General features: G+C 68.4%; 56 protein-coding genes and 1 pseudogene (1 of these 57 running past the window's edge). 21 read left to right on the forward strand and 36 right to left on the reverse strand.

The window, feature by feature from the left end:
• Positions 1-586 precede the first annotated feature (586 nt).
• Both ASD25_RS13825 and ASD25_RS13830 read right to left on the reverse strand, forming a co-directional pair.
• Positions 587-1,015, reverse strand: a complete 429-nt coding sequence (locus ASD25_RS13825; RefSeq protein ID WP_056617714.1) for a CBS domain-containing protein — start codon at positions 1,013-1,015, stop codon at positions 587-589.
• Between the two features lie 47 nt (positions 1,016-1,062).
• Entirely contained in the window at positions 1,063-1,713 is a 651-nt protein-coding gene (locus ASD25_RS13830) for a rhomboid family intramembrane serine protease (protein WP_056617717.1), read from the reverse strand.
• Between the two features lie 174 nt (positions 1,714-1,887).
• Between ASD25_RS13830 and hfaA the strand changes: the two genes are divergently transcribed.
• From hfaA to ASD25_RS13850, 4 genes are all read left to right on the forward strand, one after another.
• On the forward strand, positions 1,888-2,316 hold the full coding sequence (gene hfaA / locus ASD25_RS13835; protein WP_056619127.1) for a holdfast anchoring protein HfaA: 429 nt from the start codon (positions 1,888-1,890) through the stop codon (positions 2,314-2,316).
• Positions 2,313-3,329: a holdfast anchoring protein HfaB gene (gene hfaB / locus ASD25_RS13840; protein WP_056617720.1), complete on the forward strand. Its 1,017-nt coding sequence runs from the start codon at positions 2,313-2,315 to the stop codon at positions 3,327-3,329. The genes hfaA and hfaB overlap by 4 nt, the downstream gene beginning before the upstream one ends.
• Complete coding sequence (gene hfaD, locus ASD25_RS13845) at positions 3,268-4,515, forward strand: holdfast anchor protein HfaD (RefSeq protein ID WP_162252080.1); 1,248 nt, start codon at positions 3,268-3,270, stop codon at positions 4,513-4,515. Before hfaB ends, hfaD begins: the two co-directional genes overlap by 62 nt.
• A gap of 140 nt (positions 4,516-4,655) precedes the next feature.
• Positions 4,656-7,541, forward strand: coding sequence for a pitrilysin family protein (locus tag ASD25_RS13850; protein WP_056617726.1), 2,886 nt, complete (start codon positions 4,656-4,658; stop codon positions 7,539-7,541).
• Positions 7,542-7,668: 127 nt separating this feature from the next.
• On the opposite strand, the gene ASD25_RS13855 is transcribed toward ASD25_RS13850, so the two are convergent.
• Positions 7,669-8,547, reverse strand: coding sequence for a hypothetical protein (locus ASD25_RS13855; RefSeq protein WP_200943633.1), 879 nt, complete (start codon positions 8,545-8,547; stop codon positions 7,669-7,671).
• Positions 8,548-8,689: 142 nt separating this feature from the next.
• Between ASD25_RS13855 and ASD25_RS13860 the strand changes: the two genes are divergently transcribed.
• Complete coding sequence (locus ASD25_RS13860; RefSeq protein WP_056617728.1) at positions 8,690-9,229, forward strand: PAS domain-containing protein; 540 nt, start codon at positions 8,690-8,692, stop codon at positions 9,227-9,229.
• On the opposite strand, the gene ASD25_RS13865 is transcribed toward ASD25_RS13860, so the two are convergent.
• Complete coding sequence (locus ASD25_RS13865) at positions 9,192-9,752, reverse strand: gamma carbonic anhydrase family protein (protein WP_056617730.1); 561 nt, start codon at positions 9,750-9,752, stop codon at positions 9,192-9,194. The two genes, ASD25_RS13860 and ASD25_RS13865, sit on opposite strands and share 38 nt — an antisense overlap.
• Positions 9,753-10,077: 325 nt before the next feature.
• Here ASD25_RS13865 and ASD25_RS13870 point away from each other — a divergent pair, with 325 nt between their 5' ends.
• Positions 10,078-10,785 carry a PhoH family protein gene (locus tag ASD25_RS13870; RefSeq protein ID WP_056617732.1) on the forward strand — a complete coding sequence of 236 codons (708 nt, stop codon included), beginning with the start codon at positions 10,078-10,080 and terminating at the stop codon, positions 10,783-10,785.
• A gap of 22 nt (positions 10,786-10,807) precedes the next feature.
• On the opposite strand, the gene ASD25_RS13875 is transcribed toward ASD25_RS13870, so the two are convergent.
• Positions 10,808-12,064 carry a cation:proton antiporter gene (locus tag ASD25_RS13875; RefSeq protein WP_056617734.1) on the reverse strand — a complete coding sequence of 419 codons (1,257 nt, stop codon included), beginning with the start codon at positions 12,062-12,064 and terminating at the stop codon, positions 10,808-10,810.
• A 174-nt stretch (positions 12,065-12,238) separates the two neighbouring features.
• On the opposite strand from ASD25_RS13875, the gene lspA reads away from it, so the two are divergent.
• Entirely contained in the window at positions 12,239-12,745 is a 507-nt protein-coding gene (lspA, locus tag ASD25_RS13880; protein ID WP_056617737.1) for a signal peptidase II, read from the forward strand.
• A 64-nt stretch (positions 12,746-12,809) separates the two neighbouring features.
• Positions 12,810-13,373, forward strand: coding sequence for a DUF3035 domain-containing protein (locus ASD25_RS13885; protein ID WP_056617740.1), 564 nt, complete (start codon positions 12,810-12,812; stop codon positions 13,371-13,373).
• A 58-nt stretch (positions 13,374-13,431) separates the two neighbouring features.
• Here the strand turns inward: ASD25_RS13885 and ASD25_RS13890 are convergent, their stop codons facing one another.
• The 16 genes from ASD25_RS13890 to ASD25_RS13960 all read right to left on the reverse strand — a co-directional run bounded on the left by ASD25_RS13890 (position 13,432) and on the right by ASD25_RS13960 (position 26,759).
• A complete protein-coding gene (locus ASD25_RS13890; RefSeq protein ID WP_056617743.1) occupies positions 13,432-14,337 on the reverse strand; it encodes a DMT family transporter in 906 nt (301 codons plus the stop codon).
• Between the two features lie 88 nt (positions 14,338-14,425).
• Complete coding sequence (gene ssb, locus ASD25_RS13895) at positions 14,426-14,905, reverse strand: single-stranded DNA-binding protein (protein ID WP_056617746.1); 480 nt, start codon at positions 14,903-14,905, stop codon at positions 14,426-14,428.
• 168 nt (positions 14,906-15,073) lie between these two features.
• The gene (locus ASD25_RS13900) at positions 15,074-15,520 is read right to left on the reverse strand and encodes a hypothetical protein (RefSeq protein WP_056617749.1); all 447 of its coding nucleotides are present in this window, start codon (positions 15,518-15,520) and stop codon (positions 15,074-15,076) included.
• Positions 15,520-16,188, reverse strand: coding sequence for a hypothetical protein (locus ASD25_RS13905; RefSeq protein ID WP_056617752.1), 669 nt, complete (start codon positions 16,186-16,188; stop codon positions 15,520-15,522). The genes ASD25_RS13900 and ASD25_RS13905 overlap by 1 nt, the downstream gene beginning before the upstream one ends.
• 75 nt (positions 16,189-16,263) lie before the next feature.
• Positions 16,264-19,023 (reverse strand): hypothetical protein, encoded by a 2,760-nt coding sequence (locus ASD25_RS13910; protein ID WP_056617757.1) that lies wholly within the window; start codon positions 19,021-19,023, stop codon positions 16,264-16,266.
• A gap of 265 nt (positions 19,024-19,288) precedes the next feature.
• The gene (locus tag ASD25_RS13915) at positions 19,289-20,125 is read right to left on the reverse strand and encodes a flagellin (protein ID WP_056617761.1); all 837 of its coding nucleotides are present in this window, start codon (positions 20,123-20,125) and stop codon (positions 19,289-19,291) included.
• Between the two features lie 132 nt (positions 20,126-20,257).
• Positions 20,258-20,548, reverse strand: a complete 291-nt coding sequence (locus tag ASD25_RS31265; protein WP_056617764.1) for a hypothetical protein — start codon at positions 20,546-20,548, stop codon at positions 20,258-20,260.
• Positions 20,549-20,642: 94 nt separating this feature from the next.
• Positions 20,643-21,503: a flagellin gene (locus ASD25_RS13925; RefSeq protein WP_056617766.1), complete on the reverse strand. Its 861-nt coding sequence runs from the start codon at positions 21,501-21,503 to the stop codon at positions 20,643-20,645.
• 282 nt (positions 21,504-21,785) lie between these two features.
• Complete coding sequence (locus tag ASD25_RS30465) at positions 21,786-22,079, reverse strand: hypothetical protein (protein ID WP_056617770.1); 294 nt, start codon at positions 22,077-22,079, stop codon at positions 21,786-21,788.
• A gap of 303 nt (positions 22,080-22,382) precedes the next feature.
• Positions 22,383-22,766 carry a M15 family metallopeptidase gene (locus ASD25_RS13935; protein WP_056617773.1) on the reverse strand — a complete coding sequence of 128 codons (384 nt, stop codon included), beginning with the start codon at positions 22,764-22,766 and terminating at the stop codon, positions 22,383-22,385.
• On the reverse strand, positions 22,763-23,029 hold the full coding sequence (locus ASD25_RS13940; protein WP_056617775.1) for a hypothetical protein: 267 nt from the start codon (positions 23,027-23,029) through the stop codon (positions 22,763-22,765). Before ASD25_RS13940 ends, ASD25_RS13935 begins: the two co-directional genes overlap by 4 nt.
• The gene (locus ASD25_RS30470; RefSeq protein WP_156389314.1) at positions 23,026-23,184 is read right to left on the reverse strand and encodes a hypothetical protein; all 159 of its coding nucleotides are present in this window, start codon (positions 23,182-23,184) and stop codon (positions 23,026-23,028) included. Before ASD25_RS30470 ends, ASD25_RS13940 begins: the two co-directional genes overlap by 4 nt.
• A complete protein-coding gene (locus ASD25_RS32950; RefSeq protein ID WP_056617779.1) occupies positions 23,181-24,653 on the reverse strand; it encodes a DUF2793 domain-containing protein in 1,473 nt (490 codons plus the stop codon). Before ASD25_RS32950 ends, ASD25_RS30470 begins: the two co-directional genes overlap by 4 nt.
• Positions 24,654-24,939: 286 nt before the next feature.
• The gene (locus ASD25_RS13950) at positions 24,940-25,671 is read right to left on the reverse strand and encodes an anti-sigma factor domain-containing protein (RefSeq protein WP_056617782.1); all 732 of its coding nucleotides are present in this window, start codon (positions 25,669-25,671) and stop codon (positions 24,940-24,942) included.
• On the reverse strand, positions 25,668-26,225 hold the full coding sequence (locus ASD25_RS13955; RefSeq protein ID WP_056617785.1) for a sigma-70 family RNA polymerase sigma factor: 558 nt from the start codon (positions 26,223-26,225) through the stop codon (positions 25,668-25,670). The genes ASD25_RS13950 and ASD25_RS13955 overlap by 4 nt, the downstream gene beginning before the upstream one ends.
• A 60-nt stretch (positions 26,226-26,285) precedes the next feature.
• On the reverse strand, positions 26,286-26,759 hold the full coding sequence (locus tag ASD25_RS13960; RefSeq protein WP_056617788.1) for a DUF4112 domain-containing protein: 474 nt from the start codon (positions 26,757-26,759) through the stop codon (positions 26,286-26,288).
• A 58-nt stretch (positions 26,760-26,817) separates the two neighbouring features.
• On the opposite strand from ASD25_RS13960, the gene ASD25_RS13965 reads away from it, so the two are divergent.
• The gene (locus tag ASD25_RS13965) at positions 26,818-27,705 is read left to right on the forward strand and encodes an endonuclease/exonuclease/phosphatase family protein (protein WP_235562730.1); all 888 of its coding nucleotides are present in this window, start codon (positions 26,818-26,820) and stop codon (positions 27,703-27,705) included.
• Here the strand turns inward: ASD25_RS13965 and ASD25_RS13970 are convergent.
• The 6 genes from ASD25_RS13970 to ASD25_RS13995 all read right to left on the reverse strand — a co-directional run bounded on the left by ASD25_RS13970 (position 27,686) and on the right by ASD25_RS13995 (position 32,691).
• A complete protein-coding gene (locus ASD25_RS13970) occupies positions 27,686-28,903 on the reverse strand; it encodes a CCA tRNA nucleotidyltransferase (protein ID WP_056617796.1) in 1,218 nt (405 codons plus the stop codon). The genes ASD25_RS13965 and ASD25_RS13970 overlap by 20 nt on opposite strands.
• On the reverse strand, positions 28,900-29,562 hold the full coding sequence (locus ASD25_RS13975) for a CoA pyrophosphatase (RefSeq protein WP_056617799.1): 663 nt from the start codon (positions 29,560-29,562) through the stop codon (positions 28,900-28,902). Before ASD25_RS13975 ends, ASD25_RS13970 begins: the two co-directional genes overlap by 4 nt.
• Positions 29,559-30,125 carry a DUF1285 domain-containing protein gene (locus tag ASD25_RS13980; RefSeq protein ID WP_056617802.1) on the reverse strand — a complete coding sequence of 189 codons (567 nt, stop codon included), beginning with the start codon at positions 30,123-30,125 and terminating at the stop codon, positions 29,559-29,561. The genes ASD25_RS13975 and ASD25_RS13980 overlap by 4 nt, the downstream gene beginning before the upstream one ends.
• Positions 30,126-30,309: 184 nt before the next feature.
• The gene (locus tag ASD25_RS13985) at positions 30,310-30,795 is read right to left on the reverse strand and encodes a GNAT family N-acetyltransferase (RefSeq protein WP_056619134.1); all 486 of its coding nucleotides are present in this window, start codon (positions 30,793-30,795) and stop codon (positions 30,310-30,312) included.
• A gap of 34 nt (positions 30,796-30,829) precedes the next feature.
• On the reverse strand, positions 30,830-31,603 hold the full coding sequence (locus tag ASD25_RS13990) for an enoyl-CoA hydratase (protein WP_056617805.1): 774 nt from the start codon (positions 31,601-31,603) through the stop codon (positions 30,830-30,832).
• Positions 31,600-32,691 (reverse strand): MBL fold metallo-hydrolase, encoded by a 1,092-nt coding sequence (locus tag ASD25_RS13995; RefSeq protein ID WP_056617807.1) that lies wholly within the window; start codon positions 32,689-32,691, stop codon positions 31,600-31,602. Before ASD25_RS13995 ends, ASD25_RS13990 begins: the two co-directional genes overlap by 4 nt.
• Positions 32,692-32,831: 140 nt before the next feature.
• On the opposite strand from ASD25_RS13995, the gene ASD25_RS14000 reads away from it, so the two are divergent.
• From ASD25_RS14000 to ASD25_RS14025, 6 genes are all read left to right on the forward strand, one after another.
• A complete protein-coding gene (locus ASD25_RS14000; RefSeq protein ID WP_200943634.1) occupies positions 32,832-33,800 on the forward strand; it encodes a hypothetical protein in 969 nt (322 codons plus the stop codon).
• A gap of 145 nt (positions 33,801-33,945) precedes the next feature.
• Positions 33,946-34,938: a hypothetical protein gene (locus tag ASD25_RS14005; RefSeq protein ID WP_056617812.1), complete on the forward strand. Its 993-nt coding sequence runs from the start codon at positions 33,946-33,948 to the stop codon at positions 34,936-34,938.
• Positions 34,939-35,042: 104 nt separating this feature from the next.
• Complete coding sequence (xth, locus tag ASD25_RS14010) at positions 35,043-35,840, forward strand: exodeoxyribonuclease III (protein ID WP_056617815.1); 798 nt, start codon at positions 35,043-35,045, stop codon at positions 35,838-35,840.
• A 3-nt stretch (positions 35,841-35,843) separates the two neighbouring features.
• Positions 35,844-36,359, forward strand: a complete 516-nt coding sequence (locus ASD25_RS14015) for a hypothetical protein (RefSeq protein WP_056617819.1) — start codon at positions 35,844-35,846, stop codon at positions 36,357-36,359.
• Positions 36,360-36,419: 60 nt separating this feature from the next.
• Positions 36,420-37,328, forward strand: a complete 909-nt coding sequence (locus ASD25_RS14020) for a hypothetical protein (protein WP_056617823.1) — start codon at positions 36,420-36,422, stop codon at positions 37,326-37,328.
• 3 nt (positions 37,329-37,331) lie between these two features.
• Positions 37,332-38,267, forward strand: coding sequence for a glycerophosphodiester phosphodiesterase family protein (locus tag ASD25_RS14025; RefSeq protein ID WP_056617825.1), 936 nt, complete (start codon positions 37,332-37,334; stop codon positions 38,265-38,267).
• 162 nt (positions 38,268-38,429) lie between these two features.
• On the opposite strand, the gene glyS is transcribed toward ASD25_RS14025, so the two are convergent.
• Together glyS and ASD25_RS14035 are read right to left on the reverse strand one after the other, a co-directional pair.
• Complete coding sequence (gene glyS, locus ASD25_RS14030) at positions 38,430-40,634, reverse strand: glycine--tRNA ligase subunit beta (RefSeq protein ID WP_056617828.1); 2,205 nt, start codon at positions 40,632-40,634, stop codon at positions 38,430-38,432.
• Positions 40,634-41,536 (reverse strand): glycine--tRNA ligase subunit alpha, encoded by a 903-nt coding sequence (locus ASD25_RS14035; RefSeq protein ID WP_056617831.1) that lies wholly within the window; start codon positions 41,534-41,536, stop codon positions 40,634-40,636. The genes glyS and ASD25_RS14035 overlap by 1 nt, the downstream gene beginning before the upstream one ends.
• Positions 41,537-41,652: 116 nt before the next feature.
• Between ASD25_RS14035 and ASD25_RS14040 the strand changes: the two genes are divergently transcribed.
• On the forward strand, positions 41,653-42,390 hold the full coding sequence (locus ASD25_RS14040) for a polysaccharide deacetylase family protein (protein ID WP_056617834.1): 738 nt from the start codon (positions 41,653-41,655) through the stop codon (positions 42,388-42,390).
• A 174-nt stretch (positions 42,391-42,564) separates the two neighbouring features.
• Here ASD25_RS14040 and ASD25_RS14045 read toward each other — a convergent pair whose 3' ends face one another.
• The 6 genes and pseudogenes from ASD25_RS14045 to ASD25_RS32015 form a co-directional block, all read right to left on the reverse strand.
• Complete coding sequence (locus tag ASD25_RS14045) at positions 42,565-43,488, reverse strand: hypothetical protein (protein ID WP_056617836.1); 924 nt, start codon at positions 43,486-43,488, stop codon at positions 42,565-42,567.
• A 105-nt stretch (positions 43,489-43,593) separates the two neighbouring features.
• Positions 43,594-44,622, reverse strand: a complete 1,029-nt coding sequence (locus ASD25_RS14050; RefSeq protein WP_056617838.1) for a fasciclin domain-containing protein — start codon at positions 44,620-44,622, stop codon at positions 43,594-43,596.
• A gap of 115 nt (positions 44,623-44,737) precedes the next feature.
• A complete protein-coding gene (locus ASD25_RS14055) occupies positions 44,738-45,604 on the reverse strand; it encodes a 4-(cytidine 5'-diphospho)-2-C-methyl-D-erythritol kinase (protein ID WP_056617843.1) in 867 nt (288 codons plus the stop codon).
• Positions 45,605-45,607: 3 nt separating this feature from the next.
• On the reverse strand, positions 45,608-47,488 hold the full coding sequence (locus ASD25_RS14060; RefSeq protein ID WP_056617846.1) for a tetratricopeptide repeat protein: 1,881 nt from the start codon (positions 47,486-47,488) through the stop codon (positions 45,608-45,610).
• Between the two features lie 55 nt (positions 47,489-47,543).
• On the reverse strand, positions 47,544-48,674 hold a 1,131-nt coding region (locus ASD25_RS32010), incomplete at its 5' end, for an electron transfer flavoprotein-ubiquinone oxidoreductase (RefSeq protein ID WP_235562731.1).
• A gap of 1 nt (position 48,675) precedes the next feature.
• A pseudogene (locus tag ASD25_RS32015) lies at positions 48,676-49,487 on the reverse strand (NAD(P)/FAD-dependent oxidoreductase); the annotation flags it as partial.
• Between the two features lie 95 nt (positions 49,488-49,582).
• Between ASD25_RS32015 and ASD25_RS14070 the strand changes: the two are divergent.
• Entirely contained in the window at positions 49,583-50,371 is a 789-nt protein-coding gene (locus ASD25_RS14070; RefSeq protein WP_056619137.1) for a uracil-DNA glycosylase family protein, read from the forward strand.
• Between the two features lie 219 nt (positions 50,372-50,590).
• Positions 50,591-52,201, forward strand: coding sequence for a lytic transglycosylase domain-containing protein (locus tag ASD25_RS14075; protein ID WP_235562732.1), 1,611 nt, complete (start codon positions 50,591-50,593; stop codon positions 52,199-52,201).
• Between the two features lie 183 nt (positions 52,202-52,384).
• Here ASD25_RS14075 and ASD25_RS14080 read toward each other — a convergent pair whose 3' ends face one another.
• Positions 52,385-53,035, reverse strand: a complete 651-nt coding sequence (locus ASD25_RS14080) for a glutathione S-transferase (protein ID WP_056617855.1) — start codon at positions 53,033-53,035, stop codon at positions 52,385-52,387.
• 136 nt (positions 53,036-53,171) lie between these two features.
• Here ASD25_RS14080 and purB point away from each other — a divergent pair, with 136 nt between their 5' ends.
• The 3 genes from purB to ASD25_RS14095 form a co-directional block, all read left to right on the forward strand.
• Positions 53,172-54,473 (forward strand): adenylosuccinate lyase, encoded by a 1,302-nt coding sequence (gene purB, locus ASD25_RS14085; RefSeq protein WP_056617858.1) that lies wholly within the window; start codon positions 53,172-53,174, stop codon positions 54,471-54,473.
• Positions 54,470-54,967 carry a DNA-deoxyinosine glycosylase gene (locus ASD25_RS14090; RefSeq protein ID WP_056617861.1) on the forward strand — a complete coding sequence of 166 codons (498 nt, stop codon included), beginning with the start codon at positions 54,470-54,472 and terminating at the stop codon, positions 54,965-54,967. The genes purB and ASD25_RS14090 overlap by 4 nt, the downstream gene beginning before the upstream one ends.
• A gap of 116 nt (positions 54,968-55,083) precedes the next feature.
• Positions 55,084-55,572, forward strand: the 5' portion of a protein-coding gene (locus tag ASD25_RS14095) for a fasciclin domain-containing protein (RefSeq protein WP_056617865.1). The gene runs 132 nt beyond the window's last position; the window shows 489 of its 621 coding nt (coding positions 1-489); the start codon lies at positions 55,084-55,086; the stop codon falls past the right edge of the window.

Raw genomic sequence — 55,572 nt, forward strand, 5'->3', positions numbered from 1 at the left:
GGGAACCGGAGAACCGGACCCACCGTTTAGCGCCCGGTTGCGGCGGAGGCGGCGATGTAGTCGCCTCGGTATTCCGTGTCAAGCGGTTATTCCGAAGAAGAACCCCTTTCCGTCCGCCCCGTCCGGAGACGAGGGAGGCGCTGTTTAGCGCCTCATTTTTCCGCGTCAAGTGGTTCTTTTTAAAGAAGAACCTCTGTCTGCGAACCGGCCCGGGAGCCGGTGGAGGCGGCCTTCTAAGGAAGGCCAATCTCCGTGTCAAAGGACTTCAGGCCGCAAAAAACCGTCTGGAAAGCCCGAGAGGCTTGCCTCTGTTTCGTTACCGACGATTCGATTGGAGCGCGGAACCTAACCGAAACACCTTAAGGAAGCAACCCGCATCTGCGACTTTCTTCCCGAGGACCGCTGGAGGCTTTCGTCTCCGTGGCCCCGGTGGCCGGCCCGTTTCCGAGCGAGGCGGCGATATACGCAGCGGCCCTTTTGTCCGCAAGCCGATTCCGACAGTTTTGCGAACTTTCTCGCCGACTCCCGGTCAACGGACCCGGGCCTTTTTGGGGCGGGCCGCTACAGAGCCCGCCCTGTGGGGGTTTCAGCCCGCCGCTATATAGGTACGCAGGGATTCCGCTTCCTGGGTCGCCTCGGCGATCTGGCATTTCACCACGTCGCCGATCGAGATGACGCCGGCCAGCCGGCCGTCGCGCAGCACCGGCAAATGCCGGATTCGGCGGTCTGTCATCCGTCCCATCAGAATCGCGACTGTCTCGGCCGGCGCCGCGAACACCACTTCGGAGGTCATGACGGCGGAAACCTGCTGATTCAGAGCCCCCTGCCCGTCGCGAGCGACAGCTCTCACCACGTCCCGCTCGGACAGCACGCCGACGACCTTGTCATTCTTGCAGACCATCAGGGCGCCGACCCGCAGCCGGTCCAGTTCTCCGCACGCCTCGCCGACCGTCAAATCCGGCGCGATGGCGTAGACGGCGTCGCCCTTGTTCTTGAGAATTTCGGCGACCAGCATCGCGGCTCCTCCCTCTCTATATAGAGCGCGGCCGCGGATGGACCGCATCAAGCCTCAGGGTCGCGCAGATCGGGCGGCGAATCAAATGCTTCCGGGCGCGCGCGGAACAGGGCCGCCCACGGGCCGATCAGCAGCGCTCCGGCGACGAATCCGAAGGCGTGCGCCTCCCAGGCGATGCGGGCCCCTTCCATTCCCGGGGCGAAGCCGAGGAGGCCGACGGCGACGTTCACCGCCATGATTGCAGCGGCCGGCGTCAGGAAACGCTTGTCGGTCAGTGATCTCAGCTTGCCGGACCGGCGGCCCAGCAGACGAAGGGCCGCGCCCATCAGGCCGAACACGGCGCCGGAGGCCCCGACCAGGGCGTCATAACTGGCGGGATGCGCCAATCCGTAGCCTGCCGTCGCCAGCAGTCCGCACACTATATAGAAGGCGAGAAATCCCGCCGCGCCCTTCGCCCCCGGCATCAGGCGCGCCACCGGGGTCCCGAACGCGAGTCCAAGGATCGCGTTCATGGCGACGTGCGGCCAGCCGCCGTGGACGAACATCGACGTCAGCACCCCGGGCCACCAGCCGCCGTCCCACAGCGACGACGGACGAAACGCCAGCGACAGGCCGCCGTCCGGCAGCCGGGTCTGCAGCCAATAGAGAATCGGCATCGACACGGCGACACCGACCGCCACCAGCGGCGCGTTGAACACACGTTCGGACGGTTGCGCGTTCAGGACGAATGCTCCGGGGATTCAGGAAGACAAACCAATCGGTTGTCGGATGCCACCATGGCAAGCGCTTCTTAATAACCATGACCCAGAGTGGGACGAAGGATCCTTACCGGTCCGTTGACCCTGTCTGCGTGAGAGGTGGCCGTCGTGACCATGCGCATCAAGCTACTGCCCGCGATTATCTTCGTCGCCGCCCTCGGCGCGCCCGCCGTCGCATCCGCCCAGTCGGCCGGGTCGTCGAGCATGGGAACCTATCAGGCCGGCTACGGCGCCTCGCGCTACACCACGGCCCGGCCACAGACGGGATCGACGCGGGACGCGAACGGCAACCGGCTGATCATCGACGGCCTCATCCAGGCCGGAGCCAGCACCTATTCCAGCGCCAGCGGCGGGGTCTCCTCCAGCTTCTCCGGCGCGGGCGCCGGCGGCGGGAGCGCCATCGGCGGCTCGACCGCGATCGGCAACAACCTGAATGTCGTCGTTCAGGGCAACCACAACACCGTCATCGTCAACTCCACCCAGGTCAACAACGGCGCGATCAACGCCGGAACCAGCCTGAACGCCCCCCCGAGGAATCCATGAGCGCAGGCTCCCTTTCCCGCCGACTTCGGGGCGCCGGCGCAGCCTGCGCGGCCGCGGCCCTGCTCAGCGGCTGTATCTCCGCCTCGGCCGGGCCGAACGGACAGTACGCCTCGCCGATCGGCGACGCTCCGGTGACGGCCAACCCGACCCCCTACTCCGCCGCACTCTATTGCATGGCCGACTACGCCCGCCGCTACAGCCTGCCCTCGCCGCGCATCGCGGTGGGCCGGATCAGCGACTACACCGGCACGGTCTCGGCTGACGGCGGCCGCCAGGTCACGGGCGGCGCCTCGCTGATGGCCAACACAGCGCTCGCCAAGGCCGGCGCCCATATCGTCGAACGCTATGACACCTCGGTGTCCGAGCTTGAGCTGCGCTACGCCAACAACCGCCTGATTGGCGATCAGGGCCCCGGCGGTCCCGGCGACACCCAGTACCGCCGCATCCTGGCCGGTCAGGTGCCCGGCTCCGACTTCTACATCGTCGGCGGCATTACCGAGGTGAACTACAATATCCGGTCCGGCGGCTTCGACATGGCCGCGGGCCAGGCCAGCAGCCAGACGCCCCTGTCGACGGCCTTTGCGGGCAAGGCCTATGTGATGAACATCGCCATCGACCTGCGTCTGGTCCAGACCACGACCATGGAGGTCGTCGACGTCGTCTCCTACCAGAAGCAAATCATCGGCCGCGAGATCTCGGCCGGGGTGTTCGACTTCCTGAACGGCAACGTCTTCGACATTTCGGCGGGCGAAGGCGGGCTGGAGCCCGTGCAGCTGGCCGTTCGCGCCCTGATCGAGCGGGCGACCGTCGAGTTCATGGCCAACCTCTATGGCGCACCCGGTCCCGAGATTTGCCTGAACGCCGGTCCCGATCCTCTGGGCGGCACCGTCGGCCCGACCGGCGGCTATTACGCCGCCTACCCCAACACGGACACAAACAATGGCGCTACACGTGCGGATCCGTCTCGCTGGCACGATGGCCGCGACGGTGCTGTGCGCGGCAACCGCTACTGAGGCCGCCGCCCAGACACCGCCACCCCAGGACGGCGCGATCGTTCTGAACGAACAGCTACAGCTGGGCGATGTCTTCGCCGGCCAGACGCTGAACGTGGTCGACGCCCAGGATCAGGTGACCGTGGAAACCTCGGCCCAGGGCAACTCAGCCTCGGGCGCGGTCGAGAACGGCGCCATCACGGTTCGGTCGAACCAGGACATGCGCGGCGACTCCGTGGCCCGCACCGACGTCATCCTGGGCGGCGACACCTATGGCGAGGTCAACGCAACCAGTCAGGCCGGGGGCAACTATCTGGCCGTCAGCGCCTACAACGCCGACCTGACCGTCGACGCCACCCAGTCCAACACCGGCGATCTGGTCAGCGCCACGACCGAACTCGGCGACAGCAACGCCCGTCTGCATGGCGGCGCGGCGGTCAACGCCTCGGCCATCTCCAACACGACCGCCCTCGTGGGTCAGGCTTCCTTCCTGCAGGGTGCCGTCGACCAGTCGTCCTCGGCCGTGGTCCGCTCGTTCGGCAGGATCCAGAGCCAGTACATTCCGTCTACGGCCAGCGTGACCAGCGAGGCCATCGTCAACGCCGTCGCGGTCAACAGCAACGCCACCTCGGGCCAGAACCTCTCGATCACCCAACGCTCGACCGGCGACTTCGTCGAGGCCGAGGCCAGCGCCAATGCCGGCAACGCCTGGGACCTCGCCGGCCGCGCTCGCGCCAGCGGCAACCAGGCCATTCTCTATAACGAGGGCGGATCGGTCGTGACCGAGTCGGATCAGGACAACAGCGCCTTTATTCGCGCCTCGGCCCTGACCACCGCCTATGACTATGGCCAGGCTGAAGCCCAGGCCCGCGGCGTGGCCAATGAGGTGTCGGTCGGCAACAACGACATCTTCGTCGAGATCGATAACACCCAGTTCAATTCGGGTGGCGTCGACGTCACGGCCACCTTCTCCGGCACCAATGGCTACGACGTCTATGTCGGGGCGGAAGCGGTCGGCAACAGCGTCACCGGCTACGCCTGTGCGGAATGCCAGGCCACGCTGGATGCGACCAACACCCAGACAAACAGCGGCAATGTCTCGGCGGTCGCCAACACCTCGGTCGCAGGATCGGGTCGCGCGGTCATCACCGGCGCGACCGCCGTGGGCAATTCGGCGAGCTTCTATGTCTCAAGGCCGGCACATTAAACTTCGGTAACTTGAGCGGTCCTGTTTGGTCGCCGAAAGGTTGCAAGGGGGCGGCGACAGCAAGAGTCGGCGGCCCTTGCCCAATCTCCGGCGCGGCCCCGATCCGGGCGCGTTCGCGCCCTTCGGAAAGAGACCGATTAATGCGTTCCCCCCGTCGTCTGCTGCTGCTTCTTGCGGCGTCCACCACTGTCCTGATCGCGGCGTCGCCGGCGCTGGCCCAGGCACAGGTCACGCCGTCGGACCCCTGGGCCCAGGCGACCAGCGACATTCCCGCTGATTCCAATGTCCGCTTCGGCGTCCTGCCCAATGGCATGCAGTATGCGGTGCTGCGCAACGCCACGCCCGCGGGCCAGGCCTCGCTGCGTCTGCGTATCGACGCCGGCTCGCTGATGGAAAACGAGGACCAGCTGGGCCTCGCCCACTTCATGGAGCACATGGCCTTCAACGGGACCACCAACATCCCCGAGAACGAGCTGCTGCATATCCTCGAGCGTCTGGGTCTGGCGTTCGGCGCCGACACCAACGCCTTCACCGGATTCGACCAGACCGCCTACCTGCTGGAGTTGCCCCGCACCAACGACGAGACGGTAGACGCCGCGCTGCGGATCATGCGCGAGCAGGTGTCCGAGGCGCTGATGGCCGCCGACGCGGTGGATGCCGAGCGCGGCGTGATCGAGGGCGAGGAGCGGATGCGAAACACGCCGCAATTGCGCGTCGCCAAGGCCCAGTTCGGCCTGCTCGCGTCGGGTCAGCGCCTCGCGAACCGCCTTCCCATCGGTGACCTGAACATTATCCGCACCGCGCCGCGCGACCGCTTCGTGGACTTCTACAACGCCTATTACCGGCCGAACCGCGCCACCTTCATCGCCGTCGGCGACTTCGATGTCGACGTGATGGAAGCCAAGATCCGGGCCGCGTTCGAAGGCTGGACTCCCAAGGCCGCGGACGGTCCTGATCCCGATCTCGGCCAGGTCGCCCAACGCGGCCCCGAGACCCGCATCCTCGTCGAACCGGGGGTCGAGTCCTCCGTCGACATCAACTGGATCCGCCCGCCGGACCTTGAGCCGGACACCGTGGCCGAACGCCGGGAAAACCTGATCCGCAATCTCGGGCTCGCCGTGCTGACCCGTCGTCTCGGAGAACTGGCGCGCGCGGACAATCCCCCGTTCATCAGCGCAAATGCGTCGAACGCGTCGGTCTACGACAGCCTGTCGGCCGGTTCGGTCAGCGCCAACTTCAACCCCGGAGGCCTGACGCGGGCCCTCCAGACCATCGAACAGGAGCAGCGTCGACTGATCCAGTTCGGGATCACCCAGGCCGAACTGCAACGCGAGATCACCGACACCCGCACCCGCCTGCAGAACGCCGTCACCGCCGCCGCTACCCGCTCGACCCCTGCGCTCGCCAACGGGTTGCTCAGCGCGGTCAACGACCGGAACGTCTTTGCATCGCCGGCGACCAGCCTCGAGCTCTTCAACGCCACGGTCGAAGGCCTGACGCCTGATCAGGTCACCGCAGCCGTCCGCCCGGTCTTCGAAGGTCAGGGCCCCGTCCTCATGGTCACCTCTCCCGTCGCGATCGAGGGTGGCGAAGCCGCCGTCACCGCAGCGCTTGAGGCGTCCCGGCAGGTCGCGGTCACGGCCCGCGCCGACGAGGCTGCGCTGGAGTGGCCCTATACGGACTTCGGCACGCCGGCCCGGCCGGGCGCCCGGACCGAGATAGCCGACCTTGGCGTCACCCGCGTGGACTTCCCCAACGGGGTCCGCCTGTTCGTCAAGCCGACCGACTTCCGGGACAACCAGATCCTCGTCAACGTCCGGACGGGCATTGGCGAACTGGGCCTGCCCACGGACCGCATCACCTCGATGACCTTTGCCAACTCGGTCATGGGGCCCGGCGGCACGTCGAAGCTGACCGTGGATCAGCTGACCCGCGTCCTGAGCGGCAAGACCTACAACGTTAGCGCAGGCATGGACACGGACGCCTACACGCTCAGTGGATCGACAAAGCCCGAGGATCTCCAGCTCCAGATGCAGGTCCTGACCGCCTATCTGGTGGATCCCGGTTTGCGCGCCGCGCCCTTCGAACGGGCCCGCAGCCAGTTCCCCGCCCAACTCGCCCAGCTGCGTGCAACGCCGGGCGGCGTTCTGGGTCGTGAACTCGGCGAACTGATCAGTTCGGGAGATCAGCGCGACGCCCTGCCGACCGAGGAACAGATCGCCGCCATGACGATCGAGGAGATCCGCGCCGGCGTCACCAACGGGCGCGCCCGCGGTCCGATCGACGTCGTCATGGTCGGCGATGTGACCGTGGACGACGCCATTGCCACCGTGGCGAACACCTTCGGCGCCCTGCCGGCGCGCGGGGCCCAGGCCGAGCCGCTGCCGGGCTCCGCTGTCCGTCGCTTCCCCGCGCCGACGGCCGAACCGATCCAGCTGAAGCACGAGGGTCCGGGTGAACAGGCCATCGGCGTCATCGGCTGGCCCACCGCCGACGCCATCGGCGACAAGCAGGAAGCCCGGCAACTGGCCATCCTCAGCGCCGTCATCCAGCTTCGTCTGAACGAGGAGGTCCGCGAGAAACTGGGCATCTCCTACGGTCCGGGATCCGCCGCCTCGTCATCGTCGGTCTTCCCCGACTACGGCTATATGTTGATGCTGGCCGAAACCCGCCCCGAAAGCCTGCCGGTCCTGTTCACGGCGTTCGACTCGATCGCAGCGAGCCTAAGGGACACGCCGATCAGCGATGACGAACTGCTCCGGGCCCGTGCCCCTGCGGTGGAATCGGTGCGACGCAGTCAAGCGGACAACGGCTACTGGGTAGGCCAGCTCGCCGAGGCCGGACGCAAGCCGGAAACCTTTGACGAGATCCGCTCGAACGTCTCGGATCTCGAGTCGGTGACGCCCGCCGACATCCAGCGTCTGGCGCGCCAGTACCTGACCCCGGACAAGGCATGGCGTTTGACCGTCACCTCCGACAACCCCGCCGCGCCGCCCGCCGCTGCGCCGGCCCCGGCCGCCCAGTAGACGAAAAATGGCCCCGTTCCTTTCGGATCGGGGCCAGTTTGCTTCTCAGGATGTCGACGGAGCCGACAATGACCGTTCTAGGCGTCCGCGGCTGACCCGCGGCTGAACGCCGGTGTTCATACTGGCGTCAGAAAACCCGGCCGCCGACGCCGCCATCCAGGGTGATCATCGCGCCCGACACAGCCATGCCGGCCTCCTCGATCACTTCCTCGCGGTATTCGGTGTAGGTTTCCTCGCGGACCCAGGTCACGATCTTCACGCCGGCGCCATAGCGACGCAGCAGGGACCGTTCGTTGCAGTCGCGTTCGTCGCGCTGGCGCTTGCACTCGATCTGGCCGCCGCGGCCGTGCCACAGGGCCTCGCCCTTGCGGCAGTTCATGGTCTCGCCGCTGCCGAAATCGGTGTTGCCCTGATACTCGGCCCAGGTGATCTGCAGCCAGGTGCCGGCGAGGCAGCGGTACAGCTCGCCTTCATAGCTGCCGTCGACCTCGCGGTCGGGGCGAACCTGCGACGCCGGGTGAGGCACATTGCGGTCGTCGACGCAGAAGGCGCGGATCACGACCCGCTTTTCCCAACGTCGGCGGGCTTCGTAAGGAACACGAATGGTCCGGCGCACGCGGCCGCCCTCGACGTTCAGGCCGTTGATGGTCGTGGGATAGGGCTGTTCGACCGTGACATAGGCCGAGCCGCCGCCGCTGACGAAGACGCTGCCGCCGGCGCGTGCGTTCAGGCCCGCCCGGGACGCCGCGCTTGCGCTTGAGCTGGCGTTCGCATTGGCGTTCACGTTCACATTGACGTTCAGGTTTCCACCACCGCCACAGCACGGCGGGGGCGGCGGCAGCTCGCAGCACGGGGGCGGCGGAGGCGGCGGAGGCGGGGGTTGGCAGCACGGCGGGGGCGGCGGCGGGCACACAGGGCCGCATTGGGCCATGGCCGGGTCGGCGACCGCCATCAGGACCGTGAAGCCCCCCAACGCCAGCAGCCAGTTCATGATCCGCACCCGCATGGGCCGACCTCCACGTGAAATCTTGCGCGAACCCTGCAAGGCGCGGGCCGCTCCAGCCTGCATCAGACGCCAGAAAGGCTTTCATTTCCGTTGCTTTTGGTCCGGCGCAGTCCTTGCGGCTGAAGCGGCAGAGGCCACGCCTATGTTTCATCCTGATACGCAGTTTCTGATCGACCACTGGACCGGCCTGTCGCGCCGCGCCGACGCACGCGCCGGGATTCCCGCGCGCGCCGCCATAGATCCCGCCGCGCTGGGCCTTCGCCTGCCCCGCGTGTTCATGGCCGGCCGCCCCGGCGACGACGCCGTGGTGCGGCTGGCCGGCGGCTGGATCGAGGATTTTCACGGCGAACATCTGAAGGATCAGCCGCTAATGGCGCTTTGGCGGCCGGGGTCGCGTCCGCTCGTCGCCGCCGCGCAGACCCAGGCTTTGCGCGAAGTCCGTCCCGTCGTCGTCATCGCGCTGGCGGGCCTCGCCGCGTCCCAGATCGAGATCACCCTGGTCCCGCTGCGCGGGCCTTCGGGAGAGCCGGACCTCATTCTCGGCCTGTATGCGCCCGCGGCCACCCTGACCCTCGCCTCGGACGAGTCGCGCCTGTTGACCGCCCGGGTCTCAGTCGGGGTAGGCGAACCTGCCCGCGCGCCGCTCAGCCTTGCGGCGGTGCACGGCCGGCGTCTGGCGTGACCTCGGCGAGGTCGCGGACGTACCGCTTCCAGTTCTGGACATAGTGCGCGGCCGAGGCCTTCAGCGCCTCGATCTGACCCGGCTCAAGCTGACGCACCACCTTGCCGGGCTGGCCCATGACCAGCGAGCCGTCCGGAATGACCTTGCCCTCGGTGATCAGGGTATTGGCGCCGATAAGGCAGTTCTTTCCGATGACCGCCCGACCCAGCACCACCGTCCCGATGCCGATCAGGGTGTTGTCGCCGATCTCGCAGCTGTGGAGCATGACCATATGGCCGACGGTCACCCCGTCGCCGATGGTGAGGGGCTCGCCCGGGTCGGAATGCAGCACGCTGCCGTCCTGGATATTGGTGTCGCGGCCAATGGTGATGGGGTCGTTGTCGCCCCGCACGACGGCGCCGAACCAGACGCTGGCGCCCGGCTTGAGAATCACGTCTCCTGTCAGGACAGCGTTCGGAGCTACCCAGTATTCGCCCTCTGGCGGAAGCTGTGGTTTCTTGTCAGCCAACGCATAAATCGTCATCAAAACATAACCTTATCTTGAGTGGTTTCTTGGCTTTAAGGCTTCGTAAACCACGCTAGCATCATGATGTTGATGCGATTCGAGGCCGCCATTTCGGCCCCGGATTGGAAGCCGGATCAAGCCCGGTCCGGTCAGACCTCGGGGGACGTGCGTGGTGCGTTCGGTTCGGCGGCTTGTGCCGCTGGGAGTTTCCCGGCCCATGAAAGGGCCCTCCTCCGATCCGGGCGGATGCGTCGCATCCTCTTCTCCCTTCCCTACCTTCGTTCGAGGCGATGCTTTTGCGGCATCGCCTTTTTTCATGCCCTGGAGGCGTCCATGACCAAGCGTGCAGCCATCAAACGCCAGACCCCGCCGTTTGCCGACCCACGCCGGCTGGTCGCCCTACCCGTCCAACGACGACCGGGACCAGGCCTATCTGAAGACGCTGAAGCCCAAGTCGGACGGTCAGGCCGAGCTGATGGCCGCGATCGACCATCACAACATGGTTCTGGCCCTCGGGCCGGCTGGCACCGGCAAGACCTACCTCGCCGTCGCCAAGGCGGTCGAGGCGCTGGAAGCCGGCAAGATCGGCCGCATCGTGCTGAGCCGCCCCGCCGTCGAGGCCGGAGAATCGATCGGCTTCCTGCCCGGCGACATGGAGGACAAGCTGGCCCCCTATCTGCGGCCCCTCTACGACGCGTTGTCCGACCGACTGAGCATGAAGCGGGTCAAGGCGCTGATGGCCGAAGGCCTGATCGAGATCGCGCCCATCGGCTACATGCGCGGCCGCACCCTGAACAACGCCTTCATCGTCGTCGACGAGGCCCAGAACTGCACCTATGTGCAGCTGAAGATGCTGCTGACGCGACTGGGCTGGCATTCGACCATGGTGGTCACGGGCGACCCCCAGCAGTCCGACCTGCTGCCGGGCATTTCAGGCCTGTCGGACATCGCCGAACGGCTTCTGCCCGTACCCAACATCGCCGTGGTGAAGCTGGCGGAGCAGGACATCGTCCGTCACCCGCTGGTCGCCAGCATGATCGGCGTGCTCTGACGCCAGTCTGACCGAATACCGATCAGGCCGTCGCGGGATTCACCGCGGCGGCCTTTTCCTTGGCCAGCGCAATGCCTTCGACGGATCCGCTGGCCGGCGGCTTGGGCCGGGCTCCCATACGGTCGATCAGGGCGAAGACGAACGGGTTCAGCGAGATCGACAGCAGGGCCGCCGCCAGGATCAGGTCGTGCGTCTCCTGCCGCATGCCGCCCAGTTGCACGCTGAGAGCGGCGAGGATGAAGGAGAACTCCCCGATCTGGGCCAGGGCCGCAGCCACCGTCAGGCTGGTGGCCTTGTCCAGCTTGAAGGCCGTTGTGATCGCCAGCGCCGCGATCGACTTGCCGACAATGACGATGGCCAGCACGCCGAGGACGGCCAACGGCTCGCGGACCACGATTGTCGGGTCGAACAGCATCCCGACCGAGACGAAGAACAGCACGGCGAAGGCGTCGCGCAACGGCAGCGAACGCTCCGCCGCATTATGACCCAGCGGCGAGCTGTTCAGCACCAGCCCGGCGAGGAAGGCGCCCAGCGCGAACGAATGGAACAGGGCGTAGGCGATCCAGGCGATGCCGAGGGCGATGGCCAGAACGCCGAGGGTGAACAGCTCACGGGACTTGGTATGGGCGATGCGGACCAGAACCCATGGGAGCAACCGGGAGCCGACGATCAGCATGACGCCTGTGAAGGCGGCGACCTTGAACAGGGTCCAGCCGATCGATTGCGCCAGCTCCGCCGGGTTCAGGGTCTGGCCCGGCTGGATGATCAGCAGCGGCAGGATCACCAGTGCGATGACGATCACCAGATCCTCGACGATCAGCCAGCCCATGGCGAGACGGCCGACCGGCCCCTTGACCTGTTTGCGTTCCTCAAGCGCCCTGAGCAGCACGACGGTCGAGGCCACGGACAGGGCGAACCCGGTCATGGTCGCCTCGAGGTGGCTCATCCCCATCAGCCGGCCGAGACCCCAGCCCAGTCCGGTCGCCGCGCCGATCTGAACCAGCGCCCCCGGGATGGCGATCTTGCGCACCTTCATCAGGTCAGCGAGCGAGAAATGCAGCCCGACGCCGAACATCAGCAGGATGACGCCGATCTCGGCCAGCTGCGGAGCCAGTTCCGTGTCAGCGACGAAACCGCCGGTGTGCGGGCCGACCAGTATCCCGGCGACCAGATAGCCGACCAGAGGCGACAGCTTCAGCCGGTTGGCCAACATGCCGAACACGAACGCCAGCACGAAGCCGCCGACAAGGGTGAGAATCAGGCTGTCGGCATGCGGCATCGGCGCTCCTGAGGTGCGGGCGGGTCTTTCCTCGAATTGGAAGCGCTACATTTGGGGTCTCGGAGCCCTCGAGGCAACCGCTAACGGCCCCGGCGCGACCCCGTGACACGATTGCCCCTTCGCGCTTTGGCCGCGGACTGCTAACCGGACGGCCTTCACATTTCAGCGGCCCGTATGAAAATCCCACGCCTCGCCGTCACGGCCTTCGTCTTCGCCCTTCTTGTCGTTGTCCTCGACCAGCTGACCAAGGCCTGGATTGTGTCAGGCCTTGATCTGCGCGAGATCGGGCGGGTCAACATCCTGCCGCCCATCCTGAACTTCACCTGGGTCGAGAACCGCGGCGTCAGCTTCGGCCTGTTCGGGGACGGCTCGGCCCGCTGGATGCTGAGCCTGTTCTCGATCATCGTTTCCGGCGTTCTGGCCTGGTGGGCGTTGCGCGCCGACCGGCGGCTGCTGATCACCGCCATCGGTCTGGTGATGGGCGGAGCGATCGGCAACGTGATCGACCGGATCCGCTTCGGCTTCGTCGTCGATTTCATCGATTTTTCGGGGACAGGGTTTTTCCCCTGGGTCTTCAACGTCGCCGACAGCGCCATCACCGTCGGCGTCATCCTGCTGATTCTGGACAGTCTGCTGTCCGAACGGGCGGCCAAGGTTGGCCTCGCCGCCGAAAAGTCGTAATCAGCCGCATCATCCAAGGCCTACGCGCGCGCCCGCTCCGGCGCTCCGCACCGAGATCAAATCAATGCGCCTTCGTACTGTCGCCGTCCTGACCCTCACCACCTCGATGCTCGCCCTCGGCGCCTGCTCGAGCGTTCGTCAGGGGATCGGCCTGACCAAGATCACGCCCGACGAGTTCCTGACGGTGTCGACCGCCCCGCTGACCGTGCCGCCGGAATACGGCCTGCGTCCGCCCGCGCCCGGTCAGCCGCGCCCGCAGGAGCTGGCTCCCGAGTCCGCCGCCCGCCAGATCCTGCTGGGTCAGCGTCAGGCCATCACCCGTTCGCCGGGCGAACAGCAGCTGGTCGCCCAGGCTGGCGGCGACCGCGCCGACCCCCTGGCCCGCTATGTCGTTGACGACGAGTTCGGCGACCTGGCGCACAAGGAAGAAGGCTGGGCCAACCGCCTGCTCTTCTGGCGCAACAATGACCCCGCCAGCCAGACCGCGACCACGACCCAGACCGCCGAAGGCGCGGTCACCGTGGACGCCGCCACCGAATATGCGCGCCTGCAGGAACTGACGGGCGGCCGCAGCGGCATCGTCATCGCGCAGCGCCGGGACTCGGGCTTCAAACTGCCGGGCCTGTAAGGCTCGCCATCAGATCTGAAAAAGGCCCGGATGCGAAAGCGTCCGGGCCTTTTGCTTGTCAGGCCTTGGCCGCCCCGGCCCTGAGCCCTCGCTCGGCCAAGGCCACGATGCCCACCCCGCCCATGGTCAGGGCCGCGCCGGTCAGGATCTGGGGCGTCAGAACATCGCCCATGAAGCCCCAGCCGATCAGGATCGATACGACGGGCGTGGCCAGCAGATAGGGCGTCACCCGTCCCGCCTCGCGCTTCTGCACCAGCCAGAACACCAGGGTCGTCGCGATCACCGAGGAAACCAGCCCCGCCCAGACGACACAGGCCCAGACCAGGGCGTCGGCCTGCTGAACCGCCTGCCACTGGCCCCGCTCGAACATGGCCGACGCAAAGGCGAGAGTCGGCAGGGCGACCAGCGCCAGCAACCCTTGCATCTTCAGCGGCGGGATCGAGGTGGTGCGTCGTGCGATCACCGTCGTACCCGCCCAGGCCGCGCTGCCGGCGATGACGACCAGAATCGCCTTCCAGTCCGCCACTGCATGCGCGTCCAGCGTCATCCAGGCCACGCCCAGGAAGGCCACGCCCATGCCGATAAGCGCAAATTTCGACAGTCGTTCGCCCAGCAGAAGGAAGGCGAACAGGGCCGTGAACGGCACCCACAGCTGGGCCGCGACGGACACGGGGCTGACGTCGTGCGCCAGCCAGAAGGCGAGATAGATCAGGCCATAGTGGATCGGGCCGCCCAGCACGACGATGATCGCGAGGCTCTTCCAGTTCGGGAACGGCGGCCGCACGAACGGGATCAGGCAGGCCGCCGCAATCGCGAACCTCAGCGCGCCGACCAGCATCGGCGGAAGCGTCAGAGTGGCCTGTTTCGCCGCGGCGTTGTTGACGCCCCAGATCACGACCACCGCGACGATGGCGAGAACCTCGATCAGGGAGAGCGGGCTGTGGGGCTTGTCCGGAGTGGTCACGCCCCGGCTATGGCACAGGTCGGCGCCGTCGGGGTCTCAAAGCGGGTAACGGAGCATTTCGCACGCCGTTACCCGCCGGGACGAAGTTCTAGAACGGGATGTCGTCGTTCAGGTCGTAGCTTTCCTTGGGTCCGCTCGGCTTGTTGGCGCCGCCGGTCGAGAAGCCCGAGGAATAGTCGTCGTCGCCGCCGCGCGAGGCGCCGCCGCCGGCGCCGCCTTCACGGCCGCCCAGCATGGTCAGTTCACCGCGGAATTTCTGCAGCACGATTTCGGTGGTGTATTTCTCAACGCCGGCCTGCTCGTATTTGCGGGTCTGGAGCGAGCCCTCGATGTAAACGGTCGAGCCCTTCTTCAGATAGTTTTCGGCCACCTTGACGATGTTCTCGTTGAAGATGACGACGCGGTGCCACTCGGTCTTTTCCTTGCGCTCGCCGGTGGCCTTGTCGCGCCACTGCTCGGAGGTGGCCAGCGACAGGTTTGCGACCCGCTCGCCCGAGTTCAGGGTGCGGATTTCCGGGTCCTTGCCCAGATTACCGACCAGAATGACCTTGTTGACGCTGCCCGCCATCGCCGAGCTCCTTCTTCTTCGTTCGGGCTCGCCGCGCTTCGCGCTGTTCGAGCCGGGATTATCTGTCAGGCCTGACTAGCGCGCTTCCGCAACCGGCAGGTCAGGTTTGTGGCCATCATCCACAGGCGCGTTTTGTTCCACGTTTGTTCCGCACCGTCCAGCGCTTCTTCAGGGCGCCGGCGCCGGAGTTGCGGGTTCGGGGTTTGCCGAGATAGAAACCGGCGTGCCGTCGATAGCGCGCTGGATGGCGCTGGGGATCGCCAGTCGCCCGTCGCCGGTCCGGGCCAGAAGGATGAAGCGAGAACCTTCCAGCGTCTGGCCAATCCACACGCCGGCGCGGTCGATGAAGATGAACTGGCCCTGGTAGGAGCCCATGATCTCGCGACGGTTTCCGCCCATGCGCAGGAAGCGCAGACGCATCTCCTCCAGCCGCGCCGCGCAGAACTCGATCTGCGGCTGGTCCTCCGCCAGCTTGTTGAACTGCGGCGGCTCGCCCTCGGCCTTCAGCTCGACGACGTAGCAGACGCCCTGATCGAAGGGGGCCTCGGTGGTCTTCTCGCAGGCCGCGAGGGCCAGCAGGCCCGCGCCCATGGCGGTGATCGTCAGACGTCTCATCAGCGCAGACCCGGGAACTGGCACGCCCGGTCCTGCTCGACCAGGGTGCGGAAGCGGTTGTTGTCAGGCGACTGTTCGACCCGGCGCGGCACGAGGCGCAGCGTCGTCTCGCCCCAGCGGCCGTACAGGGCCTCGCCCGGGCGGACGCAGGTGCCGGCGTACAACGCCTGGACGCAGGCGTTCAGACTCATATTCCCCGACAGCGAGCGCCAGTCTGACCCCGTGTGACGCAGGCAGGCGCTGCCCGAGGCGGCCTGGGCGGTGGGCTGGGGCTGGGTCGGTTCGTCAACGACAACAGGCGGCTCCGACTCGGTCAGTTCGACCGGCGGAAGGCTGGGCGGGGGCGCCAGCGAGGCGGTCGGCGCGGCGGCCAGGGCGCCGGTCTCGTCGATGCCCACATCGAGTGCGTCGGTGGCCAGACCGTTGCGGCGCGCGCAGTCCGACAGGGTGGCCATGCCGATGAACTGGCCGTTGACGAAGCAGCGCAGTTCACGGGTCGTGTTCAGCTCGGGCGCATCGGCCACATCGACCGTCAGACCGCCCTGCGCGGCCGGCGGCGGGCCGCTGTCCCCTCCCCGTCCGCTGCTGAAAACGAGCGCGAGCACGACGGCCGCGACGATCGCCAGACCGGCGCCGATCGCGATGAGTAGACGATTGTCCTGGGGCATGAAGGGCTCGCGCGGATGGAGCCTCCAATAACCCCGCCCCGGCCTAGCACGTCAACGGCCTTCGTCTGTGAAGGGTCAGCCGCCGAGGCGGGCGAGCGCGGCCTGATAGTTGGCCAGTTGCGAGGTCAGATAGGCCGGCACGGGGCCATTGGCGCCCTTCGCGGTCGTAGCGGGATCAAGGGCGCGATAGGCGTCGCGCACGGCCTTCATCGCCGCCTGAAGCTTCTCTCCGGCCGTCTTCACCGAGCCGGCGTCGGCGAGGTTCAGATTGGCGGGCAACGCCAGACCGAAGGTCTTGGTGATGTCGTCACCGGTCGTAGCGCCGATATAGCCGGGCGACAGACCCAGTCCCGCCAGGGCGTCACGGCCGGTCTCACCGGCCGTGATCACGCTGCCGACCTTGCCGTTACGAGCCATGATGGACAGGCGCTGGAAGCCCCCGGTGGTGGTCGTCGTCTCGCCGGTCTTGCCCGTCACGGAACCGCCCTCGGACGCGACCGTGACCTTCAGCTTGCCGGACGAGGCGATCTCGATCTTGCGAGCCAGGCTGGCCAGCGTGTCCCTCGCCTCGATCGTCACGGAAACAGCGCGGCCGCCGTCGGGCGGGCTGACGTAGAAGCGGTCGCCGACGCGAACCGAGGTTGCGTCGATCAGCCGTTTCGAGTCGCTCTGGTCGATCTCTCCCTTGGGCAGGCCCAACCGATCGAGCACGCTGGCGCCGTTGGATGCGACAGCGAGGGTCATGGGTTTGGCCTGATCGCCGTCGCCGGACCAGCTCCGCTCGTATTCGACCGCGCCGCTCAGCGGATCGATGCGGGCCAGATAGGCCTTGCTGGGGTCTGTCGCCTTGGCCGCGGGATCGCGATCCTCGATTCCGGTAATCCACACCTTGCCGCCGTGAACCTTGACGTCCGCAGCGGAGTCGTCGCCCGCGCCGCCGTACCAGGTCAGCCGGTCTCCGGCTCCTGCGGCGAGGTCGCTGGAAAGGGTGGCGATGAAGACGTCCTTGCCGCCCGAATGGGCGCTGGTCTCTGTTCCTGCCGCAAGGCCGCTGTTGCGGCTGGTCCCGGTCAGTATGACCTTGCCGCCCGAGACCGAAACGCCGGCGATGTCGCCGCTGATCGCGCCCAGATCCCGCGTGGACGCCAAGGTCGGTACGCCCGCGGCGTCGAGGGTGAACCGGCGGACCACGGCATGGCCGTTCTCGACTCCGGCGGTGTAGAGGTCGGACCCATCGATGGTCATGGCGTCGACGCTGTCGTCGCTTGTCGTCCCGAACTGGGCCGTGGCCGCGGTCTTCACCACTATGCCCGCCGTCGGATAGGGCTCGGCCGCCTTGAACGCCTGCACATAGCCGTCCCAGCCGCCGACGGCGGCCGCGCCAGTGATCGCCGATTTGGCCCGGCCAGCGATATAGACCGTGCCGTCGGCGCCGAAGCTGACGGAGGTGGCCTCATCCGCCGCGCGGGTCCCGCGCCGCTGGGTCCATTGCTCCTCGCCGTCCTTGTTGAAGACGGTTACGAAACTGTCGGCCACGCCGGCGACCTCTCCGGTCTTGCCGGCGTCGGTCGTCGACGTATTGAGCGCCCCGGTGACCGAGCCGGCCACCGCTACATTGCCGTCCGGATCGATGGCGATCGCGTAACCGCTGGCGGTCGAGGCCGCACCCAGCGTACGGGTTGCGACCAGACGGCCGGCTGTATCGAACCGCATCAGGGCGACGTCCTGCACACCCTTGATCGGCTGGGTATCGGGACCGGCCGTGACGTCGGCCACCATCCATAGGGAGCCGTCCGGCCCGACGGCGCTGGCGCGCACGTTCTGAACCCCTTCCGGCAAGGCGTTCTGCGAAAGCCGGCCATCGACCCATCGCGTTTCACCGATCCCGCCGCCCGTGGGAACGGGCGCCGCGCCGCCGTCGCTCCGGAACTTCAGCAACTGGTTGCCGCCGCCGGTCCCGGCTGCCTGGACGACATAGACGGCGTCAGAGGTTTCCGCGGCGCTGAAGCCGACCGTCTCCGTCGAATTCGCGCGAACCGCCAGCGCCCACTGGTCGGCGCCGGCCGGAAGGGTGACCGGTTTGCCGTTGACCTGGATTGTCTTGGGCTCGGCCTTGATCTGCTGCCGGCCTATGCGCGTGGCAAAGCCGGCGGTCTCGAGTTGATCGTTGACGAACTCCAGGACGTTATCCAGCGTCCTCGGCTTCGTTCCCATGGCGGCCAGATTGATCGGGATGGAGCTCGTGTTGTGGCCGGTCAGGCCCACGGGCACCTTGATCGTGATGTAGAACCGGACGTCGCCCTCGAAGGCAGGAACGGACGTATTGGTGGGCCCCTCGTGGATCGGACCGGTGACCGAGATTGCGCCATCGCGCGGAACAGCGCCGGTGGTCTTGCTGATGGACTTGGTCGTCCCCTGAACCATCCGGATATCTTCGAATTCCGCAGCGGACATCCACGATCCGACTTCGGCCAGACCCGCCGTGAAACGCCGGTTAAGCTGGGTCAGCTCCAGGTTGCTGATGCCCTTGGTGGCGGCGCGGTTCGTCAGGGCGTTCAGCGTGTCGAGGCCCTGATAGAGGGCGAACAATTTGCGGTAGTCGGCCGGCGCCGACTTCATGTCCAGTTGGGCGGCATCCTCGTTGATCAGCTTGCGGCCGCCGAGGGCGGCGCGCACCAGAACGTCCTGTTTCGGCGGCACGACAGACGAGGACCAGGGCGGCGTGGGCTGCTTCTTCGCGGCCTGCTGCAACGCCGTCGCGGTCGCCGTCGAGGTCGACGAAAAGCCGGCGCCGGAACCGCCATACAGACCCAGAAGATAGCTGTTGTTGATCACACGCGGCTCCCGGCCCCCACCCTAGGGCGGTGGGCGTAACGAGGGCTTAACGGGGCATGGCGCGGCGACGCCCCGCGCGACTCCGGGACCGACTCGGGGAACAATGATCGTCCGCGCCCGTTCTTCGCGCGCCGGATGAGGAGGACGCCGTCGTGAACGCCTTCGTCAATGCCTTGAAATCTTTGCTTTCCCTGTATGGCCTCGGGCCGCGGGCCGCCCTGCGCCGCAGGCCGGCCGCGATCGAGATCGGACACAGCCGCCCGGCTTAACCGCCGCGGAACAGCGACAGGATGATCTGCGGCGCCTGGTTGGCGATCGACAGGGACTGCGCGCCGAGCTGCTGCTGCACCTGCAGGGCCTGAAGCCGCGCGCTTTCCTTCGCGAGGTCGGCATCGACCAGATTGCCGATTCCGGACTCCAGCGTGTCCATCAGCTTGGTGACGAAGTTGTTGTGGGCCTCGATCTGCTTGGCCTGGGCGCCGATGGAGCCCAGCGCGCTGTTCAACTGGGTAATCGAGTTGTTCAGCCGGCTCAGGGTCTGAGCCGCGTCGCTCAGGTTCAACAGCCCGTCCGACATGGACAGTTCGATAACCGATCCGCTCAGCGACAGGTCGTGGGCGGTCAAGGTGACGAAGCCCGAGGCGTCGGCGTTGGCCAGGAAGGTGATGCCGACGCTCAACGAGCCATTCAGCAGATTGCCGCCGTCGAACGAGGCGTTGCTGACCTGCGAGGCCAGCGCCCGCAGCAGGGCCTTGAAGTCGTTGTCCAGAAGCTGGCGGGACTGGGTCTTCAGCGAGCTGTCCTGAGCCGCGACGACCTTTTCCTTCAGCTGGTTCAGCAGATCGGAGACCGATTCGCCGGCCGACAGGGCGACGTCAGCCAGCGAGGTAGCCCGATCCAGGCTTTGTTTGACCGCGTTCAGCGCCCCGACATCCGCCCGCTGTCCCTGTGCGATGGCCCAGATGGCGGCGTTGTCCTTGGCTCCCTGGACTTTCAGGCCCGTGGAGATCCGGCCCTGGACATCCCCCAGACGGTCATTGGTCCGCGTGAGGTTCTGCAGCGCGATGGCTGCGGAGTTGTTGGTGTGGACGCTATTCGTCATCCGACTCAGCCCTGTGAGGTTTCGCCCAAGGCTTAACGTCACAAGCGTGCACGCATGGTTAACGCGCGCTAACCATGACTTTTGCCGCGCGGATCGCTCCTGCGCGGCGGTCGGATCGATTTTGCGGCGCGGTCAGGCGGTGGTGTTGATGACCGAGCCGGAGCTGTAATCCCCGGTCTGCATCAGGTCGACGACCTGTTCGCGGGGCAGCTGTTTGACGACCTCGCCGGTGACCCGGTCCATCGTCTTGTAGATGAACGATCCTGACGGCCCTTCCTCGATCACCAGGCGATAGCGCGCTGCGCGCTCGGCGTCCTGGGACGCCCTGGAGTCATGGAAATCGCCGTCCGCGGATGAACCGGCGGCGGCGGCTGGCAGGATGGCGGACGCGTTTACTGGGGCGATCTTCGCATTGGTTTGCATGGCTCCGTCCGACGGCTGGGCCGCGGCTTCCTATTAAGGGACTGGAGATCGGTCGGGCGGGGTCCACGCGGAACCCCGCCCTTCCGGTCGATCCTTAGCGGAACAGTCCGAGCAGGATGGAGGTCGAGGAGTTGGCGATCGACAGCGCCTGCACACCCAGCTGTTGCTTGGTTTGCAGAGCCTGCAGTCGGGCGCTTTCCTTGGCCAGATCGGCGTCGACCAGGTTGCCCACGCCAGCGTCCAGGGTGTCCTGGAGCTTGCCGACGAAGGTCAGGTGGGTCTGGAACGACTTGGCGCCGGTGCCCAGGCGAGCCAGGGAGGCCGACACGTTTTCGATCGAGGCGTTGACCGCGGCGAGCGAGGCCGTGGCGTTCGACAGGGCCGAAACCCCGGCGGAGCCCGAGCCCGAGCCGATCAGGCCGGCGTCGGCCGCGATGGTGACAACCGAACCGCTCAGCGAGAAGTCTTCGCTGGCGACCGAGATGTTCGCACCGGTGGTGTTGGCCAGAGCCTTGAAGCCGGCGCTGCTCGAACCATCCAGCAGGTTCACGCCGTTGAACGAGGCGTTGTCGACCACGGTCGTGATTTGATCGCGGATCGACTTGAAGTCTTCGTTCAGGGCGGCGCGAGCCGAAGTGGTCAGGCTGGTGTCAGTGGCGGCGAGCGCCTTTTCCTTCATCTGGATCAGAAGGTCGGCGACCGATTCGCCGGCAGACAGAGCGACGTCCACGGCCGACTGGCCGCGGTTCAGGCTGTCTTTAACGGCGTTCAGGGCGCCGATTTCCGCGCGTTGGCCCTGGGCGATAGCCCAGATGGCGCCGTTGTCCTTGGCGGACGAGACGCTCTTGCCGGTGCTGATGCGGTTTTGAACCGTCGACAGTTCACTGTTCGTGGACTGAAGGTTCTGAAGGGCGATCATTGCGCCCGTGTTCGTGTTAACGCTGTTGAGCGCCATGACGATAGTCCTTGTTTCAAGGTGTCCGACGCCATTTTGGCTGCCGGGAGCATTTTGCTCGCAGCTATCGCAGCAAGGACGGGACCAGTCGCCAAACGAGCGTGCCAGCCCGCCGATCGTTGTTTTTGCTACGTTAGTTCTTGTTAAGCACCTTCGGCGCCCGGCAGGATGTGCCGGGCGCCCGGCAATTGCTGCCCACCCGGTCGGCAGCTTGTGCCGCAGGATGGCGCTGTTTGCGAAAACGGGGCGCCAACCGCGCCAAATCCTGCCAAAGCGCCCGCTTCATTGTCCCCGCCATCGGTCCTGCAGGGCCCGTTCGGCCTGGAGCGTCTCAACGGCGAGCGCTCTTGCGGCGTCGCAGAGCGCCAGTGCCGCGCCCCGCGCAGCGTAGGACGCCTCCAGATCGTGCTGCGTCGCCGTTTCAGGCAGCCGGTCCAGCAGACATGGCGTCACCGCCGCTTTGGGAAGGATCAGCCGGGGCGGCGGCGCAGACGGCGGGAGCGAGTTCGCACAGCCGGCGATCATGCTCGCGAATGCGAGCGGCGCGAGCGGGGTCCAGCGGAACAGAGGCGTCATGGGCGTTCCTTGCTTCGGTCTCGGCGCGGTGGGTCGCCACAGCGACAGAGACGGCCTGTTGATGATGACGATCGACGTGACGCGCCTGAACTGCGGCCCCCTCGACTTCGAGCCGGCGGGCGGCGGCGTCAGATTCGGCCGCCGCGGACCGGGCCTCAGCCGCGGCGAGCCGGCGCTCCCCCATGCCGAAGGGATCCCAGCGGAACCCGAGCCCGTGGCCCAGCGCAGCGGCGACCATCACGGCCAGAGCGACAGCCAGACCCCAGCCGAAAGGAGTGAGGGCGCGGAACACGTCAAGCGGCCTCACGGGAACACCCGCCGGTCCAGCTCGAAATGCGGCCCGTCGCGCAGACCGGGCCAGTCGCCGCCCCAGACGATGGCGGTGCCTTGCCGCGCGGCGGCCGCCTTGAAGGCTGCAGCGATGCGGGGATACAGCGGCCAGTCCCAGCGCACCTGCCCGTCAACCAGAGCGGCGACATCGACCGCGTGCCCGGTCAGATGCCGGGATTTGCGGGTGCGGCTGGCTCCGGCCCGAACAAGGGCGGCTTGCCGCTCGGGCGTGCGCAGCCCCTCGGTTACCATGAAGTCTACGGGGGTCAGGGCCGAGGCTTCCCGGACCAGGGCGACCAGCCGGGGATGCACCCCTTCCAGCCGTTTGAGCGAACGCTCGGACAGGCGGAAACTCATGGCTGCCGATCCCGCAGTATCGTCAGGCTGGCGATCAGCTGCTGGGCGGTCGGGGCGACCAGATACAGGACCATGGTCAACGCCAGCAGCGCCATCAGCCCCTGCGCCAGCCGCGGTGCAGCCTCGGCTGGCGTCGCCGCGATCAGCCGGTCCAGCAGCAACCAGGCCCCCGCACTGAAAGCAAACACATACAGTCTGCGCCACAGCCAGCGGCCTTCAGCCAGCGGCGACGGGGCCTCTTCGTCTTCGGTGGGGTCGGTCACAGGAAATCCTCCGGGTCGTTGAAATCGAAGCCGGCGCGACGCCAGCCGTCGTCGCCGTGGGCGAACAGGTCGTCATCGGTCAGCCTGCGCGGCGCATCCCACGCCTCCTCATCCAGCAGGCCGAGGTCGTGCGTGTTGTCATGGAGGCGGGTCATCCGAGCGCCACGATCCAGACCGTTCCGGCAGCGCCCGGCCCGCCGGCCCCGCCGGCGGCGACGCCGGCTCCTCCGCCGCCTCCGCCCGCACCGGCTCCGCCGCCTGCTCCACCGGCATGGCCCGCGCCCGAAGCCGCAGCCCCGCCGCCCCCGCCTCCACCGCCCGCCCAATGGAGAGCTGGCTGGGGAGAAGTCGCCCCCGCCGCGCCCGCGCCCGCTCCCCCCGCGCCGCCAGCCGCCTTGACCACAAGGATTGCGCCGTCGCCGCCGGCGCCGCCGGCCCGCACGACGCCCGGGCCATCCAGTCCGCCCCCGGCCCCGCCGCCGCCCGCTGCATCAGGCCGTTCGTGGCCGCCGCCGGACCCGCCGGACGCCGCCACGCCGGAGGAGCCGCCTGCGTTCGAGGCCGGCGCACCCGCGCCGCCGCCGCCGCCCGCACCACCCGCGCCGCCGCCCTGTCCGCCGGAGCCGCCCGCACCCGTCAGCACGGCCGCGCCGCCCAGTTCGATCACGCTGTCGCCCCCGGTGGCGCCCGCGCCGCCGCTTCCGCCCGAACCGCCCGCTCCGACGGTGACGGTTAGACCCGCGGCCAGCAGGTCTGCGGGCCATTCCGAGCGGCTGACGCCGCCGGCGCCCCCGCCCCCGCCGCCTGGACGCGCGCCCGAGGTCCCGAAGGCGCCGCTTCCGCCGCCGCCTCCACCGCCCACAGCCACCGCCTCGACGCTTCTGGCCCAGGCGGGCGGCGTCCAGGTTCCGGGCGCCGTGAAACGCGTCACCGATCGCCGCGCGGCGCCTTGGGCGAACACCGCCCGGCCCGTCGCCCGCTCAACCGCGAAATCATCCAGCCATTCGGATCCGTCCGCGCTGACCTTCAGCCGCAGGTCGTCGTCGCCGACCAGTCCCAGCTCGGCGCGGCCGCCGTATCCGCTCTGGAACACCAGCGACAGGACGTGGCCCGCCGTTTCCTTGTTCAGGGTCAGCCGCAGATCGCCAGTGCCGCCGTACGCGGCCTCCCGCGCCGTCCACAGCGCGTTGTTCAGCTTTGCGAGGAACGGGTTCCAGCTGTCTGCCGTGGCGCCGATCCCCAGCCGGCCCAGATCCTGGATCTCGCCCAGCCGTCGGCCCAGCGGGACCCAGCCGTCCCAGTGGCGAACCACCAGTTCCGCGGCGTCCACGACCAGAACCACTAACCCCTCCGGGGCCGGAACCGCGCTCCAGCCGCCCGCTTCGAACCGCACCAGCGTCCCCGCCGGCCGCGCACCCCAGTCGACGCCCGTCGCGCCTGTCGGCAGAATCCACAGGCCGCCGTCGGGCGGCGAGACCGGCTGGGCCGTCGCCGTGCGACTGACGACCGCCGTCTGAACCAGCGCGTCCAGCCGGGTCATGGCCTCGTTCAGGGTCACATGTTTCTGCATCTGGCCGGCCGCCAGATAAGGCAGCTCCAGCCGGGCGCTGTGGTCGTCGCTCATCACTCTCTCTCCGCACGGGATGTCGGAGATCAGTGTGGGGGCGGCGCTTCCTGCGGCTCGCCAATGACGCTGCCTGGACGAAAAACGTCAGGAGAGTCAGAGACCTGACCTTCACAACTCGTCTGTTTCGGAGCGGAAAGGTAGCGGGGAAGCCGTAGTGGAAGGGCTGGACGGCCTCCCCGCCTGACGGGGCCCGTTGGCTGTCAGGACCAGGCGGGAGCGCTCGCGCACGCCCGCAACGGACTCGTCAGAGCCAGCTACGGGCTATCGGCGCATGTGGACGCAGTCAGAGGCGCTGAAGCTCGCCGGACGCGACGACCGGACCGTCGGGCTTGTCCGCCGCCGGCGTGTGGCCCGGGGTCTCCATGGACACGGCGACGGCGCTCGCCTGCCCGGCCTTGCCGGAAAGCGCCCGGCCGAGATTGTGCCGGGAGGTCGCCGACCCGTCGATCGCGCCGACCAGCTGGACCCCGCCCTCGGGCATGACCAGCCACAGGTGCGGCACGCGGGTGTCCCCGGCCATCTCGGTCGTCGGAGCCAGATACAGTTCCCCGCTGGCCGGGTCATAGGCGATGGTCATGGCGGCGTGGCCGTTCTCCAGCGTCAGCGTCGCCACCCGCGTTACGGCCACGGGCGCCTCAGGCGCGGGTGCCGGCGGAACCGGCGACGGCTGGGCCAGCAGCACCACCACCGCGACGAGACTGGCAGCCAGCAGACCCGTCGAGCCCACGGCCCAGGTTCGCCAGAAGGCCAGCCGCCGGTTGTCGTTGGCGGCGACGGGCGGCAGCCCTGCCTCCACGCGCGGCCAGACGTACGGCGACGGTGCGACCGGCGGGATCTCGTCGGCAATTCCGGCCAGCCGCTCGTTCCAGGTCTCGACGTCGGCCGCGAACGCCGGGTCGGAGGCCTCACGTTCGCGCGCGGCGGCCTCCTCGGCCGGCGACAGCACGCGCAGGGCCAGTTCCCCGGCCAGGGCTTGGTCCTCGTCCATGCCTTCGATGTCGGTTGGATCGGTCATGATTCCAGACACGCTCTCAGCCGCATCAGGCCACGCCTGATCCAGCTCTTCATCGTTCCCAGCGGCACATTCTCACGCGAAGCCAGGGCGTCATAGGTCACCCCCTCGATAAAGGCGGTGCGGATGGCGCCGCCCGTACGGTCGTCCAGCTCGCCGAGACAGTCGTTCAGGCGGCGCACGTCGTCGCCTGTCTCCAGCGCCTGCGCCGGCGACGGGCCGTCGTCGGCCACGTCGAAGGCGTCGTCGATGGGCGTGGACCGGCGGGTCGCGGCGCCCGACCTCAACCGGTCGATCGCGCGGTTGCGGGCGATGGTCACCAGCCATGTGATCGGGCTCGCACGGGACGCATCGAAGCTCCCGGCCTTTCTCCACACGGTCAGATAGGTGTCCTGCAAAACGTCCTCGGCCAGCTGTCGGTCAGCCAAGATACGCAGGGTCACGCCCAATAGCTTCGCGGAGGTCGCATCATAGACGCGGCGGAAGGCGGCGCGGTCGCCCTCTCCCGCCCTGCCAAGGGCGAGGGCCAGTTCATCGCGGGTCAGGATGGAACTCATGCGGGCGTCCGACAAACCATTGTTGCGACCTGAGGACGCGCGTCCGACTTCGTCAAGTCGTCAGTCATGCAAATAAACGATGCGGCGCAGTTTCGGATTCCGCCGCATGTCCGCGACATGCCGTTCGTGTTCGCCGGAGGCGCGGGCCTCGCGCTCGCTCGCCTCGACCCAGTGGGTGGTCTCGATGTCCTTCTGCAGCGCCTTGGCCGCCATCAGGTGTCCGGGGAAGAAGAAGTCGACCACGTCGGGCGCGAACGGGATCACCTCGCCGACCGCCGTCGTGGCGCTGTCCAGGCCCAGATAGCCGACCATGCGCATCAGGGTGGATGGCGTCGCCTTGGCCTTGCCCGCCTGGATCAGAAGCCAGCCCGCCGCGCCCACGCTGTAGACCGTGCCCACAACGGGAATCCACGTCAGCAGACCGTCGAGACCAATGCCGAACGGGCCGATGCCGACGGCCCGGTCCGACAGTTTCTTGACGCCCTCGACATTGGACCAGATCTTCTCGATATCCGCGACGGACCGTCTGGCCATGCCTGCCCCTCTCCAGTTAAGCGAGACCGTAACGCGCCATGAGTTGGCGGGACCGTTGGTGCTGGGTTTGCTGGCGCTGTCCGGAATCGGCCATCGCTGGGTGGACGTCCTGTTCCAGTTCACCGCCCCGGTGCTGATCGTGACCGCCCTGCTGACAGCAGCTCTGATCGGCGCCCGGATGTGGGCGGGAACGCTTCTGGGACTGGCGGCGATCACCGCACTCGCTTTGGCGGTGGCTCCGCAGTGGTTTCCCGCTTCGACACCGCCCCGCCCCGGCGCGCCCGTGGTGCGGCTGTATTCCGCCAATCTGCAGGCGCTGAACACGGACATCGACTCAATCAGAATCTCGATCTTCGCGGCCCAGCCCGACATCGTCGCGCTGATCGAGGTCGGAGACGCGCCCGCCGCGCGGGTGGGCCAGATTCTGCAGGACTATCCGTACAGGATCGTGAGTCCGCGGATCGACCGGCCCAGCGGCGCCGCGCGGTCGGTCATAGCCTCGCGCTGGCCGCTGACGGTGATCCGTGACCGGCCCGATGGCCTGCATGCTGTCGGCGCAAAAGTCCGGTCGCCCATGGGCGCGCTCAATGTGCTGGGTGTCCACCTGACCCGTCCGTGGCCGTTTCAGGAGCAATGGGGTCAGATCAGCCAGACCATGGCGCTGGACGCCGTCGTTTCGGACCTGAGCGGCCCGGTGATTGTCGCAGGCGACTTTAACAGCGTGTCGAGCGCCCGCATCGGTCGCCAGATCCGGCGCGACCTCGACCTGAGTCCCGCCCCCGGTTTCCCAGGTACATGGCCGAGCAGCGTACCGTCCTTCTTCGCCGTGACCATCGATCAGGTTTATCGCTCGCCCGATCTCGCGATCATCAACCGCCGGCTTGGCCGCCCCACGGGTTCCGACCACCGGCCGGTGGTGACGGACATCACCCTCGCTGCGAGGTGACCAGGGCGGCCAGCCGTTCGGCGTGACCCTCGACGGGGAAGTCGTCGGCGATCCAGTTCTCCTCGAACGCCTTGAGGAGCCGGCCGGTCTCAGGGCCCGGCTCGACGCCCAGTTTCGCAACCTGACGCCCTCCGACGGGCAGGCGCGGCGGGCTCCAGTCCTGAACCAGACCGATCAGGCGGCGGGCGTCATCGGCCCGTAAGGGCGCTTCGGTCCAGCGCCGGTGAAGGGCGTCCGTGACCGCGCGAGACCCATGACGATAGACCGCAGCCCGAGCCGCGGCATCGCTCATCGACAGGTCTGCGACCGTATCGGCCAGCGCCGAACCGACCAGCCGGTCCCGTGTGGCGTTGGCGAACCGGAGACGGGCCGAGACGGTCGTCACGACCTCCGCCTCCGCCGGGAACAGCGCCATCAGCCGCACGACCGGATCATCCGACAAGCCGACGACGGCGTCGAACAGGGTCAGTGACGCCTCGGGCAGGAGCTGTTCCAGCACCCCGGCCTCGCCCATGGCCGCCATGGCCGGGCGCGGATCGGGCGCGGCCAGCAGCTTCATCAGTTCCTTCGACACCCGCTCGGCCGACAGCCGGCTCATTCCCGGCGCCAGCTTGCGGCAGGCCTCGAGCGCCGCCGCGTCGGGCTCGCCCCGGCCGTACCAGGCGAAGAAGCGGAAGAAACGCAGGATGCGCAGGTAGTCCTCGGTGATCCGGGTCTCCGGGTCGCCGACGAAGACGATGCGGCCCGCCTCGGCGTCCGCCACGCCGTGGCCGGTTGGATCGAACACCTGGCCGTCGGCGTCGGCGTAGAGGGCGTTCAGGCGGAAATCCCGACGCGCGGCGTCCTCGGACCAGTCGTCGGTGAAGGCCACGGTGGCGTTGCGACCGTCAGTCGAGACGTCGCGCCGCAGGGTGGTGATCTCGAACGGCGTCCGCTCCGTCACGGCCGTCACCGTGCCGTGGGCGATGCCGGTCGGCACGGCCTTCAGACCCGCGGCGCGGATCGCCTTGTCCGTCTCCTCCGGCTTCAGCGTCGTGGCGATGTCGATGTCGTCGACCGGCGCCCCGATCAGGGCGTTGCGTACGGAGCCCCCGACGAAGCGCGCGCAGCCGGACCCTCCCGCCGCCTCCAGCGCCGCCATGACCGCCCGGGTGGACGAGGCCGTCAGCCATGGCTGGTCCGTCAGCCGCACGGTCATGCCGCATCCTCCGCCGCCGCCGCTTCGGGCGCGGCCTCGCAGTCGTACAGCCGCGCGTGCAGCGCCCGGATGACCCCCGCCGTCACGCCCCAGATATAGCGTTCGCCATAGGGCATGGCCCAGTACCAGCGGCGCGGCTGGCCCTCGCGATCCCACGCGTCCCGGCGGTGGTTGGCGACATCCATCAGGAAGTCCCACGGGACCTCGAACACCTCGGCCACCTCGTCCGGGGCCGGGTTGGTGTCGGGGTGCTCGGTCAGCCACCCGATCACCGGCGTGATCAGAAATCCGGTCCCCGTCTCATAGGCGTCGCCGACGCCCAGAACCTCGACCCTGGTCGGATCGAGGGCGACCTCCTCCATCGCTTCCCGCAGGGCGGCTTCGACAGCGGTCTCGCCCGGGTCCAGCCGACCGCCGGGAAAAGCGATCTGCCCGGTATGGTTGGCCAGGCTGTCGGCGCGGCGGGTCAGCAGAACGGTCGCGCCTTCCGGCCCGGCGATAACGGGAATCAGCACCGCCGCCGGCCGCAGCGTTCGCTCGGGCCGCGCCGTCCCGGGGTTCAGGTCGAAGTCCGAGCGTGTGGCGGCGCCGTCCGGGCTCCAGCCCGAGGCCGGCTCCAGTTTCTCGATCAGCCGCGCGCGCAGGGTGGACAGGCTCATTCGACGCCCGCCCCGAGGGGCCCCAGCGCGAAGGCCTCGCCGTTCGACCGCACCATCAACCGCCCTTCCTCGACATCCGCCATCTCGACCAATTCGTAGAAGACGGGCCGCGCGATCCGCGCCCACAGATCGGCGCGCACCCGCACAGACGGCGACGGCTCGCCCGTCTCCGGATCGGTTTCCACGACGATGGGATGGTCGGGTCCGGCCTCCGCCTCGTCGCCGACGTCGGTGGTGAAGACCAGGGCCTCGCCGCGCCGCGTCACCGTCACCGCCCGGAACGGCAGGTCCTCGACCGTGATCGACAGCTTCTCGCCTGGTGTGACCAGCACATAGCCGTCGTCATCCTTGCGCAGGACGGTCGAGAACAACCGCACCAGTTCGGCGCGGACGATGGGCGAACCCTCGTGCATCCAGACCCCGTCGCGGCGGATGACGATGTCGATCTCGCCGCAATGCGCCGGATGCCACAGGTGAACCGGAGGCAGTCCGCGGCCCGGCGCCTGTTTCGCCGCCTCGGCGACGCCGGCCAGCCCGGTCTTGTTGTCGGCGGTGGAAGCCATGGGTCCAGACTTAGGCGTCGGGACGGCGACGGCAAACCCCCTTCCGGCGGCGCGCCCTACGTCCGCTTCTGACGCATGGGCGTGTTTTGCTGGCCGGACCCGGTCTTTGAAAACCGAATATCTGCACGAAAGCCGCGGCCGCTCGCCCGCACGATGCGCACGGTGTGAACGGTGTTTTCGGCTGTTAGCGCGCCGCCCGCACAAGACCGACGGGCGAACCTTCGCCGCGCCACAGCACGCGGGTTCGGTCCACCGGTCCCAACAGCTGCGCGTCAGGCGCGACCACAAAGCCGAACCGCTCGAAATAGCCCATGTCCCCGACCAGCAGGATGTCGACCCCGACCCGGGCGGCGTGATCGAGGCAGGCCTGCACCAGATCGGCGCCCAGACCGCCCTTGCGGCTGTCCGAGGCCACGGCGATGGGGCCGAGGAACAGGGCGGGCGTTTTGCCGACCGTGATCCGCCACAGGCGCACCGATCCGGTGACCTTCCCTGCGTCGCGCGCCACGAAGCCGGCGGCCACGCCAGCGCGCTCGCGCAGCCGCTCGGCCGTCTTGGCGAACCGGCCCGGACCGAAGGCGGCCAGAACCAGGGCCTCGACTGCCGCGGCGTCGGCGGGGGTCTCGGCTTCGATGCGCACGGGCGCGGGTTTGGGCAGGGCGTCGAACATCAGGCGGCGCAACTAGGGCCCACGCCCCCGCGAATCAACCGGCTTTCGAGAAGTCGGGCGCGCGTTTCTGGCTGAAGGCCATGAAGGCTTCCATCGCCTCGGGGCTCTTCATCTGGCTGCCGAAGGCCTCGCCCTCGCGCTGCATCAGGGCCCACAGGCGTTCCGAATCCCGCATCAGCGCCTTTGTCTTGCGGATCGAGTTCGGCGCGCGCGTCGCCAGCTTGCCGGCGAGCTCCAGCGCCGTCGCCTCGACCTGATCGGCCGGAACCGAGCGATTGGCCAGACCCCAGGCCAGAGCCGTGCGCCCGTCGATCGGCTCACCCAGGGCGAATATCTCGAACGCCCGTTGATGGCCCAGCACCGCCGGCAGAAGCAGCGACGACGCCGCCTCGGGGGCCAGCGCCAGATTGATGAAGGGCGCCGACAGCAGGGCGTCCTCGGCCACCACCACCATGTCGCAATGCAGCAGCAGGGTCAGGCCGATCCCGACCGCCCTGCCCCTGACCGCCGCCACCGCCGGCTTGTCCAGCTCGGCCAGCGCTTTCAGGAAGCGGAACACCGACATGTCCAGCGGCTCGCCCGTCTGCGATCCGATGGCGATGAAGTCAGCGATATCGTTGCCGGCCGAGAAGCTGTCGCCCTCGCTGCGGAACAGCAGCACCCGGACCGCATCGTCAGTGCGCGCCTGCTCGGCGGCGTCGGAGAGGGCCGCATACATGGCCTGGGTAATGGCGTTTTTCTTCTCGGGCCGCGCCAGCGTCACGGTCAGGACGCCGTCGGCCAGTTCGGTGCGAATATGGTCGGTCACGCCGCCTCTCCCTCGTTGATCATGGTCCACCAGTAGACGCCGTCGGCGTCCCGCGTCCGGCTGATCCGACCGCGTTGCAGCAGATAGTTCAGGTGCGCCAGCGCCTCGCCGGTCGCCATCCCGCGCACGCCATCCCCCACAGGCCGGGCGAACAGCGCGCCGAAGACATCGACCGCCCTTCTGGGCTCGCGCAGCGTCTTTTCCAAACGCTTGAGCGCCGTCATATGCCCCCGGATCAGCGCGTCCAGGCGCGTGTGCACGCCCCGGAACGGCTCGCCATGAGACGGCAACACCAGCACATCATCCGGGAAGACCGCCTTCATCCGCTCCAGCGAGGCCAGCCAGTCGCCCAGCGGGTCCGCCTCGGGCTCGGTCGGCCAGACCGACACGTTCGAGGATATCTTCGGCAAAATCTGATCGCCGCCCAGCACCACCCCGTCGGCCTCGCGCCACAGGCAGGCGTGCTCAGGGCTGTGTCCCTCGCCAACCACCACGCGCCAGTCCTGTCCGCCGATGCTGATCCGGTCGCCCTCGCGCATTCTTGTATAGCCCGAAGGCAGGGGCGAGACGGCCCGCCCGAACTGGCCATATTCCCGGCGGTAGGTCTCGATCTGAGCCTCGTCCCAGCCGGCGGCGCGATAATGGACGGCGCCCGCTTCGGGCGCCGGCTGACCGGTATCGGCCAACAGCATCCGCCCGGTCACATACTCCAGCCGGGTCATGGTCAGGCCGACACCGAACCGCTGACACAGCCAGCCGGCCAGACCGATGTGATCGGGGTGCATATGGGTGCAGATCACCCTGGTCACCGACCTCCCCCCAAGCGGGCCCGCCAGCAGCGCGTCCCACCGGTCGCGCGAATCCGGAATGTTCAGCCCGGTATCGATCAGAGCCCAACCGTCGCCGTCCTCGACCGCGTAGACATTGATGTGGCTCAGGGCGATTGGCATCGACAGCCGCATCCACAAAACACCCGGGGCGACGGCGACGGCCTCTCCAAACTCTGGCGGTTCGTCGAACGGATAGGTCAGGCCGCGCGTTCCGGGCGCGCCTTCACCGATTTCCGCTGTCACGACGCCAACGGCCAAGTCCGTCTCCAATCAAAACTAAGGGGTCTGGATTAAGCCAAGCCGCGGCATGCGTCCAGCGCCGTCGTGGTCTCGCCTTGACCAGGCCACAACTGCCCGCCAAGGGTGCGCCCACGGCTTCCCCCACCCGGAGTTTCATCGTGTTCCATAGAAAGTTGCTCGGCCTGGCCAGCGGCGCCATCGCCCTCGTTCTCGCAGCGGCCCAGCCGGCCCTCGCCCAGGACCCGAGATCCGAATCCGACCGCGCCTCCGGGACTGTCCAGGGCGAGCGCGTTGTGCCGAGCCGGCTCAACAGCCGCCCGCAGCGCACCCAGCGTCCGCAGCGCCCCGCCGCCGCCGCCGCTACGCCCGAAGAGATCAAGGCCGCCGCCCAGGCCCAGGCGACAGCCGCCGGTCTGACCTGCCAGGTCACCGAAGCGGTCAATCCAGGGGTCACCGCAGAGCAGGTGAAAATCTATGAAGCCGCCTGCGCCAGCGGCCCCGGCTATATCCTGATCGCCTCAACCCCGCCGCAGAGCTTCGACTGCCTCGAACTGGCCGGCACGGCCTATACGGCGCGCCTGCGCGACCCGGCCGCAGATGTGGGCCAGCAATGCGCCCTTCCCGCCAACCAGAACGGTCTGGCCGTAATCGGCGGCTGGGCCCGCGACGCCGGCGCGACATGCACGGTCGACGAGGCCGTCGCGATCGGCAAGAGCGACCGGAACAACATCGTCTATGAAGTCGGCTGCGCTGGCGCGGATGGCTACTGGCTCGAAAAACTCGAGGCCGGCTGGGAGCTGAAGGACTGCTTGCAGGTCGCCTCGGTCGGCGGAACCTGCCGCTTCACCACCGGCCAGGAACAGGCTGACGGTTTCGAACCCAAGCTGGCCGGCACCGAGGCCTCGGCCTGCGATGTGACCCAGGTCCGCCTCATGGGAACCAACGCCAACGGTCGTTTCTACGAGGCCAAATGCGCTGCCGAAGGCGAGGGGTATATCGCTCGCGTCAGCACGGAAGGCTCGACCCAGCAGATCTACCCCTGCGCCACCGCCCAGCGGATCGGCGGCGGCTGCACCCTGACCCCGGCTCCGGCTGCGGCGCCGGCCGAGACGCCTGTCGCCGAGTAAGCGGCGCGGCCTGAAGATGGAGAGGGCGTCCCGGTGTTTCATCGGGGCGCCTTTTTCGTCGTGCGACGAAGTTGCGACGACCACGGATTGCCCTGACCTGCGCCCCGAACACTAATCGGCGGATTTCGCAGCTCGGGTAGCCAAAATGACCTTTCTCAAATTCGCCGCCGCGACGGCGGCGGTTCTGATCGCATCCACCTTCGTTGTGGACGAAGCGCAGGCCCAAAGGGTGCCGCCCGATCAACAGCGGTCGTCGCAAACATCTGGCTCCAATCAACAACTTCAGGACCGGCAAAACATGTTCGAACGCGGTCGTGTCGAGCGCGACCTTCAGGACAGCCGCCAGCGCACGGACAGCCGCGGACGTGAGGCTACGCCCGAACGAGTGGCCCAGGCGGCCCAGGCGGCCGCCGCGGCCGCGGGCCTCGCCTGCCGGCTGAAGGAGTCAGCCCTGCTTGGCCTGACCAGCGACAACTACGATCTCTTCGAAATCGCCTGCGAGGGCGGCGCGGGCTATATCCTGACCAACGCCAGTCCGCCGCAGACGTTCGATTGTCTGGTGCTTTCCGCCCAGGCCGATCGCGTCCGCGCTGAAGGCGGAACAGTCGCCGCCAACTCGGTCTGCTCCCTGCCCGGTAATCAGAACAGCGCGGTGATGATCGCGGGCTATGCCCGCGAAGCGGGCGTGCCGTGTCAGGTCGATGCCGGCAAGGCGCTGGGCGCGACGCCGGAGGGCAATCTCGTCTTCGAGGTCGGCTGCGCCGGCGCGGACGGCTACCACATCGAGAAGACAGCCCAAGGCTGGAGCAAGACCGACTGCCTGCAGGTCACCGGCACGAACCTGACCTGCCAGTTCACCACCGTCCAGGAACAGGTCGCCGGCTTCCAGCCCCTGCTGGCAGGCACCGCGATCGACGACTGCAGCGCCAGTCAGATTCGCCTGCTGGCCCAGAACGACACGGGCCGCTTCATCGAGGTCAAATGCGCCTCGGGCGACGGCTATGTCGCAAGGGTGAAGGATAACGCCATCGGCCAAGTCTACCCCTGCGCGGCAGCCATTCGAATTGGGGGCGGCTGCACCCTGACGCCGGTCGCCGCCCCGCAGGCGGCCCCGGCGCCGGCGGGTGGCCGCCCGTAGGCTCAGCCGTTCCGACATGGCGCCCCGGGGTTCGCGCTCCGGGGCGTTTTCGTTTGCACGATGCGGCTTCACAGACCGGCCCGACACGCCGTACTCATGGCGACATGCGCATCGCCACCTGGAACGTGAACTCTGTCAACGCCCGCCTGCCGACGGTGCTGGCGTGGCTTGAGGCGGCCCAGCCCGACGTCGTCGGCTTCCAGGAGATCAAATGCCTGGACGAGAAATTCCCGCGCGAGGCCTTCGAGAGCCTCGGCTACAACGTCGAGACCAACGGGCAGAAGACCTACAACGGCGTCGCCCTGCTCTCGAAACATCCGCTCAGCGACGTGCGGCGCGGCCTGCCCGGCGTTGACGCCTCGGGCTTCGAGGCCGAGTTCGAACAGGCCCGCTATATCGAGGCCGTGATAGAGGCCCCGCGCCCGGTGCGCATCGGCTGCATCTATCTGCCCAACGGCAATCCGATCGGCACCGAAAAATTCGCCTACAAGCTGGCGTGGATGGACCGGCTTCAGGCCCATGCGAAGGCCCTGCTGCTGCAGGAAGAAGCCTTCACCCTGTGCGGCGACTACAACGTCATCCCCACGCCCGACGACGCGAAGAACCCGTCCGCCTGGGTCAATGACGCCCTGTTCCAGCCCGAAAGCCGCGCCGCCTTCCGCGCCCTGAACAACCTCGGCCTGTCGGAGGCCGGCGAACTCGGCAAACAGCCGCTCGGTACCTACACCTTCTGGGACTATCAGGCCGGCGCATGGCAGCGCGACCACGGCATCCGCATCGACTTCCATCTGCTGTCGCCGCAGGCCGCGGACCGTTTCGTTGGGATCGAGACCCACCGCGAAGCCCGCGACATGGAGAAACCCTCCGACCACGTCCCCGTCGTCGTCGAGCTGGAGGACTAGGCCGTGGCCGATGTGCTCCGGGTCATCCTGCTCGTTGCACTGGCGGCGGCGGCGCTGACCACGGCGGCTCTCGTCCTGGCATGGTGGATGGAGCCCGTGCGCCGCATGAAGCGGGCCCTGCTGAAGTCGCTGGGCGCCGTGCCCGAAGCCGAGGCGCTGTCGCCCGCCGAGGGCCGCGCCGCCGGCCTGGATTTCGACGGGGCTCAGGTCGCAGTGCTGTGGAACCGCGGCGGCTCCGGACTGGTCTACGCCTTCGAGGAGATCGAGGGCGGCGAGATCATCGTTGACGGCCATGTCGTGGCCCGCGTTCGCCGCGGCGAGGCTCGCAAGGCTCTCGACGTGCTTGCCCCCGAGGCCGAGCAGGTGACCCTGCGGCTGTTGTTCGCGGACGCCCGCCATCCCGAGTTCGAACTGGCCCTGTGGGACGCCACCCTGCCGGTGCAGACGGGCTCTCCCGGCGAGGCCCTGCGCCTCGGTCGGCGCTGGCTGTCGCACCTTGAAGCTCTGCTGAAGGGGTAGTCGCCGATCAGGAGGAGGGCTAGAAGCGCCCCTTCTGTTTCGCGTACCTGAGGATACCCCGTGGCCCGCCTGTTCGACGCCTACATCATCGCCGACTGGACGGCCGCCGAGGGCAAGAAGCTGGGCGACGGCTCGGTGTGGCTGGGCGTGGCCAAGCGCGACGTGCGCTTCCGCCTCTATACCGAGACCCACAACGTGGCCACGCGCGCCGAGGGCGAGAAACTTCTGGCCTCGCTTCTGGCCGAACATCGCAAGCGCGGCGACCGGGTGCTGGTCGGGTTCGACTTCAACTTCGGCTATCCGGCCGGCACGGCCGAGCGGCTGAAGCTGGCCGGGACGCCCGCATGGTCGGCGATGTGGAAATTCATCGCCTCCAACATTGTCGACAAGGCCGACAACACCAACAACCGCTATCAGGTCGCCGCCAAGATGAACCGGCTGATGACCGACGAGGCATGGCCCCTGTGGGGCGCGCCCGCCAATCAGGCGCAGCGCTGGCTGACCACGACCAAGCCTCCTGCGGGCGCGGGCGCCGACATCCCGGAATTCCGGGCGACGCAGGACGCGGTGCGCAAGGGCAGGCTACAGCCCAAGTCGGTCTGGCAGATGCATGGCGCGGGCGCCGTCGGCGGCCAGACGCTGGTCGGCATCCCCGCTGTACGCCGTCTGCTGGAGAGCCTCGGGTCCTCCGGCGCCGTCTGGCCGTTCGGGACGGGCTGGCGGGCGCTGGAGACGGCCGACGTCGAGCCGCTGTCGGCGCTGGTGGTCGAGGTCTATCCGTCGATGTTCGACGCCAAGCCCAACCCCGGCGAATTCAAGGATCAGGCCCAGGTCCGCGTCACGGCCGAGCATTTCGCCAAACTGGACGAGGCCGGAACCCTGTCGACCGCCTTCGCCCCGCCCAAGGGCGCGGACGAGGCCCTGATCTCGCGCGTCGAGCAGGAAGAAGGCTGGATCCTGGGAGCCTGACGGCTGGCCCCGCCCCTGATCATCGCGCATCGCGGGGCCTCGGGCGAACGGCCGGAGCACACCCGGGCGGCCTATGAGCGGGCCATCGAACAGGGCGCCGACTTCATCGAGCCCGATCTGGTGATGAGCCGCGACGGCGTGCTGGTGGTGCGCCACGAGAACGAGATCGGCGGCACCACCGACGTCGCGGCCCGGCCGGAGTTTGCCGCCCGCCGCACGTCGAAGACGGTGGACGGCTGGCCCGTCGAAGGCTGGTTCGCGGAGGACTTCACCCTCGCCGAGCTGAAGACCCTGCGCGCCCGCGAGCGCCTGCCCGAATTGCGGCCCGCCAACACCGCCTTCGACCGGGAGCCGATCCTGACGTTCGAGGAGGTGCTGGATATCGCCGCCGGGGCCGGCGTGGGCGTGGCGCCGGAGCTGAAGCATCCGACCTATTTCGCCGGTCTGGCCCTGCCGATGGAGACGGCCTTCGTCGCCGTGCTGGAGCGCCGGGGGCTGACGGGGCCGGACGCGCCGGTTCTGGTTCAGTGTTTCGAGGTCGGGGCGCTGGAACGGCTGCGGGCCCGGATCGCCGCGCCGCTGCTGCAGCTGGTCGCCGCGTTCGGCGGGCCGGTGGATCGGCCGGACCTGAGCTACGCCGCCATGATCACGCCCGAGGGGCTCGCCGGGGTCGCCGGATATGCTGACTGGATCGGCGCAGACGCGGCCCTGATCGAACCCGCGCCGCGCGCTCCGACGGCCCTGATCGCCGACGCGCATGCTGCGGGTCTCAAGGTTGCCGGCTGGACCTTCCGCGCCGAGAACGCCTTCCTGCCCGAGGGAGATCGGGTTGGCGTGGAGCCTGCGGCGCACGGTCGGCTGCAGAAGCGGCTGGCGCGGTTCGCAGGGTATGGGATGGATGCGGCTTTCATGGACCAGCCGGGGCTCGCCGCCCGGTAGCAGTGTTTCCTTGTCGTCATCCCGGCGAAGGGCGGGACCCAGCGGCGCTGGAGCGGAGCGACGGCGATGCCGGACACAGCCGCACTCCCGACAGGTTCGCGCTCGCGCGCGCCGCTGGGTCCCGGGGTCGCTGCGCGCCCCGGGATGACGACAGAAGGGTGGCTACCCCGCGACCTGCCCGAAGTCGGCCACCCGGCCCATGACGGCGCGAACCTGTCCCAGCAACTTCAAACGGTTCTCCCGCTCTTCGGCCACATCCGAGTTGACCATCACGCCGGTAAAGAAGGCGTCGACCGGCGCGCGCAGCTGACTGAGGGCGCGCATGGCGGCGGCGAAGTCCTCGGTCTCCAGCGCCGCGTCCACGGCGGTCGCGGCGGCCGCGGTAGCGAAGGCGAGCGTCGTCTCGGCCTCGGGCTGGTTTGGCAGGCCGGTGTTGACCATGCCGACAGGCACGGGCCCCTTCTTCTCCTCGGCCTTGAGGATGTTGGACGCCCGCTTGTACCCGGCCAGCAGATTGGCCCCGTCCTCGGTGGCGAGGAAGCCATCCAGCGCCTCGACCCGCCGCACGATGCGGACGAGGTCGTCGTCGCCGAGCGCGAAGACGGCGTCGACGAGGTCGTGGCGCTTGCCCTGATCGCGGAGGAGGACCTTCAGGCGGTCGGCGAAGAAGGCGAGTACATCCCAACCGAGGATCGTCAGGCCCGCTTGGTAGTCGCCAGCGCCGACCTCCCATTCGGACCCATCCGAGGTCAATTGGCTGGCGATGCGCACTCGATCAGCTTCGACCTCTTCCTTGCTGAGAATGGTCTCGCGAACGGTCGCCGCAGCGGCATAATTGCCCAGTTTCTGAAACCGTCGGATGCCCGAGAGGTACTCCCCGGCGACGAATGCCATATCCTGCAGCGGCATTCGGATCTGGTTGTCGAGCAGCAGCCGGATCACCCCCAGCGCCGCCCGGCGCAGGGCGAACGGGTCCTTCGACCCCGTCGGCTTCTCGTCGATGGCGAAGAACCCGACCAGCGTATCCAGCTTGTCAGCCAAGGCCACCGCCACCGTCAGCGGCGCGGTCGGCACCGAATCCGCCGGACCCTGCGGCTTGTAGTGGTCGCGCACCGCGTCGGCGACGGCCTCGGGATGGTTGAAGGCGCGGGCGTAGTAGCCGCCCATGACGCCCTGCAGTTCCGGGAACTCCCCGACCATGCCGGCGGACAGGTCGGCCTTGGCCAGACGCGCGGCCTGTTCGGCCTGATCCGGGTCGGCGCCGACCAGAGGCGCGATCTCGCGGGCGAGGGCGGCGATGCGGTCGACGCGTTCGGCCAGCGTCCCCAGCTTGGCGTGGAAGGTCACGCCTTCCAGTTTCTTCGACCAGACTTCGAAACCGGTCTTCAGGTCCTCGTCCCAGAAGAAGCGGGCGTCATCCAGACGGGCCGACAGGACGCGGCTGTTGCCGGCTGCGAGGGCCTTGCCGCCGTCTGTCGCCTCAACGTTGGCGACGACGACGAAATGCGGCGCCAGGCCGTGGGTGGCGGGGTCGCGGACAGCGAAATATTTCTGGTGCACCTTCATCGACAGCCGGATGACCTCCGGGGGCAGGGTCAGGAACTGCGGGTCCATGTCGCCCAGGATCGGCGTCGGCCATTCGGCCAGCCCCGCCACCTCGTCCAGCAGCCCGTCGTCGTCGACCAGCGCCAGACCCTTGGCGGCGCAGGCCTTCTGTGCGCCTTCAAGGATGCGCAGTTTCCGGTCGGCGACGTCGAGCAGGACGAACTGCTTCTCCAGCTTCGCGCGATAGTCGGCGAAATCCTTGACCGCGAACGGCTGGCTCGAACCGAGGAAGCGATGTCCCTCGGTCGTATCGCCCGACGCAATCCCGTCGATCTCGAACGGAACCACCGCCCCGTCGAAAAGGGCGACGATCCGCTTCAGCGGCCGGATCCAGCGCAGCGTGCCCGAGCCCCAGCGCATCGACTTGGGCCAGGGGAAGCCGCGGACGATCCCGTCGACCATCTCGGCGATCAGGTCAGCCGTCGGCCGGCCCTTCTCGCTGACGACCGCGAACCAGACGCCGTCTCGCTCGCTGAGCTGATCCTTCGTCAGGCCGGTCTTGCGCAGGAAGCCTTCCAGCGCCTGTTCGGGGGCCGAGGTGCGGGGGCCTTTCAGCTCTTCTCCCCGGTCCGGCGTCGCCGTAGGCAGGCCTTCGACCACCAGCATCAAACGGCGCGGACCCGCGAAGGTCGTCAGGGCCTCATATGTCAGCCCGGCCGCCTTCAGCCGCTCGGAGGCCATACGCTCGAGGTCGCGCGCCGCGCCCTGCTGCATGCGGGCGGGGATCTCTTCCGAGAACAGTTCGATCAGGAGCTGGGCCATTACGCGCGCCCCCTTTCCTGCTCGACCCATTCGGTGGCGCAGGCCTTACACAGATCGCGGATGCGGCCGATGTAGCTCTGGCGTTCGGCGACGGCGATGGCGCCGCGGGCGTCCATCAGGTTGAACAGATGGCTGGCCTTCAGCACCTGATCATAGGCCGGCAGGACCAGCGCCTGATCCTGCGGACCCTTCATGGCCAGCAGGTTCGAGACCTCGGCCACCATGTCCTCGAACCGGCGCTTCAGGCCGTCGACGTCATAGCCGTGGAAGTTCGCTTCCGACTGCTGGCGCTCGTTTTCGAGGAAGACCTCGCCGTAGGTGACCGGCTTTTCCCCGTTCACGCCTTTGGCGAAGACCAGATCGTAGACGCTGTCGACGCCCTGGACGTACATGGCCAGACGCTCCAGCCCGTAGGTCAGCTCGCCAGAGACCACGTCCACCTCGATGCCGCCGACGCCCTGGAAATAGGTGAACTGCGTCACCTCCATCCCGTCGCACCAGACCTCCCAGCCCAGACCCCAGGCGCCGACAGTCGGGTTCTCCCAGTCGTCCTCGACGAAGCGGATGTCGTGGAGTTTCGGATCGATGCCGATCGCTGCCAGCGAGCCGAGATACAGCTGCTGCAGGTTCTCGGGGTTCGGCTTCAGGATCACCTGATACTGGTAATAGTGTTGTAATCTATTGGGATTTTCACCGTAACGACCATCCCCGGGGCGGCGGGAAGGCTGGACGTAGGCGGCTTTCCACGGACGCGGGCCCAAGGCGCGCAGGACCGTCGCGGGATGCAGGGTCCCGGCGCCCACCTCGATGTCATAGGGCTGCAGAATCGCGCAGCCCTGATCGCCCCAGTACTTGTGGAGCGTGAGGATCAGATCCTGGAAGGCGAGCGGTTCGGTGGTCACAGGCAGGCTTTTTCGTCCGGGGAAGAAGGCCGCGGACCCTAGACGGGCGGCCTTTGCCGGGCAAGGCGAAGGCCCGCCTACGCTTCCTTAAGCGGCAGTGGCTACAGATCGTACCCATGAAGCCCATCGACCAGATGCGCCGGCGGGCCGCGCGCTATCTCGACATTGACCCTGTGACGATCGCGTCGCCGCGGGGCGTGTTTTCGCTGAGCTTCGACGACATTCCCGCCAGCGCCTGGACCGAGGCGGGGCCGGTGCTGGCGCAGCATGGGGTCAAGGCCACCTACTATGTCTGCGGTGGACTGGCCGGCGGGCGGAACATGGACCGCGATCAGTTCGAGGTGCGCCATCTGCAAGCGCTGCATGAGGCCGGACACGAAGTCGGCTGCCACACCTTCGGCCACACCAGCGTGTTGCGCATGGACGCCGAGGCCCTGCGGCTCAGTCTGGACGGCAACGCCGCCTGGGTGGCCGAACGGCTGGACGGATATCGGATGACGACCTTCGCCTGGCCGTTCGGGGACGCGACCGTCGGCGCCAAGCGGGTGGTGCGCGAACGGTTCGCCATGGCCCGCGGCGTGCGCGACGGGGTCAACGCCGGGCGCGAGGACCGGGCGCTGATCAAGAGCATCGGACTGGAGAGCCGGCGGCTGCCGCACTATGACCTGGAGGCGCTGATGGCCGAGGCGGCGGCGTCGAGGGGCTGGCTCAACGCCTATGGCCACGACGTGTCGAACCGGCCGACGGACTATGGTTGCACGCCGGAAGATCTGGACCGGGTGCTGCGGGCGGCGAAGGCGGCAAGACTGGAGGTGCTGCCGGTGGGGGCGGCGTGGGCTGTGGTTTCGGCCTGACCTCCGCTGTCGTCATCCCGGCGAAGGCCGGGACCCCGCGGCGCCGCGACGGCGGCGAAACCCCAAATGGCGATACATTGGACCGTAGGCGTCGCTCGCGCTCTCGACAGCTTCGCGCTCACGCGCGCCGCTGGGTCCCGGCCTTCGCCGGGATGACGACAGGAAGGGGCAGGATCAGGCCGCTTCCGCCAGCCCCTGCATCTTCCGCGCATCCGCCCAGCGGATCAGCGCGGCCCTCGGCCACGCGACGATCCACGAACGGGCCGTGTATTCGCCCTTCTCGATCATGGCGGCGCGGGTCGGAGACGAGGTCGCCGCGCGCTGGGTGTGAATCTCGCCCGGTCCCTGATGCAGCAGGAAGGCGCCGTTCTTCAGCGGATTGACCCGCAGATAGGCCAGGCGCGGGCTGATCTGCTCCAGCGGCGGGTCGTAGAACCAGCTGGAGCCCAGCATGCCGGCCATCCCGGGACGGGTCTTGCAGATCTCGGCGGCGGTGGCCCAGGCACGGTCCCAGCCCGCCTCGTTGAAATCGGACAGTTCACGGCTCTCGGTATGGACCTCCAGCCAGGGCTTCCAGGCCTGGGCCGAGGCGTAGGCCGGGATCACAGACCAGCCCCAGCCCTCGCGGGCGTGGCGCAGGACCTGTCCGGGCCCCATCGGCGAGCTAAGGTCGATCATCTGGGTGCGGGCGCCGGGCACGCTGAGAACCAGCGAGATGCGCACGTCCTTGGCCCAGTAATCGCGGTCATAGGGATCGGCCGCGGCGGTCAGGAAGTCGGCGAGGCGCTGGATCCATTCGGGATAGAGCTCGAGCACGGCGGAGGGCAGGTCGGCTGCAGGCACGCGGGCCGGCAGTTCCAGCGCCCAGACAGCGATGAGGGCGCGGCGGTGGTGGTCGGTCAGGGCGGGGCCGAAGGCGGCGCACAAGGCCTCTTCGGCGCGGCAGCCGGGCTGGTCGAAGTCCCAGTGCGGGGCCGAGGCCTCGGCGGCTGCGGCGGCGTCGGCCTTGAGGGCGTGGATCCGGGCCCGGTCTTCCGGCGAGACCCGGTTCAGCACGGCTTCAAAGGCGGCGATCTGGGATCGGGAGAGCGTTTCCATGGCTCCACCCTTACATATCCGGGTTGTCCGGCGGTTAAGGCCAACCAAACAGCGAAACGGCGGCGGATACACGATCCGCCGCCGTCAGTCGCAGCCGTCCGGGGATCAGTTGCGGGGCGTCCCGGGCCGGTCGACCTGCCCGTCGGTCGGATTGGGGACCGGCGGAGACGCCACAGTGGTCGTCGTGCCGGCCTGCTGGCCGTTCGGCGCGGTCGTCCCCGGAGCGGCCGGGCGGGTCGTCGTGGTGGTTGCACCGGGCGTGGCGGCCGGAGCCGCCGCCGGAGTCGACGTGGCCGCAGGCGCGGCCGCCGGAGCCGCGGGGGCGGGATCAGGCCGGGCGTCAACCTGGCCGTCCGTCGGGTTGGGCACCGGCGGAGAGGCGATGGTGGTGGTGGTGCCGGCCTGCTGGCCGTTCGGCGCCGTCGTCCCCGGCGCCGCAGGACGCGTGGTGGCGGTCGCGCCATCGCCTGCCGGGGTTGCTGCCGGGGCCGGTGTCTCCGCAGGAGCCATGGACTGCGCCGGGTTCAGAACCTTGTCGATGACGAAGATCGCGCCGTTGGAGGCGTCAATGTCGGCCCGGGTGATCATGGCGCCGTCGATACGCAGGCCTTCGCCCGTGCCGTCGAGGAGGACCCGCGTGCGGTTGGCCGTCTGGACGCCGCCGCGCGTCCCCGTGATCTGGGACGAGGAAACGTCGGCGACGATCACGTGGTAAAGCAGCAGATTGCGCAGCTCCTGGGCGTTGGCCGGATCCATCAGACGGGTGCGGTCGGCCTCCGGCAGGGCGGCGAAGGCGGCGTCTGTGGGGGCGAAGATGGTCACCGCAGGACGCGCCTTCAGCGTGTCGGTCAGTTGGGCCTGATTGAGCGCCGCCAGCAGGGTGGTGAAATTGCCCTGTGCGGCCAGAACGTCGATGACGTTGCCGGAGGCAACCGGCGTCGCAGGCGCTTGAGCAGGCGGAGCGACGGGAACCTGGGCGGGCGGCGCCGCTTCGTCGGCCGGCTCAGCCGGCGTGGCGGAGGTGACAGGAACCGGCGTCGGAGCCGGCGGCGTCGGGGCGGTCTGGGCCAGGACCGCTGGAGCCGCCAGCAGGGCGGCCGCGGCGGTGGCTGTCAGGAGTTTGAGGCGGAGCATAACGAATCCCTTTCCTTGGGCGGGTGGCCGCAAGGGAAGGAGGTGCGGCCGGAGGTACACGAAACCTGACCGGTGAAAGTCGCCGGACAGGCGTCAAGTTCCATTCCGGGAGCGCCTAGCGCAGGATCGCGGATCTCACCCACCAGTCAGGGCGGGCGCTGGTCAGGCGCCCGGCCGCTTCCGCCGCCTGCGTCGAGGTGTCGAACAGGGCGAAGACGGTCGCGCCCGAGCCCGACATTCGGACAAGCCGAACACCGGGTAGCCGACCCGCCTCTGACAGGGTTACGGCGATTGCGGGCTGAAGCGCCACCGCCGGGGCCTCGAGATCGTTGCGCTGGCGTGCGAGCCAGTCGATCACCGCCGGAAACGCCCAGTCGGCGGGCGAGTCCGGCCGGTCAGCGCCCCCTGCCCCAACCTCATCCCAGGCGCGATAGACCGCCCCGGTGGGCGACGGGACGCCCGGGTTGATCAGCACGGCCGGCAGGGGCGGCAGGCGGGGCTCGAAGGTCAGGCGGTCGCCGCGATCCTCGGCCCAGGCGGCGCGTGCGTGCAGGCACATGGGGCCATCCGCGCCCACGGCGGCGGCGATATCGGCCAGCGCATCGTCGTTGAGCGGCAGGTCGAGCAGGTCGCGGACCGCCTTCAGCGCGGCGCCGGCGTCGGACGAGCCGCCGCCCAGTCCCGCGGCGATCGGTAATTGCTTGTCCAGCGTGACGGACACCGGCGGATCGCCGGCGCCCGTCGTCTGGCCCAACGCGCGCAGGGCCTTGAGGATCAGGTTGTCGCCGCCTCCGTCCAAATCTGAACCGAAGGGGCCGGCTACAGCGAGCGACAGGCTACGGGCCGGCTCAACCGTGACGCCGTCACCGACGTCGGCAAAGGCGACCAGGCTGGCCAGCGGATGGTAGCCGTCGGCCGCCACGGGTCCGACATGCAGGAACAGATTGACCTTGGCGGGGGCGAAGATGCGGACCGGCGCCATGCCTCAGGGCTGGCCGCCGCCGGGCAGCGGCGTCGGCTCGGGCAGGCCGCGGACGAGCTTCTGCTCGACCTCGGTGCGACGAGGGGCGTCCGGGTCGAGCGTCAGCACCCGGTTCCACTGCCATTCCGCCTCGCGCCGGCGTCCGACCTGCCAATAGGCGTCGCCGAGGTGGTCAACGATCTCGGCATTGCCCGGCTGTTTGCCGACGGCTTCCTCGAGCGTCTGGACCGCGATTTCGTACTGGCCCTGCCGGAACTGGGCCCAGCCGAGAGAGTCCTGGATGTTGCCGTTCTGGGGCTCGGCGGCATGGGCGCGCGCCAGCATCTCGGCGCCCTCGGCCACCCGCCGGCCGCTGTCGACCCACATGTAGCCGAGGTAGTTGAGGATGGTCGGATCGTTCGGCTGGGCCTGCAGGGCCGCCCACAGCTCGGCCTCGGCCTCGTCGATCCGGTTGAGGTTTTCCAGCACCGTACCGCGCAGGAAGCGGAACTGAGCCGGCTGGCCCGCAACGTTGATCGTGGGCCTGTTGAGAACCGCCAACGCCTCGTCATGCCGGCCCATGCCGCCCAGATGCGCCGCCAGCGCATAGGCGAAAGCAGCCTGATTGGCTGCGGCGGCGTCGGCGCGGCGCAGCGCCTCGAGCGCGCCATCCGCGTCGCCTTGCGAGTCGAGGACGCCCGCCAGGCTCACCTGCGCGCGCGCATAGGTGATGGGATCGGTCTGGCTGACGCGTTCAAAGGCGTCGCGCGCCAGCAGCGGCTGGCGACCGGAGGCCAGCGCCTGGCCGAGCTGAAGGCTGATGGCGTCGCTCGGGTGCAGGCTGTCGGCCATGCGCAGATAGATCGCCGACAGCTCCCAAGCCTGGCCGAGGCTGGTCTGAAGGGCGGCGAATTCGAGGGCGTCGGCCGCGCGCTCAAGCGTGGTGGGCTCCGCCGGAGCGCGGCCCCGGCCGATCACCCGAGCCCGGCCCAGAAGCGCCTCGGAGTTGGGATTGCCGCCGGTCAGGGCGGCTTCATAGACCGCCAGCGCCTCGTCGCGGCGGTTCTGCCGTTCGAGGAATTCGGCGTAGTCCAGCGCGTACAGCATGGCGCCGCCGGGTTTGGCGGCAAGGATCTTGTACTCAGCGTCTGCCTCCGCAAAGCGGCGGCGGCTTTCCAGCAGACCCGCCCGTTGCTGATGCAGGATCAGGCCCGCCGGATCGGTCGGCGCCGTGTCGACCGCCTTCAACGCCGTGTCCCAGTCCCCGGCTGCGCCCGCCACGACCGGCGTCAGATACCGTGCGGCGGCGCTGAACGGCTCGGTGAACGGCCGCAGGTTCAGCAGCGCCAGACTCTCGCGCGCATTTCCAGATCGCAGGGCCTGAACCAGTTCGATCAACCGGCCCGCCTCGGCGAGATCGGGCGTGTCGGCGACTGTAGGGGTGAGGCGCGCCACCTCGCCGAGGTCGCCGGAGAAAAGGCCGGACCGGAAGGCCTCTTCGCCAAGGGCGGGCTGTTCGGGCGCGAGAGCGTGGGCGTCGCCCAGGAACTCCGAGCCCGCTGCGCGGTCGCCACGGATGCTGGCGAGGCGGCCGGCGAGATAGAGGCCGTAGGCGGACTGACCCGAGGCGTCGACCGGAACGGGCGCCCAGATCGCGGGGATAGGGGGCGCGACGGGTTCGGCGGGCGGCGCGACCGGGTCTTCAGTGGGAACGACCAGCGGCGGCCGAAGCTCTTCGGGCCTCAACGCGTCTCCACCCGGGGCCGGAACGGCGATCGGCGCCTCCTGCGCCGGAACGTTGCGGGGCGGATCCATAATGACGGGAGCATCCTGCGCGGCGGCGGCCGTCGTCAGGGCCACGGCGGCGCAACCGGTCAGGAGAGAGGCGAGGCGGGAAAAACGCATGAGGGAACCCTCACCGGATTATGCGGCGACGACAAGGCCCCTCTCCTGCCGGATGTTACATATTCGGGTAGTTGGGACCGCCGCCGCCCTCGGGCGTGGTCCAGACGATGTTCTGCGACGGGTCCTTGATGTCGCAGGTTTTGCAGTGGACGCAGTTCTGGGCGTTGATCTGGAAGCGCGGATTGCCCCCCTGCTCGTCGTACAGAACCTCGTACACGCCCGCCGGACAGTAGAGCCGCGCGGGCTCGCCGTAGAGCGGCAGGTTGACCCGGATCGGGATCGAAGGATCCAGCAGCTTCAGGTGGGCCGGCTGTTCCTCGGCGTGGTTGGTGTTGGAAACGAAGACCGACGACAGCTTGTCGAACGACAGCTTTCCGTCCGGCTTTGGATAGGCGATCGGCTTGTGCTTCGAAGCCTTTTCGGTCGAGCCGGCGTCCGTTTTCCCGTGCTTCAGCGTCCACGGCAGGTTCACGCCTAAGATCGACGAGAACCACATATCGAAGAGGCCCGCCGCACCGCCGAGGGTCGTGCCCAGCTTGGACAGATACGGCTTGGCGTTACGAACCTGCTTCAGCTCCTTGTAGACCCAGCTGTTCTCATAGGCGGTCTGGTATTCGACCAGCTGATCGCCCGAGCGTCCGGCCATGACGGCCTCATAGGCGGCGTCGGCGGCCAGCATGCCGGTCTTCATGGCGTTGTGGCTGCCCTTGATGCGCGGGACGTTCACGAAGCCGGCCGAACAGCCGATCAGGACCCCGCCCGGGAAGCTGAGCTTCGGCACCGACTGGAAGCCGCCCTCGGTGATGGCGCGGGCGCCGTAGGAGATGCGGGTCCCGCCCTCCAGATGCTCGGCGATCGAGGGATGGTGCTTGAAGCGCTGGAACTCGTCGAACGGCGACAGGAAGGGGTTCTTGTAGTTCAGGTGCACGACATAGCCGATGGCCACGTAGCGGTCCCCGAAATGGTACATGAAGCTGCCGCCGCCGGTGAACTCATCCAGCGGCCAGCCGGTGGTGTGCTGGGCCAGACCGGGGCGGTGCTTGTCGGCCGGCACCTGCCACAGCTCCTTCAGGCCGATGCCGTATTTCTGCGGCTGGGCGTCGTCGCACAGGTTGTGGCGGGCCATGATGGTCTTGGCCAGCGAGCCGCGCACGCCCTCGGCGATGAAGACGTATTTGCCGTGCAGNTCCAGCGGCCAGCCGGTGGTGTGCTGGGCCAGACCGGGGCGGTGCTTGTCGGCCGGCACCTGCCACAGCTCCTTCAGGCCGATGCCGTATTTCTGCGGCTGGGCGTCGTCGCACAGGTTGTGGCGAGCCATAATGGTTTTGGCCAGCGAGCCGCGCACGCCCTCGGCGATGAAGACGTATTTGCCGTGCAGCTCGATGCCCGGCTGGAAATCGTCGGTCGGCTTGCCGTGGCGGTCAATGCCGAAGACGCCGGCGACGACGCCCTTCACGGTTCCGGTCGGCTCGTCCCACACCACATGGCTGGCGGCCATGCCGGGATAGACCTCGACGCCGAGGGCTTCGGCCTGCTCGCCCAGCCAGCGGGCGACGTTGCCCAGCGACGCGATGTAGCACCCGTCGTTGTGCATCATCGGCGGCAGCAGGGGCATGGGCAGGGAGAGCTGGCCCATCGGCCCCAGCACCATGAAGCGGTCCTCGGTGACGGGCGTCTCCAGCGGCGCGCCGCGTTCCTTCCAGTCCGGGAACAGTTCAGTCAGCGCGCGCGGGTCGATGACGGCGCCGGACAGGATGTGCCCGCCGATCTCTGCCGACTTCTCCAGCACCGCGACCGTGATCTCCTTGCCGTCTTTCTCCGCCCGCTGCTTCAGGCGGATGGCAGCGGCGAGGCCCGCGGGGCCGCCGCCGACGATGACGACGTCGTATTCCATGATCTCGCGCTCGACCCCGGCCAGAGCCTCGGCAGGCGGCAGCTTGTCGATCACGGCTTCCTGCCAGGCGTTTGTCGCGCCGCCCTCGATCGCGTCCTCGGCCATGCCCTGATTTCCTCGTGGTCGGTGTGGTCTTGTTGTTTTCCGCTTATCGGAAGGTGACGCAGGGGTGGTCAAGGACTATCCCTTTGCCGACCGTCATGAACACCCAGCCCCTCGACGCCGCCGCGACCGAAAGCCTGCTCGCCTTCTGGCGCGACGCGGGCGTCGACGCCTGTTTCGAGGACGCCCCGGTCGACCGCACTCACGTCGTTCCGCCGCCCGCCGTGAAGGCGGTCGCGAAGGCCACGGCCTCCGTCGTCGCCGTGCCGGACGCGGGCGACGCCCTGTCCGAGGCGCGACGGCTGGCCGCCGGGGCCGGGACGCTGGAGGAACTGGGTCAGGCCATCGCGAGCTTCGAAGGCTGTCCGCTGAAGGGCATGGGCGCGACCCAATCTGTTTTCAGCCGCGGCAATCCCGAGGCGCCGATCCTTGTCATCGGCGAGGGCCCGGGGGCGGAAGAGGATCAGCGCGGACAGCCTTTCGTCGGCGAGGCGGGGCTGTTGCTGGACCGGATGCTGAAGGAAGCCGGGCTGGAGGGACAGGTGTTCATCACCAACACCGTCTTCTGGCGACCGCCGGGCAACCGCACGCCGAGTCCCGCCGAGCAGGCCGTCTGCGCTCCGTTCGTGGAGCGGGCCTTCGCCCTTCTCCAGCCGAAAGCGGTGCTGCTGCTGGGCGCGGCGGCGGCGAAATCGGTGCTTGGGACCGACGAGGGCATCATGCGCATGCGCGGTCAGTGGAGGGAATGGCGGCTCTCCGAAGGCGCGGTCTCAGCCCCGGTCCTGCCCACGCTGCATCCCGCCTTCCTGCTGCGGCAGCCGATGGCCAAGCGGCAGGCTTGGGCGGACATCATGTCGCTGGCCGCGCGACTGGACGCGGGCGACTGAAGCCTGTTCATCCTTCAGACTCAAAACTGCCTCAAAATGGGGAGAAATCTTGACATGGGCCGGGGGCGATGGCGCCTTTCCAGCCTGACGACCGAATGAACAGCGCAGACGCGACCTGAGTCGAGACGGGTTGCGCAACGCTCAAAGGGGGCCGCCTCAGTGCCGTTTGATTTCCGCCGCGCGATGATCGCGCCGACGTTGGCAGTGGCGTTGTGCGCCATGGCGACCGCCGGCCAGGCCGAGGAAATCCGCCGTGCGCCGACGGCCCTGAGCGCCGCCGACCGCCTCAGCTACACCACCGCCTTTGACGCCCTGCGCCGCGGCGATCTGGAGACCGCCCGAGCCTCCGCGCGCCAGGCCAATGACCGCGTCCTGCTGGGTCAGGTCGAGTTCGAGCGCCTGTTCCACGCCGACTACAGCGCCACCTATGAGGAACTGTCGGCCTGGCTGGCGGAATACGCCGATCTGCAATGCGCCGAGCGCGCCTGGACCCTCGCCATGCGCCGCCGGCCCGACGGCGCGCCGGAACCCCGGCGCCCGACGCGCATGGGCGGCGGCCGGACCTGGAACGCCATTGCGCAGGCCGGGGGCAACACCGAAGGCGATCCCATGAAGGCGGCGCGCGTCGCCCTCAATCGCGACGACCTGACCGGCGCGGTCGCCCTGGGCGATCAGCTGGGCGACTGGTGGACTGTCGGGCTGGCCCAATACCGCCTCGGCGAGTTCGGCCCGGCCAAGATCGCCTTCCAGCGCGTGCTGGACGACCCGACCGAGGATGGGTGGACCCGTGCGGGCGCCGCGTTCTGGGCCGCGCGTTCAGCGGCTCGCTCGGGCCAGCAGGATCGCGTCCAGCCTCTGCTGCGCCGCGCGGCCGCCTGGCCGGCGACCTTCTACGGCCAGATCGCCCTGCGTCAGCTGGGCGAAGAGCCGGCGATCGAGAATCTGGGCCCGACCCCGTATGGCGCCGCCCGGCTGCAGAACGCGTCGTATCAGGCGGATGAGCCGGTGGGCGTGGACGCCGAGGAGCTGGAAGCCTTCGTCCGGTCCGAGCCGCGCGCCCTGCGCACGGTGGCCTTCTACGAGGTCGGACGGCGTAGCGACGCCCGCGACGAGCTGAAGACCGGCATCCGCGCCGCCGCCACCGACCGCGGCCGCGAGCTCTGGGCCGCCCTCGGCCGGGCTCTGGGACCCCGGGTGACGGGCTCTGGCGACGACGTGCGCCGGGTCGACGCCGTTCGCTATCCGCAGCCCGTGATCGAACCCGACGGCGGCTTCACGGTTGAGCGCTCGCTGGTCTACGCGATCGCCCGCAAGGAAACCGACTTCAACGCGCGTGCGCGCTCGGGCGCCGGCGCCTATGGTCTGATGCAGGTCATGCCGACGACCGCCGCCGAGCTGACGGGAGACCGCAGCTTCATCAGCGATCCCGAGCGACTGTTCGATCCCAACGTCAACGCCCGACTGGGTCAGGCCTATGTGAACCGGGTGCTGGCCCTGCCGGCGATCAACGGCGACCTGCTGCGGGCCGCGGCCTCTTATAACGCCGGGCCGGGTCCGATGGTGGCTGCGGTGCGCAAACTGGGTCCGGACGCCGATCCCCTGCTGCTGATCGAGACGATCGACGTGCCGCAGGCGCGCGAATACGTCGAAAAGGTCGTAGCGGCCTATTGGGTCTATCAGCGCATGAACGGCCGGCCGCTGAACACGCTGGATGCAGTGGCGTCCGGCGCCTCGCGGATCCCGATTGCCCTGGACTATGTCGCGCCGCCGCCGGCTCCGGTTCAGGCGGTTGATCTGGCCTCGGCGGCCACGACCGCCGGAACCAACTAGATCACGCTGACAAGCAACGCCGGCAGGCAGCAGGCGATCACGATCATCAACCCATAGACCATCAGGCTGGGGCGACGCGCACCGGATTGCTGAACAGGCGTGGACATGGCGGCCTCCGAACGCACGGGCGTTCTGAGGTTCACACATACCGCTGTTGTCTTAAGGTGCGGTTCCGGCGCGGGGTTAATGGCCGGACAGCGCTTCCGCCGACCATTCCAGAAAATCAGGCTGGGCCAGCAGGGCGTCGCGATAGGCCGCAGCGGTCCCGTCGTCGCCGTGGGCGGCCAGATCGATCTGGAAATGGCGGAACCGCGTGGCCACCGGGGTGAAGAAGGCGTCAGGCACCGACCATTCCCCGAAAAGGTATGGGCCGGCCTCGCCGAAGCGTGTGCGCATCTCGCGCCACAGGGTGACGATGCGGCGGATGTCGCGGGTGACCGCCTCTCCGATTGGTGGCGGCGAGCGGTCCGGGCCGACCATGGTGTGGTCGGGTCCCATGCCGCAGTCTGTCCGCAGGGTCATGAAGCCGCCGTGCATCTCGCAGGCCGCAGAGCGCGCCAGCCAGCGGGCGTGGGCGTCGGCGGGCCACAGGCGGACATTCGGGAAGTTCTCGGCGCACCAGACCGAAATGGCCATGGAGTCCCAGACCGTCTCGCCGTCGACCCTGAGCAGGGGCACGAGGCGCGAGGGAGAGATGGCTTCCAGCTCGGCCTGACCGGCCGGGGAATAGATATCGATTTCGCGGACGGTGAAGTCGGCCTTGCAGCGCTTCAGCACCAGCCAGGGCCGCAGCGACCAGGTCGAATAAAGACGCGGTCCGATAATCAATTCCATGAGCCCCTCCAGAGATTCAGTCCGACTGCAATACGGCCGCTCCCGGCTCGCCGCCAGCCGGCGATGGGCGAGTTTGAAGCGGCCCGGCACAAGCGGCGCTTGACTCAACCGGCCTCGGGACCGACACGACGCGCCCATGATCAGCCGCTATTCCCGCCCCGCCGCCGTCTCCATCTGGTCGCAGGAGACCAAATACCGGATCTGGTTCGAGATCGAGGCGCACGCCGCCACGCGGATGGCCGAGCTGGGCACGATCCCCGCCAGCGCCGCCGAGGCGATCTGGGCCAAGGGCAAGGACGTCACTTTCGACGCCGACCGCATCGACGAGATCGAACGCACCACCAAGCACGACGTCATCGCCTTCCTGACCCATGTCTCGGAGATCGTCGGCGAGGAAGCGCGCTTCCTGCACCAGGGCATGACCTCGTCGGACGTGCTGGACACCTGTTTCGCGGTCCAGCTGGCGCGGGCCTCCGACCTGCTGATCGAAGGCGTGGACCGGGTGCTGGCGGCGCTGGAGACGCGGGCGAAAGAACACAAATTCACCCCGTGCGTCGGCCGCAGCCACGGCATCCACGCTGAGCCGGTGACCTTCGGCCTGAAGCTGGCCGGCTACCACGCCGAGTTCCAGCGCGCGAAGCGCCGCCTGCTGATCGCCAAGGAAGAGATCGCCACCTGCGCTATCTCGGGCGCCGTCGGCACCTTCGCCAATGTCGATCCGGCGGTGGAACAGTATGTGGCCGAGAAGATGGGTCTGGCCGTCGAGCCCGTCTCGACCCAGGTCATCCCGCGTGACCGTCACGCCGCCTTCTTCGCGGCCCTGGGCGTCGTCGCCTCTTCGGTCGAGCGGCTGGCCATCGAGATTCGCCACCTGCAGCGCACGGAAGTCCTCGAAGCCGAGGAGTTCTTCGACAAGGGCCAGAAGGGCTCGTCGGCCATGCCGCACAAGCGCAACCCGATCCTGACCGAGAACCTGACCGGCCTGGCCCGTCTGGTCCGCTCGGCCGTGGTGCCGGCGATGGAGAACGTCGCCCTCTGGCACGAGCGGGACATCAGCCATTCCTCGGTCGAGCGCGGCATCGGCCCGGACGCCACCATCCATCTGGACTTCGCCCTGCACCGTCTGGCCGGCGTGGTCGAGCGGCTGAACGTTTATCCCGAGAACATGCAGAAGAACCTCGACCTGCTGGGCGGGCTGGTTCACTCGCAGCGGGTTATGCTGGCCCTGACGCAGGCAGGCGTGAGCCGCGAGGATGCCTATGCGGCCGTGCAGGAGAACGCCATGAAGGTCTGGCGCGGCGAGGGCCGGTTCCTGGACTTCCTCAAGGCCGACGCCCGCGTGACCCTGCCGGCGGAACAGCTCGAGGCGCTGTTCGACCTCGGCTATCACACCAAGCACGTGGACACCGTGTTCGCCCGGGTGTTCGGCGCGGCGTGAGCCTGAAGCGCGCCTTCGACCCGGTCGTCGACGCCAATACGCGACTGCTGATTCTGGGCAGCCTGCCCGGAGACGCCTCGCTAAAGGCGGCGCAGTACTACGCCCATCCGCAGAACGCCTTCTGGCGGCTGGTCGGCGGCGTCATCGGGCGCGATCTGGCCGCCCTGCCCTATCCCGACCGGCTGGATGCCCTGAAGGCGGCCGGGGTCGGTTTGTGGGACGTCATCGCCAGCGCCACCCGGCCCGGCAGTCTGGACGCCGCCATCCGCGAAGCCGAGACGGCGGACCTGAACCGGCTGGTGCTGGGATTGCCGAAGCTGAAGGCCGTCGCCTTCAACGGCGGCACGTCGGCCCGTATCGGGCGGCGCACGCTGAGCCCGCCCGCAGACGTGCAGCTGATTGACCTGCCATCGTCCAGCCCCGCCCACACCCGATCGCTTGAGTCCAAGGCGGAAGCCTGGAGCGTCCTCAGGCCCTTCGTGCGCCCGGTCTGACATCTGCGGTCACGTGTCGCGCCGGAATTCGTGATCGTCGGTGCATCCTTTCCGGCGCTGATCAGTACCTGCATGCGACGCCGCCGTAAGGGCGGCGCGTATCAGGAGACGCCCCCATGATCCCGACCCGCTTCGCAACCCTCGCCACAGTATCCGCCGCCGCCCTGCTGACGCTGGCCGCATGCAACAAGCCGGAAGAAGCCGCGCCTGCCGACGCCCCCGCGACCGACGCCGCCGCCATGGCCCCTGCCTCGACCGATCCGATGGTCGGCGGCGCCGCCATGAGCCCCAACGAGACGATCGTCGCCAACGCCGGCAAGGCTTCGAACCTGACCACCCTGGTCAGCGCCGTGACCGCCGCCGGTCTGGGCGAGACCCTGTCGGGCCCCGGTCCGTTCACGGTCTTCGCACCGGACAACGCCGCCTTCGAAAAGGTCCCGGCCGCCACCCGCCAGTCGCTGATGGCCCCGGCCGGCAAGGCTGATCTGACCAAGATCCTGACCTACCACGTGGTCCCCGGCCGTCTGACGGCCGCCGACATCGCCTCGCAGGCCCAGGCCGGCGGCGGCACCGCCACCCTGACCACTGTCCAGGGCGAGGAGCTC

Source organism: Brevundimonas sp. Root1423 (genome assembly GCF_001426805.1).

Coding starts and splice junctions, on each gene's coding strand:
- ASD25_RS14045 (WP_056617836.1), bottom strand. CDS start 43,488: ATGGAAACGCTCTCCCGATCCCAGATCGCCGCCTTTGAAGCCGTGCTG.
- ASD25_RS13915 (WP_056617761.1), bottom strand. CDS start 20,125: ATGACGAATAGCGTCCACACCAACAACTCCGCAGCCATCGCGCTGCAG.
- ASD25_RS13900 (WP_056617749.1), bottom strand. CDS start 15,520: ATGAGACGTCTGACGATCACCGCCATGGGCGCGGGCCTGCTGGCCCTC.
- ssb (WP_056617746.1), bottom strand. CDS start 14,905: ATGGCGGGCAGCGTCAACAAGGTCATTCTGGTCGGTAATCTGGGCAAG.
- ASD25_RS13855 (WP_200943633.1), bottom strand. CDS start 8,547: ATGCGGGTGCGGATCATGAACTGGCTGCTGGCGTTGGGGGGCTTCACG.
- ASD25_RS14075 (WP_235562732.1), top strand. CDS start 50,591: ATGGCGACCGCCGGCCAGGCCGAGGAAATCCGCCGTGCGCCGACGGCC.
- ASD25_RS13885 (WP_056617740.1), top strand. CDS start 12,810: ATGCGCCTTCGTACTGTCGCCGTCCTGACCCTCACCACCTCGATGCTC.
- lspA (WP_056617737.1), top strand. CDS start 12,239: ATGAAAATCCCACGCCTCGCCGTCACGGCCTTCGTCTTCGCCCTTCTT.
- ASD25_RS13875 (WP_056617734.1), bottom strand. CDS start 12,064: ATGCCGCATGCCGACAGCCTGATTCTCACCCTTGTCGGCGGCTTCGTG.
- ASD25_RS14060 (WP_056617846.1), bottom strand. CDS start 47,488: ATGCGTTTTTCCCGCCTCGCCTCTCTCCTGACCGGTTGCGCCGCCGTG.
- ASD25_RS13985 (WP_056619134.1), bottom strand. CDS start 30,795: ATGTTCGACGCCCTGCCCAAACCCGCGCCCGTGCGCATCGAAGCCGAG.
- ASD25_RS14055 (WP_056617843.1), bottom strand. CDS start 45,604: ATGGCGCCGGTCCGCATCTTCGCCCCCGCCAAGGTCAATCTGTTCCTG.
- glyS (WP_056617828.1), bottom strand. CDS start 40,634: ATGGCCCAGCTCCTGATCGAACTGTTCTCGGAAGAGATCCCCGCCCGC.
- ASD25_RS13950 (WP_056617782.1), bottom strand. CDS start 25,671: ATGACCGATCCAACCGACATCGAAGGCATGGACGAGGACCAAGCCCTG.
- ASD25_RS13925 (WP_056617766.1), bottom strand. CDS start 21,503: ATGGCGCTCAACAGCGTTAACACGAACACGGGCGCAATGATCGCCCTT.
- ASD25_RS13955 (WP_056617785.1), bottom strand. CDS start 26,225: ATGAGTTCCATCCTGACCCGCGATGAACTGGCCCTCGCCCTTGGCAGG.
- ASD25_RS30470 (WP_156389314.1), bottom strand. CDS start 23,184: ATGACCCGCCTCCATGACAACACGCACGACCTCGGCCTGCTGGATGAG.
- ASD25_RS30465 (WP_056617770.1), bottom strand. CDS start 22,079: ATGACGCCTCTGTTCCGCTGGACCCCGCTCGCGCCGCTCGCATTCGCG.
- ASD25_RS13980 (WP_056617802.1), bottom strand. CDS start 30,125: ATGGCTTCCACCGCCGACAACAAGACCGGGCTGGCCGGCGTCGCCGAG.
- ASD25_RS31265 (WP_056617764.1), bottom strand. CDS start 20,548: ATGCAAACCAATGCGAAGATCGCCCCAGTAAACGCGTCCGCCATCCTG.
- ASD25_RS14080 (WP_056617855.1), bottom strand. CDS start 53,035: ATGGAATTGATTATCGGACCGCGTCTTTATTCGACCTGGTCGCTGCGG.
- ASD25_RS14005 (WP_056617812.1), top strand. CDS start 33,946: ATGACCTTTCTCAAATTCGCCGCCGCGACGGCGGCGGTTCTGATCGCA.
- ASD25_RS14040 (WP_056617834.1), top strand. CDS start 41,653: ATGAAGCCCATCGACCAGATGCGCCGGCGGGCCGCGCGCTATCTCGAC.
- ASD25_RS13825 (WP_056617714.1), bottom strand. CDS start 1,015: ATGCTGGTCGCCGAAATTCTCAAGAACAAGGGCGACGCCGTCTACGCC.
- ASD25_RS13865 (WP_056617730.1), bottom strand. CDS start 9,752: ATGACGATTTATGCGTTGGCTGACAAGAAACCACAGCTTCCGCCAGAG.
- ASD25_RS32950 (WP_056617779.1), bottom strand. CDS start 24,653: ATGAGCGACGACCACAGCGCCCGGCTGGAGCTGCCTTATCTGGCGGCC.
- ASD25_RS13850 (WP_056617726.1), top strand. CDS start 4,656: ATGCGTTCCCCCCGTCGTCTGCTGCTGCTTCTTGCGGCGTCCACCACT.
- ASD25_RS13970 (WP_056617796.1), bottom strand. CDS start 28,903: ATGACCGTGCGGCTGACGGACCAGCCATGGCTGACGGCCTCGTCCACC.
- ASD25_RS14050 (WP_056617838.1), bottom strand. CDS start 44,622: ATGCTCCGCCTCAAACTCCTGACAGCCACCGCCGCGGCCGCCCTGCTG.
- hfaA (WP_056619127.1), top strand. CDS start 1,888: ATGCGCATCAAGCTACTGCCCGCGATTATCTTCGTCGCCGCCCTCGGC.
- purB (WP_056617858.1), top strand. CDS start 53,172: ATGATCAGCCGCTATTCCCGCCCCGCCGCCGTCTCCATCTGGTCGCAG.
- xth (WP_056617815.1), top strand. CDS start 35,043: ATGCGCATCGCCACCTGGAACGTGAACTCTGTCAACGCCCGCCTGCCG.
- ASD25_RS13960 (WP_056617788.1), bottom strand. CDS start 26,759: ATGGCCAGACGGTCCGTCGCGGATATCGAGAAGATCTGGTCCAATGTC.
- ASD25_RS13860 (WP_056617728.1), top strand. CDS start 8,690: ATGTTTCATCCTGATACGCAGTTTCTGATCGACCACTGGACCGGCCTG.
- ASD25_RS13905 (WP_056617752.1), bottom strand. CDS start 16,188: ATGCCCCAGGACAATCGTCTACTCATCGCGATCGGCGCCGGTCTGGCG.
- ASD25_RS14070 (WP_056619137.1), top strand. CDS start 49,583: ATGAACACCCAGCCCCTCGACGCCGCCGCGACCGAAAGCCTGCTCGCC.
- hfaB (WP_056617720.1), top strand. CDS start 2,313: ATGAGCGCAGGCTCCCTTTCCCGCCGACTTCGGGGCGCCGGCGCAGCC.
- ASD25_RS13975 (WP_056617799.1), bottom strand. CDS start 29,562: ATGAGCCTGTCCACCCTGCGCGCGCGGCTGATCGAGAAACTGGAGCCG.
- ASD25_RS13935 (WP_056617773.1), bottom strand. CDS start 22,766: ATGAGTTTCCGCCTGTCCGAGCGTTCGCTCAAACGGCTGGAAGGGGTG.